This is a genomic window from Ruegeria sp. BJ5 (assembly GCF_056537865.1).
The window spans coordinates 336,891-391,235 of the sequence record NZ_JBQFSH010000002.1; the positions used below are offsets into that span (position 1 = coordinate 336,891).

Genomic DNA, 54,345 nt, shown 5'->3' on the forward strand with positions numbered 1-54,345 from the left:
AAGCCTGGCCAGCAACTCCTGGTTTCGGCAATACTCCGGTGGCCGTCCGTCGCTGTTTTGAAGCGCCAACGTGCGGTCGCAGTGATCGGGGTTTGTACAGCCTGTACAGCGCAGCACCGCGTCGGTGATTTCGTCGATGGAAACCGAACCGCCGATTGCGGCCTCCTGTAGGTCAACGCCCAGTGTTAGGGCCATACGATCCACCAAAGCGGCGTGGCGGCGCAGTTCTTCGCGTCTGGACATCCGAGTTCCTTTCGCTGTCTCGCTGAAGAGAACCCTAGCGCCATAACCCCACGGTGCCCTTGATTCAGGTCAAGAGACGACCCCCAGGTGGTCAAGGTAGGCCCGTGTGGCGTCCTGGACCCGCCTGAAACGATCTCCGCCCAGCTTTTTGCCGCCATACCATCGGGTCACAATGACCACGTGATCCTGCACACCGGCGCGTTCCAACATGCGCAATATGACCATCCCCGCACCGGTTTCGCCATCATCTGCCTTGAGAGCGCCGGTCGGCAAAATCGCGGCCCACGTGTTATGGGTCGCCTTGGCATATGCCTTGTCCGATTTAAGGTCGCGCAATACCGCATCGACCTCATCCCGCGACCTGACGGGAGCACCGCTCACCGCGTATTTCGAGCCTCGGTCCGTCAGAACGACCCCCATCCGCTGGATCTGGGTCATTGGGTCAGGCCGAGCTGGGCGGCTGTTTCCAGAACAACTTCGATGCGCTTGGCATTGGGCGGATGAGACGCCAGAAAGCGGTCACCCGGATCGGGAATCCGGCTGAAATAGGCCATGCCGACCAGCGGATTGTACCCGGCCGAGTGGGTGATCAAAGTTCCCATCCTGTCCGCTTCCAGCTCGAATTCTTTCGTATAGCTCTGAACTCCGACCTCGGCACCCAGCTTCTGGGCACGTTCAATTCCGGCCGCGTCCTCGCCTTGCGCCTCAGCCAGTTCTCCAAAAATTCGAGCCCCTTCCTTGGCGTTTTTTACCTGCCGGGCGATGTGGCCCAGGATGTGATGCGCCGCCTCGTGCCCCATGACGAACGCCATCTCGTCAGCGTTCTGCGTCGACTTGACCATTTCCTGCGTGAAAATGATGAACGGGCGCCCATCCTTGTCCAACGTCTGGAACGCATTTGGCTCCGCAAAAGGATCCGTGTCGATCAGAATGCCGAAATCGCAGTTCTGCCCCCGTGTCTCGCGCTGACAGACTTTTCGCGCGGCAGCCCTGACTGACCTGCTGACCTGCTGAAACGTCAGTGCCGAGTCGCGCAGTTCGGGCGAGGACGGTGACCAATCATCAACCGCAATGAACCCGCCCGCAGTGCACGCGGACACAACCAAGACCAGCAAAAACCTGAGGCGGTGCATTCCGGATCCTTTCTGTTCGTGCCGGCAGGAAAGCTTAGCGCGATGTGGCCCCCCTGACCACAGCCCGAAACCCAATCAGCGGGTTGCATTGCGATCGCAGGCTGGGCAGTCTGGGAACATGTTTTCGATTGAGCATGAATTCGACTCGACAGTCATTACCCTGGTGGACGAAGGCCCGGAGCCTTTGCAGGAAGACGTGGTAATCAACAGTTTCGCCGAGTGCGTTACGATAGAGCAGTTGGACCCCCGAACGGACCAGATGCAGAAAATCACCCTTTCGCCCGAACAGGTGCGCGATCTTGCGGCCGCCCTGGATCTGCCCGAAGGGGTGTATCAAATCAGGGAGACACCGGCCTAGGGATCGTAGACAAAGACCTTGTCGCGCCCTGTATGGCCTTTTTTCAGCGTCAAAGCCGACGGTGAGGCACCCATGGCCCGAGCCAGCAGCTTGACCACGGCTTGGTTCGCCTTTCCATCCTCGGGCACGGCGGTGACAGCGATGTGCACTGTCGCCCCGTCGAAAGAAATCCGGTCCTGCGCAGCTTTGGGAGTCACCCGCACGGGAATCGATTGCCCGGGTCGCGCCAGATGCGCAAGGTCCGGCAGGTTTCGCAGTTTCGGTTTTGCCATCACATTCTCTTCCGTATTTGGAAGGTGCAGGGTGGCACAATATCCAACAGTTTTGCATCTTGCCCTTGAAACCGGCGCGTGTCTGCCCGAGATACGACAGGACCATGTAAAGGAAGTTAACATATGACGCTGAAAAACCCGGCTGCGTTCGAGTTCCTGCAGTCGCGCAGGTCGCGGCCCGCCAAGACGTTGATGGCCCCGGCGCCGACCCGCGACGAGTTGATCCCGTTGCTGACCGCAGCCGCTCGCAGCCCCGACCATGGCAAGTTGGAACCTTGGCGGTTCATCGTCATCGAAAAAGGCGCAATGCCGCGATTGGCCGATCTGACCGAGGAGCGAGGCGTTGCGCTGGGAAAAAGCCCCGAAGATATCGCCAAGGCCCGCAATCAGTTCGTTATGGGGCATCTCGCTGTTGCCGTCATCGAAGTGCAGAAGCCATCGCCGAAAATTCCTGAAATCGAACAAACCTACTCGGCCGGGGCGGTCTGCCTTGCACTGCTCAACGCAGCCCTTGCAGCGGGTTGGGGTGCCAATTGGCTTTCAGGTTGGCAGTCGCACGACCGCGAATTCTGCGAACGCGGTTTGGGCCTGGCCGACAATGAACGCATTGCCGGACTGATTCACATCGCAACCGAAGGGGCCACGCCGCCCGAACGGCCTCGCCCGGACGTAGCCGCGATCACTGAGTGGGTGACGGAATGATTATCCTCAATGCGTTCTTCGCTGCCTTGGGGCAGCTCGGAGATGCCCGTTTCCGATCGGTGCTACTGCGCGGTGTCGGCCTGACGATTGTGCTGCTTGTTGTTGCCTGTGTGCTGGCGATTTGGGGCATCAACGCCCTTGCTGGTCAGGAGATCTCGCTGCCATTTGTCGGCGACGTCCCGTGGCTGAACGACGTTCTGAACTATTCAGGGATCTTTCTGGTTCTGATCCTGCCGGTGTTTCTGATGGTGCCGGTGGCCTCAGCCATCACATCGATGTTTCTGGATGAGGTCGCACAGGCCGTTGAAGACCGGCATTATCCGAACCTACCCCCTGTTCCGTCCGTCCCGATCTGGGATGCGCTGTTGGACTCGGTGGGATTCTTGGGCGTTTTGATTGTGGCCAACGTATTGGCTTTGGTCCTTTACGCGCTGTTCACACCCCTCGCTCCGTTCATTTTTTGGGGGATGAACGGGTTTTTGCTGGGTCGAGAATATTTCACGCTGGCGGCCATGCGCCGGATCGGGCGCGACGGTGCGCGGGCGTTGCGAGCACGCCATGCCGGGACGATCTGGGTCGCCGGAACCTTGATGGCCATCCCCCTGTCGGTCCCGCTGGTGAATCTTTTCATTCCGATCATCGGAGCCGCAACATTCACGCATATCTTTCATGGACTATCGCGACAGGCTGAGCGCTGATTACTCGCGCGGTTCCATCTGGTTCAACCAGTCAAAATCACGAACTGAGATTACGCCAGAAACAATGATCCCTGCGATCACCGCCCACAAAACGATGGAAATACCGGTGGTGATCCAGATCTTTTTCTTCATGTGGTGAACTTCCGGAGCACCCGCATGGGTCCCCGGCACTATGTCGCCCAGATCGCCTTGCGTTTTGATGCGGACCGGCAGCACGACCAACAAGGTCATGAACCAGATTACGGCGAACAATACCAGCGCAGCAGTGATTGTCATTTCGGCGCCTCCTCAGCCCGGCTCAGACTTGCTCCAGCTCCACAAGGCATCCGTTGAAGTCCTTAGGGTGCAAAAACAGCACGGGCTTGCCGTGCGCGCCGATTTTGGGTTCTCCGGTTCCGAGAACGCGGGCACCGGTCGCCTTCAGGTGATCCCGTGCGGCGATGATGTCTTCGACCTCATAACAGACATGGTGGATGCCACCCGCCGGGTTCTTTTCCAGGAAGCCGTTGATCGGGCTGTCGTCGCCCAGCGGGTACAGTAGCTCGATCTTGGTATTGGGCAGTTCGATGAAGACCACCGTAACGCCATGGTCCGGTTCATCCTGAGGTTCACCAACCTTGGCGCCCAGCGCGTTGCGGTATTGGGCGGATGCGGCCTCGAGGTCGGGCACGGCGATGGCGACATGGTTTAGGCGGCCAATCATGGCGGTCTCCTCTGTTCTGCGTTGCAGCGTTTATGGGGGCTGCCCTGTCAAAGGGCAAGTGCGCCAAAACGCGCGTTAACCCTGTGTTAGCCAGGAGTTCCTAGCGTGAGGCATCTGCTGAAAGGAGTTCTGCCATGGACGATTCGGTGCCGTTCGCCCCATCCACCGTCGCCCCCAGCGCCACCCGGCCTTTGCTGGGTCAGACCATTCTGGTTGTCGAGGACAGTCGTTATGCCTGTGATGCAATGCGACTGATGTGCCTGCACAGCGGCGCCCGCATCCGCCGGGCCGATTGCCTGAGGTCGGCGCGCAGGCACCTTCAGATCTATCGCCCGTCGGTGATCGTGGTTGATATGGGTCTCCCGGACGGCTCTGGCGCAGACCTGATCGCGGAACTGAACGCGGTTTCCCCACGTATCAGCGTCATCCTTGGTATGTCCGGCGACGACTGCGCCGAAACGCTTGCCTTGCAAGCCGGAGCCGATGGTTTTCTGGCGAAACCGTTGAATTCGCTGATCAGCTTCCAAAGGGCCATCCTGGAGAACCTCCCCGAAGACCGCCGTCCGGGTTCGCTCCAATCCGTCAAAGACGAACAGATCTGCCCCGATCCGCTGGCTTATCAGGATGACATGGCGCATATCGCAGATGTTCTGACCGGGCCAGCGGATTCACGCACTCTGGACTATGCCGCCCAATTCCTGCGCGGTGTTGCCCGAGATGCCGAGGATACGGTTTTGGAGCAGGCGGCCCATGACCTCGCATCCTCGCGCGCCAAGGGCGCTCCGGTAACAGCCTTGGCTGCGCGCGTTGCCGGCCTTGTCCAAAGCCGTCTTGAAAGACGAAAGGCGATCTGAATGACCTTGGCCTACTTCGTGACAACGGCCATGCTCTGCGCTTGGTGGTATTGGCACACCCGCAGATCCGCACGGACCATTCGCGCCAACCGCGAGAAACAGCCGAACTGGGTGGACTGAATTCAAGTTCAAGGGGTTTTAGCCACTTGGAAAACGCGGGCACCGATAAGCACTGAAGTACTTGGCGGAAAGTTCGCTTCGCGCCACCGCAGTAGTTTTGACCGCACCCAAAGGTTTTTTACACTCTGGGTACGGTCCTTGGCTCATTCCTGAGGGATGACCCGCAGGCCCAGTTCCATCAGCTGATCCGAAGTCGGGTCCGAAGGCGCTTGCATCATCAGATCTTCGGCACGCTGGTTCATCGGGAACATCATGACCTCGCGGATGTTGGCCTCGTCCGCAAGCAGCATGACGATCCGGTCGATACCGGCGGCGCAGCCCCCGTGCGGCGGAGCTCCATAGTGGAACGCGTTGAACAGCGCGCCAAAGCGGCTTTTGACCTCGTCCTCGCCGTAGCCGGCCAGTTCGAACGCCTTGAGCATGATTTCGGGCTTGTGGTTCCGGATCGCACCCGACACCAGCTCGTAACCGTTGCAGGCCAGGTCGTACTGATAGCCCTTGACCTCAAGCGGGTCGCCCTGCAGCGCCTCCATGCCACCCTGCGGCATCGAGAACGGGTTGTGTTCGAAATCGATCTCGCCGGTTTCCTCGTCCTTCTCGTAGATCGGGAAATCCACGATCCAGGCAAAGGCGAACCGGTCCTTGTCGGTCAGGCCCAGCTCTTCGCCGATAACGTCGCGCGCCTTGCCGGCGACTTTTTCAAAGGCTTTGGGCTTACCACCCAGGAAGAACGCCGCGTCACCGACCCCAAGGCCCAGCTGCTGGCGAATTGCCTCGGTGCGTTCAGGGCCGATGTTCTTGGCCAGCGGGCCGGCCGCTTCCATCCCCTCACCCTGATCGCGCCAGAAGATATAGCCCATACCGGGCAGACCTTCTTTCTGTGCAAAGGCGTTCATGCGGTCGCAGAACTTGCGGCTGCCGCCACCCGGCGCGGGGATCGCGCGGATCTCGGTACCTTCCTGTTCCAGCAGCTTGGCGAAAATCGCGAAACCGGACCCGCGGAAGTGTTCAGACACCACTTGCATCTTGATCGGGTTGCGCAGATCGGGCTTGTCGGTGCCATACCACAGCGCCGCGTCCTTGTAGGAAATCTGCGGCCATTCCTGATCAACCTTCCGGCCACCGCCGAATTCTTCAAAGATCCCCGTCAGAACTGGCTGGATGGTATCGAACACGTCCTGCTGGGTGACAAAGGACATCTCGAGGTCGAGTTGGTAGAAATCCGTGGGCGACCGGTCGGCGCGCGGGTCTTCGTCGCGGAAGCAGGGCGCGATTTGGAAATACTTGTCGAAGCCCGACACCATGATCAGCTGCTTGAACTGCTGCGGCGCCTGCGGCAACGCATAGAACTTGCCCGGATGCAGACGCGAGGGCACCAGGAAGTCGCGCGCGCCCTCGGGGCTGGAGGCGGTGATGATCGGCGTCTGATATTCGCGGAAGCCCTGATCCCACATGCGGCGGCGCATGCTGGCCACCACGTCCGAGCGCAGCGCCATATTGCGCTGCATCGCCTCGCGGCGCAGGTCCAGGTAGCGATAGCGCAGGCGGGTTTCTTCGGGGTATTCCTGATCGCCGAACACCATCAGCGGCAGTTCCTCGGCCGCGCCCAGCACTTCCAGTTCGCGGACATAGACCTCGATCTCGCCGGTGGGAAGCTTGGGGTTCACCAACTCGGGATCGCGCGCCTTGACCGTGCCGTCGATGCGGATGCACCATTCCGAGCGCACTTTCTCCAACGCGCTGAACGCGGCGCTGTCGCCGTCGCACAGGACCTGGGTCACGCCGTAGTGGTCACGCAGGTCGATGAACAGCACGCCGCCGTGATCTCGCACCCGGTGAACCCAGCCCGACAGGCGGACGGTTTCACCGACATTGGCGGCGGTCAGATCGGCGCAGGTGTGGCTGCGATAGGCGTGCATGGATGATATCCCTTCGGGCGCTGAATTCGTCGCGCCGATACACCGCGATCGGGTCGGGAAGTCAAGTGTCGGGGCGCGATGCGGGCCGGAATGCAGACAAATTCGAAAAAAATCGCTATGTTTCGGACATGTGAACTCAAATAGTTTTCCCGGCACGCGGGAGCCAGGCCCCTTGAGCAAGGAGGTTTTCGGCCGATGTGGCAAACTGTTTTGGATCGCGTATTGCGGGGTTTCATCACCCGCGGAACTCTGCGGATCACCTATCCTGACGGGACGGCGCGCACCTATGGCGACGCCACGCAGCCAGAGGCGCATATCACTCTGCATGACCCTGCATTGATGGCGCGCCTGGTGCGCAATCCCGAGATGGCTTTTGGTGAGGGCTACATGAACGGCACCCTGACCGTCGATGAGGGGGGCCTGGAAAGTGCCATGCGGATCGCGATTCGATGCGCGGCCAGCGGGTCATTGCCCATGCTGCAGCAGATCCAAGACTGGGCCGGGTATCTGCTGCGGCCGATCCTGCAGCGCAACTCGGTCCGCTCGGCGCGGCGCAACGTGGCGCATCACTATGACCTGTCCGACGACTTCTACCGGCTGATGCTGGACCCTGACATGCAGTACAGCTGCGCCTATTTCCAGCAGCCCTGGATGACTTTGGAACAAGCGCAAGCCGCCAAAAAGGCGCATATTGCGCGCAAGCTTTGCCTGGAGCCCGGAATGCGCGTACTGGATATCGGCTGCGGCTGGGGCGGTCTGGCCCTGACGCTGGCGCGTGACCACGGCGTGCAGGTGACCGGGCTGACCCTGTCACAGAACCAGCACCGCACCGCGACCGCGCGGGTGCAGCAGGCCGGGCTGGCCGACCGCGTCGACATTCGGCTGATGGACTACCGGCAGATGCAGGATCAGTTCGACCGGATTGTCTCAGTCGGGATGCTGGAGCATGTGGGCGCGCCACAGCTGCGCACCTATTTCGACCGGGTCGCCGCTCTGCTGAAGCCCGACGGTGTGGCGTTGATCCATTCCATCGGCCGCAACGGGCCGCCCACCGGCCAGTCGCCCTGGCTGAACAAGTACATCTTCCCGGGTGGCTATGTCCCGTCGCTCGAGGAAATCGTCAAACCCGTGGCGCGCACCGGTCTGTGGTTTCTGGATGTCGAAAGCCTGCGGTTGCATTATGCCCTGACCCTGCGCGCTTGGCGCGACCGGTTCGAGAGCAATCTGGATCAGGTGCGCGCGATGTATGACGACCGGTTCATCCGCATGTGGCGGTTCTATCTGACCGCCTGCATTTTGGTGTTCGAAGAGCGTGACCAGACCGTTTTCCAACTGCAGCTGAGTCATCGCCGCGACGCGGCGCCATTGACGCGGGACTATCTCTACCAGCCCGGTCAAGACATGCGCGACGCCGCCGAGTAGAGCCCCTAGAACGGGCGCTGCACGTTGCCGGAATAGAAGAACACGCCAAGCCCGGCGGCAAAGATGATGTTGCCCGCAATCGCGTGCAGCAGCACCGCATAGAAGAACGACCCACGCTTGCGGTAGGCCCATGAAAACAGCAGCCCGCCCGCGAATGTCATCACGGTGACGATCCAGCTCCAATACATCAGGTGCGCAAAGGCAAACAGCCCGGCGTTCAGCAACGGCAAGGCCGCGCCGTTAGGCAGGACCGCGTGATAGCGGCGATAGAACAGCGTGCGGAACAGCAGTTCTTGCGGCAGTGCCGACAGCAACGGATAGCCCAGCCAGATCACGGCCAGAAATTCGGGCCGGTGCAGCAGCAGAAAAAAGGCCGCATCCGGGCGCGTGGCCATCACCAGGGCCGAACAGATCGCGGCCATTGCCAGAATGAACCCGATCACCTCGGCCCAGCGCCAGTTGCGCCAACCATAGCGCAGCTCTGCCCAGGAAAAGCCCGGGGTGCGGTGCAGCAGGGCGATCCCGACAGCGGTGAAGAAGAACAGCGCCGGAAACATCCAGTCGGGTGGAAACAGAACGGCGATCAGCAAGGGGACCGCGACATAGAACGCCACGAACTCAGCCTTCAGGCGCAGGTTCGACACCTGCAATCCACGCGCAGAACTGCGGTCGCTCATGACAGCATCACCTCAGCCGGTATCAAACCGCGCAGGGAATTGCCCATCCAGACCCGGCGCGCGGCGGCCAGGTCATGCAGGGTCAAGACCGCTTCGACCGCGCGTCCGGTTTCGATCAACTCCTCGCGCAGGATGCCCGGCAGCAGGCCCGCCGCAACCGGAGGTGTCAGCAGGCGCCCATCTTCCGTTTTGACGAACAGGTTGGTGATGGTGCCCTCGCACAGTTCATCCCGTTCGTTCAGGAACAACAGCTCGTCCACGCCGTCGGGCAATTCCGCCCGTGCCTGATCATAGATCGCGCGGCGGGTGGTCTTGTGGCGCAGCCAGATGTCCGAGGACGTCAGCCTTGTCGTCGCCAGACCCACCGTCCAGTCCGGCGGGTTGTCCGCCAGAGGCCACGTGGTGATCTTGGGTGCACCGGTCAAGTCCAGCGTCAGCCGGCACCTTAGCGGGTCCGCGCCGATCACACCGTCCACCACTTCGCCGACGCGCCACACGTCGAACCGAACACCCAGCCAGTCCGCAGTCCGCGCCATGCGCCGCAGGTGGCGCTCCAGCCGCAAAAAGCCCTGCCCGGGCCGAAACGCAAAGGTTTCGATCAGGCGGAAATCAGGCTCAGTTGGTGCGCGAACCGGGCTTTCCATAGCGCTTCCTCGTATTCCGACGCGGCGGTGCTGTCCCAGACGACGCCTCCGCCGACGTTCAACGTGGCCCGATTGCCCTCGACCATCAAGGTCCGGATCGCGACGTTGAACTCCGACCGCCCGTCCGGGGCGGCCCAGCCGATGGTGCCGCAGTAGATGTCGCGCGGCCAAGGCTCCAGATCCGACAGGATCTCCATCGCACGGATCTTGGGGGCGCCGGTAATCGATCCACAGGGAAACAGCGCCGACAGGATGTCGGACAGTCCGGCCCCCACCTGCAGCCGCGCCTGCACCAGCGACACCATCTGATGCACGGTGGCGTAGGTCTCGACCTTGAACAGCTCGGGCACCTGAACGGTTCCCGGCAGCGCCACGCGACTGATGTCATTGCGCAGCAGGTCCACGATCATCAGGTTCTCGGCCCGGTTCTTTTCGTCCGAGGACAGGAAATCGCGCCGCCGCGCGTCCTCGGCCAGATCGGCGCTGCGCGGCTGGGTACCCTTCATCGGCCGGGTCTCGATCATCCCGTCGGCATCGGTGCGGAAGAACAGCTCGGGCGAGCGGCTGAGCAGATCGGGCAGCCCGTCCTGCTGGACCAGCGCGCCATGACCGACCGGCTGTCCGGCGGTCAGCGCGGCGTAGAGCGCGGCGCTGTCGCCCTCGGTTTCCAGGTCGATGGGAAAGGTCAGGTTGGCCTGATAGATGTCCCCGGCCCCGATCGCATCATGCACGATGCGGAAGGCTTCGGCATAACGCGCCTCGCTCCAACGCGGCTGAAACGCAGTCAGCCCTGCCGCACCGGGCGGCAGGTCCTGCGCGCTGGGGCCATCGAACACCCCAAAACACAGCAGCGGCAATCGACGGTTCGCGGGCAGCCTTGCGGTCAGTTTGGGCTCAAGCGCATAGCCCAGCTCGTAACTGGCATATCCGGCCAGCCAGCCGCCCTGCGCGCGTGCGTCATCCAGCGCCGCCAATGCTTGGGGCACCTGCTCCAACCGGTCGGCGCGGATCACCTGGGCGGCCCGGTCGAAACCGGTGCCCGGACCGGCGGGTCCCTGATCGAAACGAATCCGCAATTGCTTCCTCATCTGCCGTGCAGCGGCATATAGAGAATACGGTGCCAAGGGAAAGGGGGGAAAGCGGCAATTTCGCTTCCGTTTCCGATCCCCCTTGCACCTTTTGCCCGGGTCCCTATAACGCACGACAATTTGGGCGCATGGGCGGCGCCCGCGACTCGTGCAAAATCGAAGGGACCAGGCCATGCCGAAGAGAACCGACATCCAGTCGATCATGATCATCGGGGCGGGGCCCATTGTCATCGGGCAAGCCTGCGAATTCGACTATTCCGGCGCTCAGGCCTGCAAGGCCCTGCGCGAGGAAGGGTACCGGGTCATCCTGGTGAACTCGAACCCTGCCACGATCATGACCGACCCGGAACTGGCCGACGCCACCTATATCGAGCCGATCACGCCCGAGGTCGTCGCCAAGATCATCGAAAAGGAACGTCCCGACGCGCTGCTTCCCACGATGGGAGGTCAGACCGGCCTGAACACCTCCTTGGCGCTGGAGGAGATGGGCGTGCTGGAAAAATTCGGCGTCGAGATGATCGGCGCCAAGCGCGAGGCCATCGAAATGGCCGAGGACCGCAAGCTGTTCCGTGAGGCGATGGACCGCCTGGGCCTTGAAAACCCCAAGGCCACCATCGTCACCGCCCCCAAAAAGGCCGACGGCTCTGCCGATCTGGATGCCGGCGTGCAAATGGCCCTGGACGAGTTGGAAAACATCGGCTTGCCCGCGATCATCCGCCCGGCCTTTACCTTGGGCGGCACCGGCGGCGGTGTGGCTTACAACCGTGAGGATTACATCCACTTTTGCCGCTCGGGCATGGATGCCTCGCCGGTGAACCAGATCCTCGTCGACGAAAGCCTTCTGGGCTGGAAAGAATATGAAATGGAGGTGGTGCGCGACACTGCCGACAACGCGATCATCGTCTGCTCGATCGAGAACGTCGATCCGATGGGCGTGCATACCGGCGACTCGATCACCGTGGCCCCTGCCCTGACGCTGACCGACAAGGAATACCAGATCATGCGCAACGGCTCGATCGCCGTTCTGCGCGAGATTGGGGTCGAAACCGGTGGATCGAACGTGCAGTGGGCGATCAACCCTGATGATGGCCGTATGGTCGTGATCGAGATGAACCCGCGCGTGTCGCGGTCATCCGCACTGGCGTCCAAGGCAACCGGTTTCCCGATTGCCAAGATCGCAGCGAAGCTGGCCGTGGGATATACGCTGGACGAGCTGGACAACGACATCACCAAGGTCACGCCCGCGAGCTTTGAGCCCACCATTGACTATGTCGTCACCAAGATCCCGAAATTCGCCTTCGAGAAATTCCCCGGATCCGAGCCTTATCTGACCACCGCGATGAAATCGGTTGGCGAGGCGATGTCGATCGGCCGCACGATCCACGAATCGATGCAAAAGGCGCTGGCTTCGATGGAGTCGGGCCTGACCGGGTTTGACGAAGTTGAAATTCCGGGCCTGAGCATCGGCCCATGGGATGCGGTCGAAAGCAGCGACGACAAGGCACATGTCATTAAGGCCATCAGCCAGCAGACACCCGACCGTTTGCGCACCATCGCGCAGGCGATGCGCCACGGTCTGACCGACGACGAAATTTTTGCCGTCACCAAGTTCGACCCGTGGTTCCTGGCCCGTATCCGCGAGATCATCGACGCGGAACGCACCGTCCGCAAGGACGGCCTGCCGATGACCGAGGACGGCCTGCGCCGGCTCAAGATGCTGGGCTTTACCGACGCGCGTCTGGGCAATCTGGCCGGCCGCGACGAGGCCAACGTGCGCCGCGCCCGCCACAATCTGGGCGTCACCGCCGTTTTCAAGCGGATCGACACCTGCGCCGCCGAGTTCGAGGCGCAGACGCCCTACATGTACTCGACCTACGAGGCCCCAACGATGGGCGAGGTAGAATGCGAGGCGCGCCCAAGCGACCGCAAGAAGGTCGTCATTCTGGGCGGCGGCCCCAACCGGATCGGCCAGGGGATCGAGTTCGACTATTGCTGCTGCCACGCCTGTTTCGCGCTGACCGACGCGGGCTATGAAACCATCATGGTCAACTGCAACCCCGAGACGGTGTCGACCGACTACGACACCTCGGACCGGCTGTATTTCGAGCCGCTGACCTTTGAACACGTCATGGAAATCCTGCGGACCGAGCAGCAGAACGGCACACTGCACGGTGTGATCGTTCAGTTCGGTGGTCAGACCCCGCTGAAGCTGGCCAATGCGCTCGAGGCCGAAGGTATTCCGATCCTGGGCACCACGCCCGACGCGATCGACCTGGCCGAAGACCGCGAACGGTTCCAGGCACTGGTCAACGATCTGGGCCTGAAACAACCCAAGAACGGCATCGCTTCGACCGACGCGCAAGCGCTTGAGATTGCAGAAGAGATCGGGTTCCCGCTGGTGATCCGCCCGTCCTACGTTCTGGGCGGCCGCGCGATGGAGATCGTGCGCGACATGGATCAGCTGAAGCGCTACATCAACGAGGCCGTGGTGGTCTCGGGCGACAGTCCGGTGCTGCTGGACAGCTATCTGGCCGGCGCGGTCGAGCTGGACGTGGACGCGCTGTGCGACGGCAAGGATGTCCATGTGGCCGGCATCATGCAGCATATCGAAGAGGCCGGCGTGCACTCGGGCGATTCGGCCTGTTCGCTGCCGCCCTATTCACTGTCGAAAGAGATCATCTCCGAAATCAAGGACCAGACCTACAAGCTGGCCAAGGCGCTGAACGTCGTGGGCCTGATGAACGTGCAGTTCGCGATCAAGGATGACGAGATCTACCTGATCGAGGTCAACCCGCGCGCCAGCCGCACCGTGCCCTTCGTGGCCAAGGCGACCGACAGCGCAATCGCCTCGATCGCCGCACGGGTGATGGCGGGCGAGCCGCTTTCGAACTTCCCGCAACGCCCGCCCTACAAGGAGGGTCAGGATACCAAGATCGCTGACCAGATGACCCTGGCCGACCCGGACATGCCGTGGTTCTCGGTGAAAGAAGCGGTGCTGCCCTTCGCCCGCTTCCCCGGTGTCGATACCATCCTTGGCCCCGAGATGCGCTCGACCGGTGAGGTCATGGGCTGGGACCGCGACTTCCCCCGCGCCTTCCTCAAGGCGCAGATGGGCGCGGGCATGGTGCTGCCGTCCAAGGGACGGGCTTTCATCTCGATCAAGGATGCCGACAAGGGTCCGGCGATGATCGAGGCTGCGCAGGTTCTGGTCGAGCAGGGATTCTCGCTGGTGGCCACCCGCGGAACACAGACATGGCTGGAGTCCAAGGGCGTGCCCTGTGACGTGGTCAACAAGGTCTACGAGGGCCGCCCGGATGTGGTGGACATGTTGAAGGACGGTCAGGTCCAGTTGGTCATGAACACCACCGAAGGCGCGCAGGCAGTTGAGGACAGCAAGGCCATCCGCTCGATCGCGCTGTATGACAAGATCCCCTACTACACCACGGCTGCGGCCAGCCACGCCGCCGCGCTGGCGATCAAGGCGCAGGCTGAAGGGGATGTGGAGGTCAAATCGCTACAGGGTTGACGCCCACAGCGGACAAGCAAAAAGCCCCGGCCGTTCGCCGGGGCTTTTTTGTGGGATCATGCAGTCTGCGCCGCCAACCTGCGCTGTTCTTCCCGAGAGAAGAACAGCATGTAGAACACCGGCGCGGCGACCATGGTCAGGATCGTCGCGAAAGCCAGACCACCCATGATCGTCACTGCCATCGACACGAAGAACGCGTCGGTCAGCAGCGGCGCCATCCCCAGGATCGTGGTGATCGCCGCCAGCATGACCGGGCGCAGACGCGAGACCGAGGCTTCGATGATCGCTTCGCGCAGAGGCTTGCCCGTGGCGCGGACAAGGTCGATCTCTTCGACCAGAACAATACCGTTCTTGATCAGCATCCCTGACAGGCTGAGCAGCCCGAGAAGCGCGGTGAAGGTAAAGGGCAGGCCCGTGCCCAGCAGCCCGATCACCACGCCGTTCACCGACATCGGCACCAGCAGCCAGATGATGACCGGTTGCCGGATCGCGTTGAACAGCAGCACCGAGATCAGAACCATGATCAACAGGCTCAGCGGCAGCTGTTTGCCCAGGCTGGCTTGCGCTTTGCCGGAATCCTCGAACTCACCGCCCCATTCCAGCTTGTAGCCCAGCGGCAGCTCCATGTCCTCGATCGCGCCGCGAACCTCGGAATGAACCTGTGCCGCGGTCAGGCCGGCTGGGATGTCTGCGCCCACCGTGACGGTCAGAACGCGATCGCGCCTATGCACCAGTGTATTGAGCGCTTTGTACTGGAACCCGTCCACCATCTGCTCGATCGGCACGAATTTCTGTGACTGGTCCGAGTACACCACTTGATCCACGATCGAGTATTCTCCGTCCGCCGGGCGTCGCAGGATAATCGGGATCAGGCGGTCCCTCTCGCGGAACACGCCGCCGGTGATTCCGTCCGTCGAGAATTGCAGGGTGGCGGCAATGTCTTCGCGGGTAACACCGGCCGTCTGCGCACGTTCGGTCGCATAGATCGGCTGGACCGCCAATTCCATTTCACGCCAGTCGTGATGCACGTCCAGCGCATTTGGCGATGCCGCCGACATGCGCCGCACCGCCTCGTCGGCCAGTTGCCGCAGCACGACCGGATCGCTGCCCGAGAACCGCGCCTCGATCGGGGTACCGCCACCGGGGCCGAAGACCAGACGCTTGGTCCGGAATTCGCCTTCGGGGAATTGAGTTTCACCAAAGGCCTCCAGATCGGCGCGCAGGACAGGAATGTCCTCGAGCGTTTCGGTCCGGATGATCATGTGCCCATAGCTTGGGTTGGGCTTCTCGGCCGAATAGGTCAACATGAACCGCGTCGCGCCCTGCCCCACGAACGTGGTGACCGAGACGACATCATTCCGCTGGGCCAGCCAGTCTTCAAAGACTTGCATATCGGCACTCGTCCGCGCGACCGGAGTCCCCTGCGGCAGCTTGTAATGGACGAAGAACAGCGGCGTGTTGGAGTCCGGGAAAAACTGCTGTTTCACCATCGCGAAGCCGGCATAGCAGACCACGGTGACCCCGACCAAACCGGCCACCACCAGCCAACGGAACCGCAATGCCCAGCGCAGGATCGCCCCGTAGGTTCGGAACAGGATGCCGCTATAGGCGTCGACATCCACGTCCTTGCCCTGTTTGAAGAAATAATGCCCCAACAACGGTGTCGCCGTGATGGCCAGCACCCAACTCAGCAGCAAAGAGATCGCGATCACCGCAAATAGCGAGAACAGGAATTCGCCCGTCGCATCCGGGCTGAGCCCAATCCCAGCAAAGGCCATGATTCCGATGACCGTGGCCCCCAGAAGGGGGATCTGGGTCTTGGACGCGGCCTCGTCGGCAGCATCGCGCGAATTTTTTCCCTTGAGCATGGAGATCTGCATCCCCTCGGCCACCACGATGGCATTATCGACCAGCATCCCCATCGCAATGATCAGCGCGCCCAGCGAAATGCGCTCCATCTCGATGGAAAACAGCGCCATGAACAGCAGGGTCCCGACAACGGTCAACAAAAGGGTCGAGCCCACAACGACCGCCGCGCGCCAACCCATGAATATTCCAAGCACCGCCACCACGATGGCAACCGACATGGCCAGGTTCACTAGAAAATCGTTCGAAGCCTGCTCGACCACGACGTGCTGCTGGTAGATCGGCAATACATCGACGCCTGCGGGAATCTCCACATCCAGCTCGGCCAGCTTGGCGTCTACGCGCTTTCCGACTTCCACGATGTTTTCCGTCGACAGGCCGGCAATACCCAGGGTGAAAGCTTCGACGCCGTTGAACCGGATTATGATGTCAGGATCGGTCTGGCGGGCCCGGTAGACATCAGCCATGTCAAAGAGGTTGATCACTTGCCCCTGAGAGCCAACCGACAGCCCTGCGATCTCGGACACGCTGTCCGATCCGTCGGCCGTCAGGATCGTGGTGCGATCGTCGTCTGACCGGAGCGTCCCCGACGACTGGACCGAATTGGCGTTAGCGATCGCTTCGTTGATCGACTGCAACGGCACATTCTGGTTGACCGAAATGGCCAGGTCCGGCTCGATAAAAATGGCTTCGTCGGGCAATCCCTGCACTTCAACGTCTGCAACGCCCTCAACGGTCAGCAACTCGCGCCGCAAGAAGGTCGACAACTCGTGCTTTTCGGCGTCGCTGAACCCTTCCGCAGTGACTGCATAGAAAAGACCGAACACGTCACCGAACCCGTCATTCACATAGGGTTGGCTGACACCGGACGGCAATCCACGGGCCGCATCCCGGACCTTGGCGCGCAGTCGGGTCCAGATATCCGGCAATTCGCTGCCATCGTAGGTGGACTTGATCTCGACTTCGATCAGCGATTGACCGGGGCGGTTGACCGAAGTGATGACATCGACCTCGCCCATCTGCTGGATGGCGGATTCCAAAGGTTCCGAGACCTCCTCGGCCACCTGTTCAGCCGTCGCACCGGGATAAGTGGTCAACACTACGGCGTTCTTGATGGTAAAGGCCGGATCTTCGAGCCGCCCGAGCGACGAAAACCCCCAGATACCACCCAGCAGTGCAATCAGGATCACCAGCCACGTATAGATCGGCCTGTCGATCGAGGCGCGTGCGATATTCATCCTCGCCCCCTTCAGTTCGCAAAGCCGGCAAAGCGGCGCACGGTCTGCCCATCGGTCAGAACGGACCCTCCGGCCACTACGATTTCGTCGCCGTCCGACAAACCGGTCAAAACCCGGACGTCACCGGTCTGGGTAGGCTCGATGGTCACGGGAACACGCCGCACGGAACCGACATCTGCACCGACCGGCGAAAAGACCATAACGCCCAGATTGCCCTCGGCGTCGGCGACAATCGCGGTCGGGGGAACGATGATGCCAGTGCGTTTGTCATCGACCTGAACATTGACGGTTACCGACGAGCCGGGCAGCACCCGCAAGTCTTCCGGCGGCGTGAGGCCGAACTGAATCCGGAACGTCTGGCCGACGCTCGAAGTTTCGGCGTCGAATTCGCGGATTTCCAACGGGAAGACCTCGTCGCTTGCGGGGAATTTTGCCGTGATCGAAATGCCATCTTCCTGGCTGGTTCGCTGAAACAGGATTTCGGGCACATCGACCTCAATCCTCAATTCGGACAGATCGTGGATCCGGACGATCGGCGTTCCGGCGGCCACGGTGGTGAAGTTCTCGACCTCACGCCGCGATACCAGCGCGTCGAACGGCGCGGTCAGTGTCGTGTGCTCGAGGTTGTACTCGGCGTCACGCACCGCAATCGCGGCCAGTTGGGCGGCGGTTTCAGCGTCATCGACAGCGACCTGACTTGCAGTCGTCCCCCGCAGGCGCGACAGGCGGGCTACGGTGCGGTCAGCCTGATCCTTCTGAAGACGCGCACGTTCCAGTGCCAGTTCGAACGGCTCTTGGTCCAGCTTTGCAATCAGGCTGCCCTTGGGCACCTGGAACCCTTCGTTGACGGGCAGTTCCACGATCTGCCCGGCGACCTGAAACGCCAGATCGACAGTCTGTCGCGCGGCCACGCGCCCGAAGAACTGGCGTGAAAATCCGGGAGCGGTCTCATGCACCACCATAAGTTTCACAGGCTTGGTGTCGTCTTGCGCCGCAAGCGGTGCGGCCAGTACGGCAAGGGCAAGGCCCAGCGAAGTCAGCAGCTTCATTTCGTCAATCCCTCGGGTATTCCCGTTTTCAGAATGTTGTCCCGGATCTTGCGGGCAAGCCGGGCAAATTGAGCGGTTTCCTCGTCATCCAACCCAGAGGCACGGTGAAACAGCTCTCCGGCGGTGGTGACCAGCATGTTGCGGGCCTCGGCACCTTTGTCGGTCAACACCAGCAACCACGCACGGCGATCATCGGGGTCCTGTTGGCGGGTCAGATAACCGGCCGCCTCAAGCGCATCGGCGGTGGCCGTAATGGTCGACGGCACGGTCAGCATGTCGGCCGCCAACACTCCCATCCGCTTGGGCTGATCCAACTTGATCAACATGTGGCATTCCTGATGGCTGAGATCGGTATCGATGCAGCCGAAACTCTCTTCCAGTTTCCAGTACAGCGCATAGACGCCCATCATCGCCTGGATCTCAGGGGTCAGTCGGGCCAGCCGTTCACTGATGTCTTTGGTCATGGATGCTCTCCGCGCGAGTCGAGCGGTGATATACTTCGGATTCTGAACTATTCAAGATGTGAAGTTGAATTTGCGCAAACCTATGCCGTTCCCTTGGGTCAACATCTCTTGATCTGGGGGCGCTGTGACTGCATTTTGGGCGAATCCGAAACATTCAGGACCCGACATGTACACGCCCGCAATCACCGGTACCGGGGTTTTCACGCCCGAAAACGTCATCACCAATGCCGAGCTGGTCAAAGCCTTCAACGCCTATGCCGACAAGATGAATGCTGCCAACGCCGATGCCATCGCCGCGGGCGAGGTGGAGCCGATGCAGCATTCCTCGGAAGAGTTCATCGTCAAGGCATCCGGCATCGAGAACCGGTACGTCATGGACAAGACCGGCGTGCTGGACCCGGACGTGATGCACCCCCTGCTGCGCCCGCGCAGCGATGACGAGCCGGGCATAATGACCGAAATGGCACTGGACGCCTGCAAAAAAGCGCTGGCCCAGGCCGGGCGGACGGCGGCGGATGTCGATCTGGTGATCTGTGCCGCGTCGAACCATGAACGTGCCTATCCCGCCATTGCGGTCGAAATCCAGAACGCGTTGGGCATCACTGGTTTTGGGTTCGATATGAACGTGGCCTGTTCTTCGGCGACGTTCGGCATTCAGGCTGCGGCCGACATGATCCGGTCGGGGTCCGTACGGGCGGCGCTGGTGGTCAACCCCGAGATCTGCTCGGGGCACCTGGAGTGGCGCGACCGAGATTGTCACTTCATCTTCGGCGACGTGGCCACCGCCACGCTGATCGAACGGACCGAAGATGCCAAAGGCCCGCATTTCGAGATCCTGTCGACCCGCTGCGCGACCGAGTTTTCCAACAACATCCGCAACAACAACGGCTTTCTGCGGAGCACCCGGCCCGACGGGTTGACCGACCGGCGCGACATGCAGTTCATGCAGAACGGCCGCAAGGTGTTCAAGGAAGTGCTGCCGATGGTCAGCAAACACATCAGCGACCACATGGATTCCGAAGGGATCGAAAGCGGCGATCTCAAGCGGCTGTGGCTGCACCAGGCCAACAAAACGATGAATGATTTCATCGGCAAGAAGGTCTTGGGCCGAGAGCCGGAGCCGGGCGAACAGCCCAACATCCTGCAGGACTATGCCAATACATCGTCAGCCGGGTCGATCATCGCCTTTTCCAAATATTCAGACGATCTTCAGGATGGCGATGTCGGCCTGATCTGCTCGTTCGGCGCAGGGTATTCGGTTGGGTCCGTCATCGTCAAACGCCACGCCTGACACGCCGGCGCCGCCAGTCCACGTCCGGCGTAACAAGCGATAACCTCGAACATTTCGCCCGCGCAGGCGGACTGTTTTTGTATTCCTGAATACTTCTTCAGAATTGATACAGCACAGCTTAACCCGCGGCCTCCATCTGGAAGGCCATGCAATTCCGCATGTCAGGTGACGCTAGGTTTAGAAAGGTGCGCCATGTTCAAGAGTTCTAAGTCAGGAATGGCGGCCTGGGTTGTCGCCCCGTTATTGGGGGTTGCTGCAGCCAGCGCGGCCATGGCCGAGCCCCAGGTCTGCAACGCCAACACAGCACGGGTCGCGGCCAACAATGGTGATTATGCGGCCCTTTGCGGCTGTTCGCAGGTTACGCCCAGTTTCCTCTCGCATCTGCAACAACGGGCAGATTTCGGGTCGGTTCTTGCCAATACCTCGCAGCAGTGTCCGGGGCTGGCCAATCTGCTGAGCGATTTGCCGACCGGATCGATTTCCAACGCCAACAGCTTTGACGGCCGCGAAAACGACCCCAGCGGGTTTCAACCCGCATCGAGCACCGGCCCAGCCGCCGGCGGCGGATCCGGGTCGGGCGGCGGAAACAGTGGCCCCGGCAATGGCGGGGGGAACGATGACCCCGGTGATGGCGGATCCGACGATCCGGGCAACGGCGGCGGCAAGCCTGGCGATGGCGGCAGCAAGCCCGGCAAGGGTGGAGACAAACCCGGCAAGGGCGGTGGCAAGCCCGGCAAGGGTGGAGACAAACCCGGCAAGGGCGGTGGCAAGCCCGGCCATGGTGACGGCAAGCCCGGCAAGGTTGGCGGTCACGGCGGTGGTAAAGGCAAAAACGGCGACGGGAAAGGCGGCGGCAAGGGCAACAATGGCGGCGGCAAAGGCAACAACGGGGGCGGAAATGGGCCCGAAGGCTCAAGCCCTGGACGCGGGAACAACGCCAACAACGACGAAAACTGACAAAGGCTATGAGCTTCTTCAGCTCAGCTTGAAGAAGGCGATGCGCACATCGCCTTTTTCACCGCCCCATGACGGCTTGCCGGGAAATTAGGTCAGCTGACGCTTTCCTCTTCGAGGTGCAATTTCATCTCGATCAGAACCTGTTGCAGCAACGAGGTTTCTTTCAGCAGACGCTTGGCTTCGTTGACGGTAATGATGCCATCCTCGATCGCGGCCTGGTATTCGGTCATCAGCATCGCGAAACGCTGGCTCAGTGCGATCACGTCCGAATTGACGCCGCCGGTACGCGTACCGGTCGAATTGCGCTCATCATAGGACAAGGTGATGTTCTTCAGGTCCGCCAGGGCCGAAGTCACATGCGGGTAGCTGGCCGCGTTTTCCAGACGTGCAACCGCATCCACCGGCATGAACCGGTCACTGTGCTCGGGATTGTCGGAGTAATACCGACCTAATGTGGCCTTGGATTTCCCTGTGATCTCGCATGCTGCTTCGATCCCCACGTCCTTGACCAAAGCTTCGGTGTGCTTTTTCAGATAGGCCCCGATATCCGCCATTTTTGTACCTTTGTTCGCTGCGCCCTCTTGCCCGGCTGTCCGCACCGGGGAAAGGGAGGGGAAATTTCCCATACTCGAGTCATAATTGAAATGTCATATGTTGGCTATCCCTCAGATATGCGGGGGTTTTGTGAGTGAGTGGCGGCAGTTAATGCCGGTAAAGAGTGTTTGTGGGGCAGTATTTCAGGCCCTGCGCTGTTTCGGCCATTTCGTGGCCGGCGGTGTCGCTGTTGTGGAAGCGGGGTTATCCATCCCCAAGAGCATATGCTCGGCCTCTGCGACTGCAATGGCGGCGTCGATTCCTTTCAGGACATTGACGACTTGCTCGCGCAGCGTGAGCCGATTAGACCCAGCCCATGGCCAAGCTGTACTTTAACTACTCAACCATGAACGCAGGCAAGTCCACGGTGCTGCTTCAGGCGTCGCACAACTATCGCGAGCGCGGCATGGACACCTATCTGATGACCGCAGCCATTGACGGGCGCGCGGGCCAGGGACGTATAGCATCGCGGATCGGAATCTCGGAACAGGCCGATACGTTCAATCCCCGCGACGATGTGTTTGCGATGATTCAAGACCGTCTTGATCAGGGGAAAGTGGCCTGTGTTTTTGTGGACGAGGCGCAGTTTCTGACCGAAGAACAGGTCTGGCAATTGGCCCGCGCGGTGGATGACCTCAAAGTACCGGTTCTGGCCTACGGGTTGCGAGTGGATTTTCAAGGCAAGCTGTTCCCCGGTTCAGCGGCTCTGCTGGCCCTAGCCGATGAAATGCGCGAGGTCCGCACCATCTGCAGATGCGGGCGGAAAGCCACGATGGTGATCCGTCAGGACGAAAACGGCAAAACCATCACTCAAGGTGCGCAGGTGCAGATCGGCGGAAACGAGACCTATGTTTCACTCTGCCGGAGACACTGGCGCGAGGCCGTGGGCAGTTAGACCAGATTTGGCAACGGTCGGCCGGCGACAAAAGCCGCCACATTGTCCAAAGCCATGTGCCCCATATCCGTGCGCACTTCCTCGGTCGCGGTGCCCAGATGCGGCAACAGGGTGAGATTCTCCATCTCGCGCAGGGCCTGCGGCACGGCCGGTTCAAACTCATAGACATCCAGCCCGGCACCGGCGATCTGGCCGGTTTTCAACGCATGGATCAGTGCGGCTTCGTCCACGACTTCTCCGCGAGCGATGTTGACCAGAATAGCCGACGGCCGCATCGCTGAAAGAACCGAAGCGTCTATGAGGTGGAAGGTGTCAACACCACCGGGGACGGCGACGACCAGAAAATCGACCACAGCAGCCAGGGTCGCCAAGTCGGGAACGAACTCGGCAGGGAAATCCAGATCCTTGGGCGTTCGGGATTGATAGCTGACCTGCATCCCGAACCCGAAATGACAGCGCCGGGCAATGGCTTGCCCGATCCGTCCCATTCCGATGATTCCGACCCGTTTCCCGGTGACGTGCTGTCCCAGCATCTGGGTCGGGTGCCAGCCCCGCCAATTGCCGGACCGGACCAGCCGTTCACCCTCGCCCGCGCGGCGGGCCGTTGCCAGCAGCAGGGTCATGGCAATGTCCGCTGTTGCATCCGTGACCGCCCCCGGTGTGTTGGTCACGCGAACACCAGCAGCCTGCGCTGCCGCCACATCAATGTGATTGAAACCCACCCCGAAATTGGCCAGCAATTTGCACCGCGGAACCGTGACCATTTCAAAGACATTGGCCGAAAAGACATCGCCCAAAGTCGGAACGACCACGTCGTAGTCCCGCAATGCGCGCGCCAACTCATCAATGCTGAGCGGTGCGTTGCTATCTCGGATATCGACGTCGAACTCATCCCGCGCGCGGGCCGTGACCGCGGGGGTCATCGGTCGGGTGATCAACAGCTTCATCAGTGCATCCGCCCGCCCACGGGAACTTTGCCATCAGGACCGATCAAAACAATCTCGCCCGATTCGTCGGGCAGACCCAGAACAAGAACCTCAGACATGAACCGTCCGATCTGACGCGGCGGGAAATTGACCACGGCCAGCACTTGTTTGCCCACAAGGGATTCGGGCGTGTAATGCACGGTAACCTGTGCCGAGGTCTTGCGCTCGCCGATCTCGTCGCCGAAGTCGATCCACATCTTGATCGCGGGCTTGCGCGCCTCGGGATAGGGTTCGGCCCGGGTGACTTCACCTACGCGGATGTCGACTTTGAGGAAGTCGTCGAAGGATATTTCACTCACCGGACAACTCCTTGGATCGATCGGTTGCCGCCTTTACGGCTCGGTGCAACAGGTTTGGAAACCCTTCCTGTTCATGCATCAGGACTTCCAGCGCTGCCTGCGTCGTTCCGTTGGGTGACGTGACATTGATGCGCAATTGCGACGGATCTTCCTCGGACGCTATCGCCAGGGCCCCTGCCCCGGCAACCGTCGCCTTGGCCAAGCGCATGGCCAGATCATGCGGAAGGCCTTGCGCCTCGCCGGCGGCAGCCAGCGTTTCAATCAAATGAAAGACATAGGCCGGGCCCGAGCCGCTGAGACCGGTGACCGCGTCCATCTGCGCCTCATCCTGCAGGCGCACGGTATCACCGATGGCCGAAAGCAGATCTTCGGCCAGTGTCATGTCAGAACCCGACGTGCTGGCGTTTCCGATCAGCGCGGTAATGCCTTGCCGGATCGCCGCGGGCGTGTTCGGCATGGCCCGAATGATCGGTGTGCCAGCCCCCAGAACGCGCTCGAACGTGGCGATGGAAGTTCCGGCGGCGACCGAGATGAACAGGGTTCCACCTCCCCCAAACGCCTGAATTGCCGGCAATGCCTCGCCCATCATCTGAGGTTTGACGGCAACCAGAACGACGGCAGGTCTTTCAGGAAGTGGGGTGTTGATATTGACCCCTTGCGCCCTGAGCCAATCGGAAGGGTTGGGGTCGATCACCCATACGGATGCGGATGGCAGGCCATGTTCGAGCCAACCGGCCAACATGGCCGACCCCATCTTGCCGCATCCCAGAAGCACCAGCCCCTGATCCGCGACGCGTGACATGTCCATGATTGCCCCTCCCCTGCTTTTGCGGTTTGGGGCAAAGCTTTACGCGCGGCCGTAAGCCTCTGCAATGGCGACTTGCATCGCATCCTCGGGCGTACGGTTGCCCCAGGTTACCAACTGGATCGCAGGATAGTAACGCTCGGCGCTCAGGACAGCGGCGGTGATCATCGTGTCAATCTGTTCGGGGCTGGCCGATTGCCCGCCGCTGAGCACCAGACCGTAGCGGTAGACCATCAGCTTCTGATTGCCCCAGTAGGTGAAGGCGCCGGCCCAGCACTGGTCATTCATGCGGTTCAGCAATTCATAGAGATCGGAAACCCGGTCCTCGGGCGGCTCCATCTCGAACGAGCAGACCATCCGCAGGGTCTCGTCATAGTTGGACCAGGCCAACGTGATCGAGTAGGTGCGCCACTGTCCTTCGACCGCCATGGCGATCTGGTCGTCACCGATCCGGTCGAAATCCCAATCGTGGTGTTCAGCCAGATGTTCGACAATATCAATCGGATGAATGTCTTCTTCGAAATACTGCTCGGAAAGTGCCATGGTGCCACCTCACTTAATACCTAGCATTTCGGGGCTGGCAGCGCCCCAGCGCTAGTTGCCTGCTCTACAAGCCGGGCTTCCCCCATAGGCCTGTACTAAATATGGTGCGCTGTGGCTGGGACTCTGGCAACCCCCATTCTTGGGGATAACAGCAATAAGTTGTGGACAGCTGGCAACGGCCACCAAAATATTGGCGCACCCTGCAGCTTTGCCTTGATTTATTTTCGCAATGCGGCGAGACTCCCCACACTGCGACACCCAGCGCGGGTTGAGCGGTGTAGGGTCTTGCCAAAAATTCCGAAATGCCGATCTGCGGCTGGGCTTATTTGTCCAGCTTGGCTTCAAGCGCGGCGATCCGCGCTTCCAGTGACGCGTTTTCTTCGCGCGCTTTCTGGGCCATCGCGCGGACGGCATCGAACTCTTCTCGCGTGACAAAGTCGCGATCCGCCAGCCAGCGGTCGACCAAGGACTTCATCGCCGTTTCAGCCTCTTCTCGCGCACCCTGCGCCACGCCCATTGCGTTGGTCATCAACTGGGACATATCGTCCAGAAACTTGTTGCGGGTTTGCATGTGTCTACTCCGGAATCGCGAATGCCTTCTATATGGGGGATAGAGAGCCCAGTCTCAAGGTTGACTTGGTCAGCCAACCCCGGGCAATGAGACGCACATGCAAGCTGTTTTGAATTTCCCCGATCTGTCGCCCGAGCTGTTCTCGATTTCCGCCTTCGGGATCGAGTTCGCGCTGCGGTGGTATGCGCTGGCCTATATCGCGGGCATCCTGATCGCGTGGCGCATGGCGGTGATGGCGGTGCGCCGTCCCGCTTTGTGGCCGGATCAATCCCCTCCTCTGAGACCGGACCAGTTGGAGGACCTGATCACCTGGATCATCCTGGGGGTCATCATCGGCGGGCGGTTGGGCTTTGTCCTGTTCTATCAGCCCGAATACTACCTGTTCCACCCGCTTGAGATCCTGAAGGTCTGGCAGGGTGGCATGTCCTTTCACGGCGGCCTTCTGGGTGTGGTGACCGCAGCGCTGGTCTTCGCGCGACGCCATTCGGCCCCCTTGCTTTCACTGGCCGACTTGATCGCCCATACTGTTCCCCCCGGCCTTTTGCTTGGCCGTTTGGCCAATTTCGTCAATGCCGAGCTGTGGGGCCGACCCAGCGAACTGCCCTGGGCGGTGATCTTTCCCGGCGCAGCAGCTCAGGACTGCGCCAATGTCGCTGCTGGGCTTTGCGCCCGCCACCCGTCGCAGTTGTACGAGGCTGCGCTGGAAGGCGTGCTGTTGGGCCTGCTATTGTTGTGGCTGGTCTATCGGCGCGGCGCATTTCATTGGCCCGGTCGCATCATGGGCGTATTTCTGGCGGGCTATGGCGCTTCGCGCTTCATCGTCGAGTTCTTTCGTCAACCCGATGCGCAATTCGTTTCGGCCGGAAACCCGCTTGGACTTGCGTGGCAAGTGGGCGGGTACGGCCTGACGATGGGCCAGATCCTATCTGTACCGATGATCGCCGTCGGCTTGTGGTTCGCCCTACGGGCACGGCGGGCGGCATGAGCCTGCTTGGCCACCTGACCGACCGCATCCGGCAAGACGGGCCGATGAGCGTGGCGGACTACATGGCCGAATGTCTTCTGCATCCAACGCACGGCTACTACACCACTCGCGACCCATTGGGCACACATGGAGACTTTGTCACCGCTCCGGAAATCAGCCAGATGTTCGGCGAAGTGATTGGTCTTTGTCTCGCGCAGGGCTGGATTGATCAAGGCAGACCCGGCCGGTTTGCGCTCGCCGAGCTAGGCCCAGGGCGCGGAACACTCATGGCCGATATTCTGCGGGCTACCCGGGGCGTGCCCGGGTTTCACGACGCCGCGCAGGTGGTATTGCTCGAAGCCTCGCCCGTTCTGCGCGGACTTCAGGCCGAGGCCCTGGATGCGCACGCACCGAACTGGATCGTTTCGGTGGGCGATCTCCCAGAGCTTCCGCTATTTCTTGTGGCCAATGAATTTTTCGACGCTTTGCCCATCCGCCAGTTTCTGCGCGACGGCGACGGCTGGTGCGAACGTCTTGTGGGCCTGCAGGGCGATCAGCTGGCATTCGGCCTTGGCCCGAGGGCGACGCAAGCGGCCTTGGCGACGCGCCTCGAGGATACACGGGACGGTGATCTGGTCGAACTGTGCGCGGCGGCGGTTCCCATCGTGACCGAAACGGCCCGCATCATCCGTAGCCACGGTGGTATGGCTCTCGTCATCGACTATGGCGACTGGCGTTCGCTGGGCGACACGTTGCAGGCCGTCAAGGGGCACGAATACGTCGACCCGCTCGCCACACCGGGTCAGGCCGACCTGACTGCACATGTGGATTTCGAAACGCTGGCATTGGCGGCGGGCGCGACGGGCTGCGCCCATACGCGGCTGACGCCTCAGGGTGTGTTTCTTGAGCGTCTGGGCATCACCCAACGCGCACAATCTCTGGCCGGCGCGTTGACCGGATCAAAACTGGAAACGCTGGTTCGGGCACATCGGCGGTTGACGCACCCAGAGGAAATGGGAAACCTGTTCAAGGTGCTGGGCCTCTACCCGAAAACTGCGATGCCACCATCGGGACTTGGGACATGACTCTGGAAATTCTGACCTCGGATTTGCTGTCACCGATTCGACACGGGTTCTTCAGTCGCAAGGGCGGCGCCTCGTCCGGTATCTTCAGCGGGCTGAATTGTGGCACGGGCTCGTCCGACCTGAGCGAGGCGGTCGCGCTGAACCGAAGCAGAGTGGCCGAGGCCATGGGCGTCAAACTGGATGCATTGGTCGGCGTGCATCAGGTACATTCCCCACACGTGATCACCGTCGACAAGCCGATTGCAGGCGAGAAGCCAAGGGCCGATGCAATCGTTACCGCAACGCCGGGCCTCGCGCTGACGATCCTGACGGCAGACTGCCAGCCGGTACTGTTTGCGGATCCTCAAGCTAAAGTGATCGGGGCGGCACATGCGGGATGGCGCGGTGCTCTGGACGGTGTCCTTGAAGCGACGCTGGACGCCATGGAGGCGCTGGGTGCGCACCGCAAAAACATCATCGCAGTCATCGGCCCGACGATCTCGCAGCGCGCCTACGAGGTTGGCCCGGAGTTTCTGGAAGACTTCCTTTTGGAAAGCCAGGACAACGCGCGTTTCTTTGCAAATGGGCAAGGCGACCGGATGCATTTCGACCTGCCGGCCTTTGGCCTTCACAAGCTGCGTCAGGCCGGCGTCGGGCAGGCAGAATGGACGCGGCATTGCACCTATTCGGATCCCGACAAGTTCTATTCCTACCGGCGCGCGACCCACGCCGGCGAGGCGGATTACGGCCGCCTGATTTCCGCCATACGATTGTAAAGATCGACCGAATTAAGGCGAAAGCGCCACTTTTCCGCCACATTTATTGTGTCTATCTGTCATCAGAATCGTTGTTAATTTTTTGCCAGTGCTCAGATGGTTATCCGTTCTCCGAACGTCTGATTTCTGGCATCCGAACTCAGGGGGTGCCGCAAGACTTCATCATTGTCCTCAATTGATCCCGGAACAGCCACATCGCTGCCGCAAAGACGCGTCACATTGGCTTTACAAAGGGAAAAGGGCTTAGGCCCGAACTTCGAGCAGGACATGAATATGAAGTTGAAATCTCGCTTTCTTCGCGCCGTTGTCGCGGCCACCAGGGACCAACAACCGGAAATGCCCTGGAAGCGGGTTTCCAGTCACTCTGCAAGGGTCGTGCGCCGGTTGGCCGCGCGACGCTGATACGAAATCCCTCTGGGGCCAGCTGCCGGCCTCAACAGGGCAAGACGCGCACCGGAAGCTGCTCTGGGCCGGTGCGTGAACCGAGGCTGGTATTCGCAGCCGACGTTTTTCAGGGCGTTTGTGTGCGGACAATTACGTTCGCAGTGTACGAGTTTGTCTGGGGGGTCATTGTGTTGACCAAACGAATGCGAAATCCATTCGCCATGCGCGGCCATGTCGGTACCCGCATGGAGGTGGCGCACTTTTTTCAAGACAAAGAATCAAGCTGTCAGGCGGGCCTCCACGGGGATGTTTCCCGCCTGTTCGGCGTATTGGAAGGAACGGAATAATATGACTATTCCAAATTCACTGGCACGTGCCGCGCAGAATGCCCTCGACACTTCGGCATTGCTGCGCGAAGCACCGCGTCCAGGCACCAAACAGAAGGCGCAACTGCGTCGATACGAGGTGAGTGCGCTGCTGAAAAACGGGGAAGTTTCGCAGACACGCCACATCGCACCGGCGCTGCCCGTTTTCGAAGACGCGTTCTGCGCCTTTACACGTGGGTCTCTGGTCGAGACGGAACACGGCCCGGTCGCCATCGAGGACTTGATGCCGGGCGACACGGTCCTGACCCAGACCGACGCATCCGAAAAGGTGTTGTGGAAAGGCTCGGTCACTTTGGTACCTGGCCGCGAAGACTCGCGCGGGCGGACACGCCCTTTGACCCGCATCATGGCAGACACGTTCGGCATGCAAAAACCATTGTCCGGCGTCATTGCCGGCCCCGCAGCCCGCTTGCTGGCGACGCCGGCGCATCTAAGGCATCTCGGAGGTGGCCAGCCGATGTTGACACCCGTTGCCGAATTTCAGGACGGCATGTCCGTGATCGAAACGCAGCCGCCCACTCCGGTCGAGCTGTTCCATATCTGCCTGGAGCGCCACGCGGTCATCAATGTCGATGGGCTGCAGTTCGAAACCTATCATCCCGGCGTGAACGCGGTCCGGATGATGAGCCACTCGCTGCGCTCGATCTACCTGAACCTGTTCGCGCATATCCATTCGTTGCACGATTTCGGTCCGCTGCTCATGGCGCGCGCCGGGGAGGGCGAGATCGACGCCATCACGGCGTGACAGCTTTAACCATCACCACTGCATTTTGGGGGGCAACATGCAGATTTTACTGAGTTGGGCCATTTCTCTGGCCATCGTGGCGGTGCTGCCGCCATGCGCATCGCAAACCAGACGCGCCGGCTTTACGCCGTCCGGTTCATCCGTTCTTCCAATACGTCGAACGGCACGCCGGGTTCGTCTTTTGCACCGCGGATGACAAGCGAAGTCTTGACGCTGGCCACGTTCGGCGTGGTCAGCAACTCACCCGTAAGGAACTGTTGAAAACTGCTGAGGTCGGGGGCGACGCATTTCAGGATGAAGTCGACCTCGCCGTTCAGCATGTGGCATTCCCGGACCAGCGGCCAGTCTCGGCAGCGGTCTTCGAACGCCCGCAGCTCCGCCTCGGCTTGGCTTTCAAGGCCAACCATCGCAAAGACCTGAACTTCGAACCCCAGTTCCCGGGCGTTGACCTCAGCGTGGTATCCTCGGATAAAGCCGGCCTCCTCCAGCGTGCGTACGCGCCGCAGGCAGGGTGGGGCCGAGATTCCGACACGTTTGGCGAGCTCGACATTGGTCATTCGCCCGTCTGCCTGCAGTTCTGCAAGGATCTTTCGGTCGATCTCGTCCAGCCGTGTCGTGACCATGCGGTGCTCCTGAAATTTTCGGTTCTTATATCAGCGCAGGTGCCATGCGCAATATTCTTTCGCAACAGCGCAATAATCTTTGTCTGTCGATCAGGCAAGCCGGCACCTTAGTACAACATGACGGACGCGTGAGACGAAGGGGCTTTAAGCTGACCGATGCTGTCGCTATATCGAAGCCCGGCGCCCACGACGGCGCTCAGGCAATAATCGAGTGGGGGTTCCATGGCCGAGACACGACACACCAAGGTTCTGATCATCGGATCGGGGCCTGCCGGATACACTGCGGGCGTCTATGCCAGCCGCGCGATGCTGAACCCGATTCTGGTGCAGGGCATCGAACCGGGCGGCCAGCTGACCACCACCACCGAGGTCGAAAACTGGCCAGGCGACACCGAAGTTCAAGGCCCCGACCTGATGGTGCGCATGCAGGATCACGCCAAGGCCATGGGCTGCGAGGTGATCGGTGACATCATCAACGACCTGGATCTGTCGAAACGTCCCTTCACCGCCAAGGGCGACAGCGGCACCGTCTACACTGCGGACGCGGTCATCCTCGCGACCGGCGCACGCGCCAAATGGCTGGGGCTGCCGTCGGAAGAGAAATTCAAGGGCTTCGGCGTGTCGGCCTGCGCCACCTGTGACGGGTTCTTCTATCGCGGACAGGAGATCGTGGTGATCGGCGGCGGCAACACCGCCGTGGAAGAAGCGCTGTTCCTGACCAATTTCGCCAGCAAGGTCACGCTGATCCACCGCCGGGACGAACTGCGGGCCGAGAAGATCCTTCAGGACCGCCTGTTCAAGAACGACAAGATCGAGCCGTTGTGGTTCCACCAGCTGGAGGAAGTGATTGGCACCGATATCCCGCTGGGCGTCGAAGGCGTGCGGGTGAAGAACGTCAAGACGGGCGAAATCACCGAGATCCCCTGCAAGGGCGTGTTCGTCGCCATCGGCCACGCACCTGCCAACGAACTGGTCAAGGACGTGCTGGAAACCCACATGGGCGGCTATGTCAAAACCAAACCCGGCACCACGCAGACCTCGATCCCCGGCGTGTTCGCGGCCGGTGACCTGACCGACCATGTGTACCGGCAGGCGGTGACCTCGGCCGGAATGGGCTGCATGGCGGCGCTGGATGCCGAACGGTTCCTTGCCGAACAGGAATGACCGCGACGCGCAGCGCCTTCGGCGCTGCGTACCGCCCTCCTCTGGCACCTTGACCCGCACTGCGCGGCAACGCAGACTTGCCCCGAGCGCGGCAGATTTCAGGTGATCTTTTGAACACCCCCCTTTGGCAGGGCAGTTGGGCGACCCGTCTCAGGATCATCAGTGGTCTTGTGCTGTTTGCCTTTGCTTTCTTCCACTTCATCAATATTGGGTTGGGGCTGTTTCACACCGACTACCTGCATGACATGCAGGACTCTCGGAAAACGGTCACGCGCCATTCGATTGGCAGCGCTGTCCTGTATCTTGCCCTGATCGCACATGCAGGTCTGGCATTGGTGTCGATCGCCCAGCGCCGAACCCTGCGAATGCCTTTTCATACGGCCCTGCAGATCGTTCTTGGCCTTCTCATTCCGCTGCAACTGATCTCGCACGTCGTACAGACACGCTATGCGCATCAGGTTTTCGACGTGAATGATGAGATGGGCTACATCATCATTCTGATGTGGCCAAATTCGGCCATCTGGATGCAAAGCCTGCTGATGCTGATCGTCTGGATACACGGGTGCATCGGACTTCATATCTGGCTGCGACTGACCTCGTGGTGGCGTCAAACCGTACCCTATCTGATCGGAGTTGCCGTCTTCATCCCAAGCTTTGCCCTGGCCGGTTTGCTGACAGAAGGGCGGCGCATCTGGATGGATTTTGCGGATCCGGATCTACGCGAACAGTATATCGAGCATTACAACTGGCCCGGCCCCGAAGAGTTCCAGGTTTTGTTCAGCGTCAAGGACAAAGCCTTGATGGCCTTCTGGATCGCGCTTGCCGCAGCTCTTGCGTTCCATTTCGGGGGCAAGCTTTGGCGCAGACGACACTCGGTGCGCGTCAGATATGTCGATGGGCCGGAAGTGACCTCAGAGAAAGGCATGACACTGCTTGAGATGTCACAAGCCAACGGTATTCCGCATACCGCACTGTGCGGCGGCCGGGGGCGCTGCACCACCTGCCGTGTCATCGTCGAAGATGGCGCCGAGTCACTGCCACCGCCCAGCGAGGTCGAAGCCCGCAGCCTGAAAGCCGTGGGGGCCCCACAGCGCACGCGCCTTGCCTGCCAGGTCCGCCCCTCCAGCCCCTTGACGGTTTTCCGTGTTTTCCGGCCGGATGGTGGACGCCAGCGGGCGCATGCCAGCCAGGGGCAAGAGCGTAAACTGGCCGTGCTGTTTCTGGACATGCGCGGGTTTACCGCGCGCACAACGGGGCAACTGCCCTATGACATCGTGTTCCTGCTGAACCGGTTCTTTGACGCCATTGTTCCAGCCATTACCGCAGACGGCGGGGTCGTCGACAAATACATGGGCGATGGCCTTTTGGCCGTGTTCGAAACACCCGACACGTCCAGCTCGGCCCGTTCTGCCCTGAAAGCTGCGATCGACATCAGTCATGCGCTTGCGCAATTCAACCAGCAGCTGTCCCAGGAAAACAGCCCCGCGATCCGCATCGGCATGGGCCTGCACCTGGGCGACCTTGTGTTGGGAGAGATCGGTGCTGCCGGCCACGCCGCGCGGACCATCATCGGAGACGCCGTGAACGTCGCCAGTCGGCTGGAAGGAGAAACCAAGGCGCTCGGGGCCGAGCTGTTGGTCTCGGAAGCCGTGCTGCGCGCGGCCGGGTTTGAGACCGATGGGCTTGACCTGCGTCTGTTCCAACTGCGGGGCGTAACCCAGCCCGTCACTGCCCTGCCCGTCGAGCGCGCTCTGGATCTGGACCAACTTCTGTCCTCTCCAGAACAGATCGCCGCCGGGTGACGATATTGTCCCCATCCGGTGGGATTTTCGTCGCTTTTTCGGTTCCGGCCCGGAAAAACCTTCCATTCCGGGGAAAAACCGCGCATATCCTCCTTTGTTTCATGAATGTATATGGACTTCGACTGACGACCGGGGCACATGGCCCGGCAATGCACCTGAATCACTGACTGACCACACTGCCTCAAGAGTATTGCGATGACGATGTTGAGTAACCTGGCTCCGATCCCAGAACTGTATGTTTCCTATGAATCCGCCCAAAAGCTGAAAGTCGAAGCCGCCGACCTGACCAGCTGGGACCTGACCCCGCGCCAGATCTGTGATCTGGAATTGCTGATGAATGGCGGGTTCAACCCGCTCAAGGGCTTTCTGAGTCAGGAAGACTATGACAGCGTCGTCGAAAACATGCGCCTGGCCGACGGAAGCCTTTGGCCGATGCCGATCACACTGGATGTGAACGAAGATTTCGCCGATCAAATCGAACTGGGTCAGGACATTGCGCTGCGCGACCAGGAAGGCGTGATCCTGGCGACCATGACCGTTACCGACCGCTGGACCCCGGACAAATCGCGTGAGGCCGAGAAGGTGTTCGGCGCCGATGATGATGCGCATCCGGCCGTGAACTACCTGCACAACGTGGCAGGCAAGGTTTATCTGGGCGGCCCCGTGACCGGCATCCAGCCGCCGGTGCATTATGATTTCAAGGCGCGCCGCGACACCCCGAACGAGCTGCGCGCTTATTTTCGCAAGGTGGGTTGGCGCCGCATCGTGGCTTTCCAGACCCGCAACCCGCTGCACCGCGCACACCAGGAGCTGACCTTCCGTGCCGCGCGTGAGGCGCAGGCCAACCTGCTGATCCACCCGGTTGTGGGCATGACCAAGCCCGGCGATGTCGATCACTTCACCCGCGTGCGCTGCTATGAGGCGGTGCTGGACAAATACCCGGCCTCGACCACCACCATGAGCCTGCTGAACCTGGCGATGCGCATGGCTGGTCCGCGCGAAGCGGTCTGGCACGGCCTGATCCGCAAAAACCACGGCTGCACCCACTTCATCGTCGGCCGCGACCATGCCGGCCCCGGCAAGAACAGCCTGGGCGAGGATTTCTATGGCCCCTATGACGCCCAGGACCTGTTCCGCAAATTCCAGGACGAGATCGGCATCGAGATGGTCGATTTCAAACACATGGTCTATGTGCAGGAACGCGCCCAGTACGAACCCGCGGACGAGATCGAGGACCGCGACAACGTCACGATCCTGAACATCTCGGGCACCGAACTGCGCCGCCGCCTGCGCGAGGGGCTGGAGATCCCCGAGTGGTTCTCGTTCCCTGAGGTGGTCGAGCAGCTGCGCCGCCGCTATCCGCCGCGCAGCCAGCAGGGCTTTACCGTCTTCTTCACCGGTTTCTCGGGCTCGGGCAAATCGACCATCGCAAACGCTCTGATGGTCAAGCTGATGGAGATGGGCGGCCGTCCCGTCACGTTGCTGGACGGTGACATCGTCCGCAAGAACCTGAGCTCGGAACTGGGCTTCTCGAAGGAACACCGCGACCTGAACATCCGCCGCATCGGCTATGTGGCCTCCGAGATCACCAAGAACGGCGGCATCGCCATCTGTGCCCCGATCGCGCCCTACGCCACCACCCGCCGCGCCGTGCGCGAGGAGATCGAGCAATTCGGCGCGTTCTGCGAAGTTCACGTGGCCACCAGCATCGAGGAATGCGAACGCCGCGACCGCAAAGGCCTGTACAAGCTCGCGCGTGAAGGCAAGATCAAAGAGTTCACTGGTATTTCGGACCCTTACGATGTGCCGGAAAACCCGGAACTGCGCGTCGAGACCGAGAATGTGGACGTGGACAACTGCGCCCATCAGGTTCTGCTGAAGCTGGAAAGCATGGGATTGATCGCCGGATCCTGAGCCACAGCCAACTGCTATCAACACTGACCCCCGGAGACATCTCCGGGGGTCTTTCATTTCCAGAACACTGCTTTGAACACCCCCCTTCCATCCGCGCAGATTTGCGGTAGTTCGACGTTTCATCCAGAAAATGCTACTATTTGACATATTTTGCGCAGACATAATTTATCAGCATCCTTTGGGAGGGTGAACATATGGCAACTCAAAAAAGCACCGAAGATGGCGGAGCCATGTTTGCGGGAGACAACCGCGCAGCGGTAATTGCCGACTACAAGATCGCCCAGTTTTCCCGGTTGCAACTTCCGGCGTTGATGGCTTCGCCGGCTGTGGCTGGGTGCCTGACACCATTTATCCCCATAGACTGGCTGCTGGACCTTCTGAAATCGATCCGCACCTACGCGGATTGGGTGAAGGAATGCGACAAGATCAAAGCCAAGATTCAAAAGGCGCTGGATACACTGCAGCCGCCGCCCCAGGATCACCCTTTGGGGCTTGTCGTGCCACCGGTTCCGCCGACGCCCGGCACGACCCGTCTTCGCCAGATCCTTGAGGTCATCGATGCGGCCAAGACCGCTGCCGGCAACATGGAGCCAGACTCGGCGCGCGACAGTCTCAAAGAGGCCAAGGACATGATGCACCACGACTCGGTCAAAGCCGAGTTCCGCCGGCTGAACGACGTGGATGGCTGGTATGACATTCTGGAGGAATTGCAGGACGCGATCGATTATCTGGAACGTGTCTCGCGGCGCTGACCCACTCCGGCAGAGCCAAAGTGCGCGTGTTGCACAGTCAGCCTGCTGAAAGCTGATCCCGCAGGGCCTCGGCAGCCCTCAGTTCGAACTCTCCAAAGATGGCGGCTTGCGGCTGCATCGCCCGCAGATACGGCAGGCGTTTTTCATAGTCTTCCACCGACAGCATCTGCACGGCCTGCTGGATGTCCGCCTCGGTTTCGCACAGGATCATCCCCTTGGTATCGAGGAAGTCGCCGATATTGGGGCACCCCCAATAGATCGGGACTGTCGAACACAGAACGGCGTCGATCAGCTTCTCCGAGAAGTAGTTCCTCTCGCGCACGTTTTCGATGACGACCGAATAACGATAAGGTGCCAACCCGTCTGACTTGTGCTCGAACGGTTGATAGCCGCGGCCCATGATGTCGATGTCAGCGCCTGTGTCGCGGGCCCAATCGATCAGCCTGTGCCTCAGCTGGTGCCCCTCCAGATCGCGCTTCGCCGACGCGATCAGCGAGCATGACCGCGTCTTTACGACGCTCAGATCCTGCCACTCGGGGACTTGGGTCACGCCATAGGGCAGGAAAACCGCGTTGGGCAGGCTGTTCAGCAATACGTCGTGAAAGGTGAACACCCGGAAAAACCGCCGCCAGGTCCAGCGCAGCATCCGGTCGTGCTTGCCATGTATGGCCGATGGCTCGCCCATCATCAGCGATATCCGAGCCCGCGTGCCGCGTCGCATGCGCAGGTGTACGGTGGAATTGGGATACATGATCAGGTGGTCGGTGGGCGCGAGGTCACCTACGGTCTTTCCTGACAGGCGCTCGGGGCAGCCCAGCGGCCAATTCAGATCTGCCAGCGGAACCGAAGCGAGCTTTGGCCCCAAGCGGTGCCCATAGGGCAGAATCGCGATCGCAGGTTCGGTCATTGCAGGCTGTCCGGCAGGTCGGTCTGGCCGCGCATCAGGACAAACCCGCGGCCGGCAACCTTGATGCCCGTCATCGCATCCGTTGGCCCGACCCGCGTTACAGTCGCCTGACCAGGGCGGCCCATGTCGTGGCCTTGTTCGGCGACAAAGCTCTCGTTCGGCATCAGCCCGTATTTCCACAGGTAAGCCGCCATTGCACCGGTAGCGGAGCCGGTGAACGGATCTTCGGGTGGGCTGGGCGGTGCCAGCAACAAACGCGAGAACGTATCCCCTTGAGCCGTAGCCCCCTGCAGGGTCACAAGGAAAGGTTCGGCCATGTCAGAGCCGGCATATCCGGCAGTTTCCGCCACCCGTTGCAGTGCATCCACATTCAGTTGTGCCGCGCGCAAGGCTGCATGATCCCGCAGAACTGTAATGCAAAATGGAAGCCCGGTCGAAACCATCTGCGGCGGCGAAATGATCGCGCTTGCAGGTAGGCCGATCGCAGCGGCAACAAGGTCTTCTGGCACCCGCGTGCCGAATTCGGGCGCGATCTGGGTCATCTCAATCTGGTCGCCATGCAGCTGGATTGACACGATTCCTGCTCCGGTTTCCAGCGTCAGTGCGTCACCAGATATCATTCCACGATGGCGCATGGCAGCTACGGTCGCAATGGTCGGGTGTCCGGCAAAGGGAATTTCACGGCTGGCAAGGAAATACCGCACTCGAATATCCGCTACATCGGATGGTCCGGTAAATGTGCATTCGACCAAAGACGTCTCGCGGACAAACGCCGTGCAGACCGATTCCGGCAAATGCGCGCCACCATGCACGACTGCACAGCCATTTCCGCCGAATGCCGTGTCGCTGAAGGCATCCACCCAATCGAAATCGAACCAGCTCATGCGCCCTCTCGTGCTTGCAGTCAGAAAGTGCCGGGAATGCAAACCCGCGGGTGGCATGTTTGACGCCTCACACGCCGCTTGTCACGCTGAATCGGTCTGTGCCCGTGTCAGTGCACGGCCACCGGAGACAGGTCATGCTGCCGCGCCAGTACAAAGGCCAGCTTTCGATCGGCGACAAGCGCCAGTTGCTGCCCATCTGAATCGTGAACGGCATAAAGATGATCCAGATCACCCACCTGCGTGCGCACCTCGTGCGGCAGGTTGGCCACGTTCACGGCCTTCACATAGACGATCCGATTGCCTTCGGTGTTGATTTCATACGGTGTATTCATGGCTTACCCCTTCCTTATGTTGATCGTCTGCACAACGGTTTCGGGCACGGCGCGGGTCAGGTCGATATGAAGAAGACCATTTTCCATGATGGCCTCGCCGACCTCGACACCGTCGGCCAGCACGAACATGCGCTGGAACTGACGGGCCGCGATGCCGCGGTGCAGGAACACGCGCCCCTCGCTGTCGTCGCGCTGACGGCCCCGGATCACCAGTTGCCGATCTTCGATGGTGATCGACAGGTCATCCTCGGCAAACCCGGCCACGGCCAAGGTAATGCGGTAGGAATGATCCGACGTCTGTTCGATGTTGTAGGGCGGATACCCTTCGTTTCCGGCCTTTGCAGACCGTTCCAGAAGGCGTTCCAGCTGCTCGAACCCCAGAAGATGCGGGTATGAGCCAAGAGTAAGTTTTGACACGTTTTCTCGTCCTTCTTTGTCAAAGCGACGTGATGCGCGGCCCCGTAACGGCAGCTGCGCACAAGACAATATGGGATGAAACGTGTGTCTCCACAAGGTCTAGGCGGATTCACTTGAACGCACTATCTTGTGTAACACGCACCACCAGCCACACATGAGTCGCCCATGAATGCGCCCACCGACATTTCGATGAAAACCGACGAGGTTCTGCGCGTCGAGCTGGAGGTGTTTCGCCAGCAGCACCGCGACCTGGACGAGGCAATCAAGGCGCTCGAAGCGACCGGCACCGCTGATCAGTTGACGGTGAAGCGGCTGAAGAAACAAAAGCTGCGCCTGAAGGATATCATCCGGCTGATCGAGGATCGCCTGACCCCTGACATCATCGCCTGACCGGGCGCGCTCAACCGCATTGCCACGCAAGCGGATTTCACTATAGTGCGCGCTTCCTAACGCAGGCGGGGAACAGGGCGGATGAGCGAGATCAAGGTCGGAATCATCATGGGCAGCCAGTCGGACTGGCCCACCATGAAGGGCGCTGCAGAGATACTGGACGAACTGGGCGTGGCCTACGAGACCAAGATCGTCTCGGCCCACCGCACGCCGGATCGTTTGTGGGAGTACGGCAAGACCGCCGTGCAGCGCGGGCTTCAGGTAATCATCGCCGGCGCTGGCGGTGCCGCACATCTGCCGGGGATGATGGCGTCCAAGACGCGGGTGCCGGTGATCGGCGTTCCAGTTCAGACGCGGGCGCTGTCCGGTGTCGACTCGCTCTATTCCATCGTGCAGATGCCCAAGGGTTTCCCGGTTGCGACCATGGCCATCGGATCGGCCGGCGGCGCCAATGCCGGCCTGATGGCCGCTGCTATTCTGGCCCTGCAAGACTCAGCCCTGGCCGACCGGCTGGACGTTTGGCGCGCGGCGCTGTCGGACTCGATCCCCGAGGAGCCCCGCGATGAGTAACCCCTTGCAGCCCGGCGCAGTGATCGGAATTCTGGGCGGCGGCCAGCTGGGGCGGATGCTGTCGATGGCCGCGGCGCGGCTGGGCTTCGTGACCCATATCTTGGAGCCGGGCGCCAACCCGCCGGCGGGCCAGGTGGCGCATCGCGTGACCACCGCACCTTATGAGGATGCCGAGGCGCTGGCCGCTTTTGCGCAATCGGTCGATGTCATCACCTACGAGTTTGAAAACATCCCGACCGAAGCGCTGGACGTTCTGGAATCGCACCGCCCCATCCGACCCGGCCGCGAGGCGCTGCGGGTCAGTCAGGACCGGCTGACCGAAAAGACATTCCTGCAAGGCCTGGGCCTGAACACCGCACCCTTTGCCGATGTGACCGACCTGGACAGTCTGCAGGCCGCCATCGAACGGATCGGCACGCCGGCGATCCTCAAGACCCGCCGCTTCGGCTATGACGGAAAGGGGCAGGCGCGGCTGAAGTCGCCCGAGGACGCCCGGACCGCGCTGGCCGACATGCAGGGTGCACCCGCGATCCTGGAAGGCTTCGTCAATTTCAGCCACGAGGTGTCGATCATTGCCGCCCGCGGGCTGGACGGCCAGGTGGCCTGCTTCGACCCCGGCGAGAACGTGCATCGCGACGGCATCCTGCACACGACCACGGTGCCCGCGCGCCTGTCCCCTGCGCTGCGGACCGACGCGGTCCTGCTGGCCGCGAATATCCTGAACGCGCTGGACTATGTCGGCGTCATGGGGGTCGAACTGTTCGTGACGCCGCAGGGCCTGATCGTGAACGAGATCGCGCCGCGCGTTCACAACTCGGGCCACTGGACGCAGAACGGCTGTGCAGTCGATCAGTTCGAGCAGCATATCCGCGCCGTGGCCGGCTGGCCTCTGGGCGACGGGCAGCGTCACGCGGATGTGGTGATGGAGAACCTGATCGGCGACGACATGGACCGCGTACCCGAGCTTGCGCAACAGCGCGACGTGGCCCTGCACCTGTACGGCAAGGCCGAGGTCAAGCCGGGCCGCAAAATGGGCCATTTCAACCGGATCAAACGCTAGCGTGCCGCGGCGACAAACCGCCCGGCGATATCCCCCGACAGGAAACTGACCCGGCCGCCGGCGATGGTTGCCGCCACGCGCTGCGTTTCGGCGTCCAGAATGACCAGATCGGCGCGTTTGCCGGAGTGCAGCGACCCGCGGTCCCCGAGGCCAAGCACCCGCGCGGGCCTCGACGACACCAGCGCCCAAGCACCCGCCAGATCCAGCAACCCCGATTTCATCAGCATCAGCGCCGCCCTGCGCGGGCTGGGATAATGGTAATCCGACGCCAGCGCATCGCACAGCCCCATGGCGATCAGATCCAGCGCACTGACATTGCCCTTGTGCGATCCGCCCCGCACCACGTTGGGCGAGCCCAGAATGACGTGATCGCCCGCAGCCTTGGCTGCCTCGGCCGCCTCGAGCGTTTCGGGAAATTCGGCGATATGCACGCCGCGCGCGCGCCAGTGGAAACGGGTCTCTGCCGTCGCGTCGTCGTGGCTGCCCAGACGCACGCCTTGTTGGGCCAGCGCCCCGCACAGCGCATCAAGCGCAGCGGGTACCTCGGAAGTGCGGGCGTGCATGTCCTGCAGCATCTTCAGATGCGCCTCGGGGCTGCGACCGGCCTTGAGCGCCTGCCCGGTCAAACGCGGCGGGGTGCGCCCCTGTGCCAGACGGTCATGGGGCAGGTGATCATTGAACACGACATAGGGCACCTGCCAGTCGGCGATGCGCCCCGGCAGGTCGGCATAATCGTCCAGCAGGTGGGTTTCGAACCGCAGCTGCGGGATCAGGTCGGAGACCACGCTGCCCTTCACCGCCGCGATCGCGCGGAACACGTCGGCGGCGAACTTGGGGCCGCGTACGCCGCCCTCCCAGCTGTAGAATTGCGCTAGCACGGCGGTGGTGATGCCATTGGCCGCCAGCTCGGCCTCGGCAGCGCGGATGCCCTCGTCCATCTGCTTCATGGCCCCCCGGCGCGGGGCGATGTGACGCTCGAACCCGTCCCCGTGCAAGTCGATGATGCCCGGCAGGATCAGATAGCCGCTCAGATCAATCACTGGCGCACCGCCGCCTTCTTGGATCAAGCCATCCGCGATCGACAGATCGTCACCGACAAGTCCGCGATCAGGGTGCAGAACCTGCGCCCCGGAAAAGGTCAGTTCCAATGCGGTCATCGCGTGGGTTCCGAGGCGGGTTCGGCGCAGTCCTCTCCGATGCAGATCTCATCGATGATGTCCATCACACCGTCCAGCCAGGTTATGTTGGGATCGAATTCGCCGAACTCGATGAAGTGCAAAGCCTGCGCCATGACCTGCGGGTTGTTCATCATGAACGTATGAGTCACCGGCAGCACGATGTGGTCGGCCATGCCCTGGACTTTGGTTTCTTCGACAGCGACTTTGCCGTCATCCGGCCCATCGACCAGGGACGAAAACACCGGATTCAGCGAGTTCTCACCTGCAATCACCCCCAGTTCGAAGTCGACCGGCGGCAGGCGACGCGGAATGCCTTCGGGACCCGTACCCAGCTGCAGGCCGGCGGGGCCGTTCAACAGACCAAACACTTCCCAATCACCCAGTTCATCGACCAATTGGCTGCCTTGGTTGGGCGGGCCAAGCATGACGACGCGGCCCAGATTCTGCGGATGGTGATCCTGCAGCCAATAGCGCAACAGGATACCCCCCATCGAATGCGCAACAACGTTGACGGTGTCATCTCCGCACGCCGCAAACGCCTCGGGTATTGTCCGGTCGGCCAGTTCCGGAATCGGAAGATCCGTCGAGCGATAACCCGGCCGCACGACGGTGTACCCGTGCACCTTGAACAACTGCTCCATGACCGAAAACGATGCTTCGGTCCGGGCAAGCCCATGCAGCAGGACAACGCATTTTGCCTGCGCGGCGATCGGCATCAGGCAAAGCAATATGAAAAACAGGATCCGCATGGCTGCCAGATAATGGCTAATCTTCAGAGAGGAAAGACCTAGCGCCGCCTCACGCGCACAACTGCCAATGCAATACCGCCCAAAACCAACCCTGCTCCGGCCATCAGCCGCAGGCTCAGTTGCTCGCCGAGCAGCGCCACACCGGCAATGATCGCAATCACCGGGACGCTCAGCTGAACTACGGCTGCAACCGCAGGCGCCAGCTGGGGCAGCAGACGATACCACAGGGCGTACCCCAACCCCGAGGTCACCCCGCCGGATACGGCCGCCAGCCCCAAACCCGCCCAGGTCAAATGCCACGCCGGAGCGCCCACGACCAAAATGCCAGCGGTTACCGGCAGGGCGACCACAAAGTTTGAGGCAGTTCCAGCAAGCGCATCGGGCTCGGACCGACCGGCAATTGAATACGCAGCCCACCCGACCCCGGCGGCGACCATCAAGGCTGCTCCGGTCGGGTCCACACGCACCTCAGCGCCAGGCCACAGCACCCACGCCAATCCGGCCATTGCAATTGCTGCCCCCGCCACCTGTCGAAAAGTCGGGATCGCCCCGGCAAGGGAGCCGGCCAGAAACATCGTGATCTGGACCACCGCAAACAGGATCAAGGCGCCCAATCCCGCATCAAGTGACAGATAGGCCACCGAGAACCCGACCATGTACAACGACAAGGACCCTGCTCCGATTACTCGGCGCCTGTCGAACACCCGCAGGGTGCCACCCCGCGACACGACCAATGCGCACAGGACCAGCGCACCACAGAGTACACGAACAACGGCAAAACTCGCAGGGTCGCTGGCTCCGCTCTCCACGGCCAACCGGTTCAGGATGGAATTGGCCGCAAAGGCACACATTGTCAGGGCGGTCAGAAGAAACAGCGGCATGCCCCACCAATATCGTGTCCGCGTGCAATGGACACCCGGTTTCCTGCACTTCCGCGTGACCGGCTGCGGCGATCCCCAGAATTGCAAGCAGCGCCGGTCGAAACCCTGCGGAACACCAGAATAAACAATGCGGGGCCGCCCGAAGGCGACCCCGCTGAATTTTTTTTTGGTATGACTTTCCCTTGCGGGTTGTCTGAATTCGCTGACGCGAACCCGGACAGTCTTACATCATGCCGCCCATGCCGCCCATGTCGGGCATGCCAGCACCGGCGCCTGCACCTTCTTTGGCGGGCTTGTCGGCGACCATGGCTTCGGTGGTGATCAGCAGACCTGCAACCGAGGCAGCGTCTTCCAGAGCGGTACGCACCACTTTGGCCGGGTCGATCACGCCGAACTTGAACATGTCGCCATATTCTTCGGTCTGAGCGTTGAAGCCGAAGGCGGTGTCCGAGGACTCGCGCACCTTGCCGGCAACGACGGCACCGTCGACACCTGCGTTTTCAGCAATCTGACGCAGCGGTGCTTCGATGGCCTTGCGAACGATGTTGATACCGGCGTCCTGATCGGCGTTGACACCTTTCAGATCGGCCAAAGCCTTGCCGGCCTGAACCAGGGCAACACCGCCACCCACGACGACACCTTCCTGAACGGCGGCGCGCGTTGCGTTCAGAGCGTCGTCCACACGGTCCTTGCGCTCTTTCACTTCAACTTCGGTCATGCCACCGACGCGGATAACGGCAACACCGCCTGCCAGTTTGGCAACGCGCTCTTGCAGCTTCTCACGGTCGTAGTCGCTGGTGGTTTCTTCGATCTGGGTGCGGATCTGGGCAACACGTGCTTCGATCTCGGCCTTCTCGCCAGCACCGTCGACGATGGTGGTTTCGTCCTTGGTGATCGACACTTTCTTGGCGGTGCCAAGCATGTCCATGGTGACGTTTTCCAGCTTCATGCCCAGGTCTTCGCTGATGACCTGACCGCCGGTCAGGATTGCGATGTCCTGCAGCATTGCCTTGCGGCGATCGCCGAAGCCCGGAGCTTTGACGGCAGCGATCTTCAGACCACCGCGCAGCTTGTTGACAACCAGAGTTGCCAGCGCTTCGCCTTCCACGTCCTCGGCGATGATCAGCAGCGGCTTCTGCGACTGGATCACCTGCTCGAGCAGCGGAACCATCGGCTGCAGCGAAGAGAGTTTCTTCTCGTGCAGCAGGATCATGCAGTCCTCCAGCTCGGCAACCATCTTGTCAGCGTTGGTGACGAAGTAGGGCGACAGGTAGCCACGGTCGAACTGCATACCTTCGACGACGTCGGTCTCGGTTTCCAGACCTTTGTTCTCTTCGACGGTGATGACGCCTTCGTTGCCGACTTTCTGCATCGCGTCTGCGATCTGGCGGCCGATTTCAGCTTCGCCGTTGGCCGAGATGGTACCAACCTGCGCAACTTCGTCGCTGTCTTTGACTTCGCGGGCAGCGTTCTTGATTTCCTCGACGACTTTGGCAGTTGCCACGTCGATGCCGCGCTTCAGGTCCATCGGGTTCAGGCCGGCTGCGACCTGCTTGAGGCCTTCCTTGACAATGGCCTGGGCCAGAACGGTTGCGGTGGTGGTGCCGTCACCGGCTTCGTCATTGGTGCGGCTGGCGACTTCTTTCACCATCTGCGCGCCCATGTTCTCGAACTTGTCTTCCAGTTCGATTTCCTTGGCGACCGAAACACCGTCTTTGGTGATGCGCGGCGCGCCGAAGGATTTGTCTAGAACCACGTTGCGGCCTTTGGGGCCGAGGGTCACCTTCACAGCATCCGCCAGGATGTTCACACCCTTCAGCATGCGGTTGCGGGCATCGGTGTCGAACTTGACGTCCTTTGCAGACATGTCTTTTTCTCCTCGAGAAATGTGTTTGAAATGAAGATCAGAGCAAGCGCGTGCGCGTTACTCGATGATCCCCATGATGTCGCTTTCTTTCATCATCAGCAGCTCTTCGCCGTCGACGTGGACCTCGGTGCCGGACCATTTGCCGAACAGGATTTTGTCGCCGGGCTTCACAGCCATCGCGATCAGTTCGCCGCTGTCTTTCCGCGCGCCTTCGCCGGTTGCAACAACTTCGCCTTCGCTGGGCTTTTCTTTTGCGCTGTCGGGAATGATCAGGCCGCCTGCGGTTTTCTCTTCGCTTTCGGTACGGCGAACCAGCACGCGGTCATGAAGCGGTTTCAATGCCATCTTTGCAGCTCCTTGGGCTCAAAGGTTGTTTTCCTCCCCCCGCGGTCTTGCGGGGTGTTAGCACTCAACTTGGTCGAGTGCTAACGACGCATAGCTAGGGGGTGATTTCCGGCGAGTCAACAATCGGTGATGAATTTTTTTCGCGCGCAGCCTGAGGCCGGCCTAGTCAGGTCGGGTCTTCCCAGCTGTAAGCCCAGTGCTTCAGCCCTTCGGACCCGGAAGGCGACAGTTCATAGACGCCCGTTGCCACCTTTTCGAACCAGCCATAATGGTTTTCGCGCATGAGGCGCGTCGCCGCCGCAACGCCCGTGGCACTGGCGACCTCAGCGCCTTTGGTCGCCCCGTGTTCGGCCAGGTGCGCGGCACATTTCAGGGCATCCTGCCGATAGGCAGTGACGATACCGTGCCGAGTTGCCCCACCTGAGTTCGGATCCCCTTCCAGCCGCTCGAACTCGCGCAACAGTCGCGCAGCTTTGGCCTTGTTCTTTCGCGGCGTATAGGGGCCGGGGTCACAATGGACTTCAACCCGTCCATCCGCACGAACGGTGATCAACCCCAGCCCCAACCGACGACACAGGGACCGGTTGTCCCGCAGCGCCCGGCGCGCTGACCGGCCGGTGGGCTTGCAGACGGCCACATAGACCTGATCCGATACCTTCAACCGGGTCACGGCCTGATGGAACAAGGCCAGCGAAAACCTCAGCTTCAATTCAACAATCACTGGATTGCAACCGGGCTTGACGGCCACGATGTCGGCGGCGCCCACCTCTCCTTTCACGGTGTATCCTTGCCGCTGCAACAGCGCCTTGATCGGAGGATAGAGATCCTGTTCGCGGTTCATGACGCTATGCTATGGTTTTTTCAGAGAAACGCCATACGGATACACGGCTTGCGCGCGGTAGGCAGGCGTGGCTATCTGTTCCCAAGTTCTTTCAGCCACAATCGGAATGGTCTCGATGCGCGTGTTTCTTTTTGCCCTGCTTGCCGCTCTGCATCCAATTGTGGCCCATGCCGCCTGTGACGGGCGCGATTTGCGACAAGACATGACGCCTGAGGCCCGGGCCGAGTTGAACGCGGCCACCAGTCAGATGGCATATCCCGAAGGCAATCACTGGATTGCACAGAAGGACAACACTGTTTTGCATCTGATCGGCACATTGCACGTCAACGATCCGCGAATGGGCCCGGTGGTCGAGCGGTTGGCACCGACGTTGAGCGAGGCGGACGCGTTTTATTTCGAGATCACCCAATCCGACATGTCCGCTTTCGAACAAGACCTGGCCAAGGATTTCAGCCCGGTCCTGATCAACTCTGGACCAACTCTGATCGATCTGATGAGCGAAGAGGACTGGGCCGTGATTTCCAAGGCGCTTTCGGCACGCGGCATTCCCGGTTGGATGGCCGCGAAACTGCGCCCTTGGTTCCTGTCCATGATGCTGGGTATGCCACCCTGCATGCTTCAGGTGCCAGACGCAGACCGGGGAATGGATGCGCGCCTGACTGAACTGGCCGAAGCTGCGGGCAAGCCGCAATATTCGCTGGAACAGATCGAAGATCTGATCGCGATCTTCGACAGCCACACGCTTGAAGAGCAGGTGCAGTCTCTGGTGCGCTTGGTCGATGCGCTTGACGCCGGTGATGACCACATGGTGACCATGGCCAGCGCATATTTCGAGGAGAAACACGCAGAAATCTTGCAATTCGCAAAGATATATGGGCGCGATGCTTCGGGCCTGGCGCCTGATGTGTTTGCACAGGAATGGGCCGCATTCGAGGACCAGCTTCTGGTTCAACGCAACGACAACTGGATGGAAACGATCCTGATCATCGAAAACCAGACGGCGGTGATCGCGGTTGGTGCCGGTCATCTGGGTGGAGACCATGGACTTTTGCAACAGCTGGAACGCGCCGGATATCAACTGAGCCGCGCACAGTTCTGAGCGGTCAGCGCTTCTGTCAGACCAACCGTCGCAGCCGTGTATCTGCCGGGTGACAACGCCAATGGACCACCCTATAAGGCGCGCAAACTCCTTATGTGCAGGAAACAGACATGACCATCCAAGTATTTGGCCACAAATCTCCCGACACCGACTCAACCGGATCGCCGATCCTGTGGGCCTGGTATCTGAACGAAGTCAAAGGCGAAAAGGCCGAGGCCGTCCTGCTGGGCGAGCCCAACACCGAAGCCGCCTTCATGCTGCAGCGCTGGGACCTGCCCAAGCCGCGCATCATCGAGGATGTCGAGACCGATGCGCCAGTCATCATCGTCGACACCAACAACCCGGCCGAGCTTCCTGCCAATGTCAACAATGCCGATATCCGCGCCATCATCGACCATCACAAGCTGGTCGGTGGGCTGGAAACCAAAGGCCCGATCGACATTACCGTTCGCCCGCTGGCCTGCACGGCAACCATCATGATCAACCTGATGGGCGACGACGCCGCCAAGATGCCCGAGACCGTCAAGGGCGCGGCCCTGACCTGCATCCTGTCGGACACGCTGGAGTTCCGCTCGCCCACCACTACCGCGCATGACCGCGAAGTAGCCGAGAAGCTGGCCGCCGAGCTTGGTCTGGATGTTTCGGCCTATGCTGCCGAAATGTTCGCCGCGAAATCTGACGTATCGTCTTTCTCGGACGCCGAACTGATCCGCATGGACAGCAAGGAATATGAGGTCGACGGTACCAAGTTCCGAGTATCCGTTCTGGAAACCACCGCACCGGGCGTCGTGCTGGACCGCAAGGACAGCCTGGCCCAGTCGATGGTCGAGGTAGCCAAGGAAGACGGCGTGGACCAGGTACTGCTGTTCGTCGTCGACATCCTGAACGAAGAGGCCACCCTGTTGGTGCCGAACGACCTGGTCAAATCGGTTGCCGAGAAAAGCTTTGGCGCTTCGGTGTCCGGCGACACGGTTGTTCTGCCGGGCATCATGAGCCGTAAGAAGCAGATCATTCCGAACCTCAAGGTCTGATCCCGTTCACAGTTCAGCGAAAGGCGCCCTCAGCGGGCGCCTTTTTTGTTTGCGCGTCGAAAGGTTTGCCGGATGGCAAATCGTTGCTAGGCTGGACGCAGGGACAGGGTGGATCGGGACACGGTGGTCACACGGAAGTACAGTACGACACGCAGCATTCTGCTGTTCGAAGGCGGCGACAGGCTTGCCTATTGGCGGCGCTTTGCCATGCTACTGACCCTTTCCGTGATCATCGCAACCATGGGCCTGCTGCGGAACTCTGGCGCCGTGGTCATCGCCGCGATGTTGGTCGCGCCGCTGATGACACCAATTCTGGGCATTGCGGCTGCGATGGTCATGGGTTGGTTGAAACGCGCTTTCGTTCTGACCCTAACGGTCTGCATTGCGGCGGTTCTGTGTGTTCTGATGGCCTGGATCCTGGTTTATCTGGCCGATGTGCCGCGCGGCATCCTGATCCCCGATCAGGTCTTGGCCCGCACCGACCCGGGCACCGAAGACCTGATCGTGGCGCTGGCGGCCGGCGTGGCCGGCGCATACGTCCAGATCAACAAGGCCGAACTGAGCCTGTTGCCCGGCGCCGCCATCGGCGTGTCTCTGGTTCCGCCATTGTCCGCGTCCGGGATCCTGCTGTATTTCGGCGAACCCGCCGACGCCTACGAGGCGGGTCTTTTGTTCGCGACCAACCTTGGTGCGATCGTTCTGTCGGCCTGCGCGGTCTACATCGTCTATGCCGCAAGGTCGGTTGCATTCGGCAAGGGCCGGCGCAAGCTCAACTTTACTGCCGGTGTGGTCATAACCATGGCGTTCCTGGCCCTCGTCGTGGTCCAGTTGGGCAAATCGACTTACAACCGATACCTAGAAACTCGTACCGAGGCCGAGGTTGCGCAAGCGATCCGCGACTGGGCGGACCCGGTATCGGTCGAGATCATCCGCATCGACGTGAATGCCAAGCGCAAACGGGCCGAGGTTTGGGTGATCGTCGATCTGCCGCCCGAGGCGCAATTCAAGGTCTCGTCCGTTGCCGGGCTGTTGCCCGAGAGCCTGCGGGAAACGTCGTTGGTCGACGTCTTGCAGGATGAACTTGGCCCCGGCTACCTCGCCGTCATTCGGTACCAGACCCGCATCGGCGCGCAGGTCATTCTTGGAACCGAAACCGTGCAGCAGGCCCCGGATGTCGAAAAGTTGAGCGACGAGGAATGACGGCCTGCACCCGGCTGCCTCTGGTCAAGCGGGGCCAGCTTTGCCATAGGTGGCGCAACGCCGTTTCAACAGCCCGAGGCCCGCATGACCCAGATCATCTCCGCGCTTGACCAGATTTCCGACCGTTACAAGGCGTTGTTCGTGGATCTGTGGGGCTGCGTCCACAACGGCATCACCGCCTACCCTGAGGCTGTTGCCGCGCTGAAGGCTTATCGCGACCGGGGCGGCAAGGTGGTGTTGGTTACCAACTCTCCGAAGCCGCGTGCCGGGGTTGCCGAGCAGTTGAAACAGTTCAACGTCCCCGCGGACTGCTACGACACCATCGCGACCAGTGGTGACTCGGCCCGATCCGCCATGTTCCGCGGAGCCGTGGGTGAGAAAGTCTATTTCATGGGTGAATGGGAGCGCGACGCCGGCTTCTTCGAGCCGCTGAAAATCCTGGACCACCCGATCCACATCGAACGTGTGCCGCTGGACCAGGCCGAGGGGATCGTCTGCTGTGGCCCGTTCGACCCGATGGCCGATCCGGCCGTGAATCGGCCGGACTTCCTGTATGCCAAGCAGAAAGGCCTGAAGCTGCTGTGCGCCAATCCCGATATCGTCGTCGATCGGGGCGAAGTTCGGGAATGGTGCGCCGGTGCGCTGGCCAAGCTTTATACCGAAATGGGCGGCGAGAGCCTGTATTTCGGCAAACCACACCCGCCCATTTATGATCTGGCCCGGCGTCGCCTGCATGCGCTGGGAACGGACGTGCCGGATGACGAGATTCTGGCCATCGGCGACGGTCCGCATACCGACATCGCCGGCGGCATGGGAGAGGGAATTGATTCCCTGTTCATCAGCGGCGGTCTGGCCGCATCGGAAACAAAAACGTCGCACCAGCCGGATCCGGATGCTTTAAGCGATTATATTTCCAAGGAAAACATCAACCCAACCTATACGATCGGCCGTCTGCGCTAGGTAGAAAACGCTTGATTTTCTGCAGTTGCGAAGTAATAAAGTTGCCAACCTTGGGTCGTTGGTAATTTTTTGTTGCCGGACCGATGCATAGTGAGGGTAACATGTTGGACAATCTTCCGCGCGGAACGATCTGTATCGAAGACATCGAAATGGGCATGACCCGCTACCTGCGCAAAGTGGTGACGGACGAAGACATCGAGATGTTTGCCCAGGTCTCGACCGACCGGAACCCGGTGCATCTGGATGACGACTATGCCCGCGATACGATCTTCGAAGGGCGCATCGCCCACGGGATGCTGACCGCCGGTCTGATCTCGGCCGTGATTGGTGAACAGCTTCCGGGCCATGGGACCGTCTACATGGGTCAGTCGCTTAAATTCCTTGCGCCGGTCCGCCCCGGCGACACGGTTTATGCCGAAGTCAAGGTGATCGACATCGACTTCGCCAAGCGCCGGGTCAAGCTGGATTGCCATTGCGCGGTAGACGGCAAGAAGGTTCTGATTGGCGAGGCGATGGTTTTGGCTCCATCACGGAAATTCGACTGACGGCAGGTTTTGGCGCCCCACTGGACGCTGGTCCGGAACTGCCGCTTGAACCCGGCGGACAGTCCCGCTAGGCAAGCCCCATGCAGATCATCCGGGATTTCCAGTTTGTAGACCCAGAAGACCGCGGCGCTAGCGTTGCGATCGGGAATTTCGACGGCGTTCATATTGGCCACCAGTCGGTGATCGATCTGGCCCGGCAGGCATGCCCCGAGGCACCCCTGGGCGTTCTGACGTTCGAGCCGCACCCGCGCGAGTATTTCGCCCCGGATGCCCCGCCCTTTCGTCTGATGCGCGGCAATGCGCGTGCGCACCGGCTAGAGAAGCTGGGCGTGCAGAAGCTGTACGAACTGCCGTTCAACGCCGCGCTTTCCGGACTGACGCCCGAGGAATTCGCCCGCACCGTGATCTGCAAAGGCTTGGGTCTGGCCCATGTGGTGATCGGGGCCGATTTCTGTTTCGGTAAAGGCCGCAGCGGCACCGCGCAGGACATGGTGCAGTTTGGCCAGCAGATGGGGTTCGGTGTCACCATCGCCCCATTGATGCAGCAATCCGATCACGTGGTCTCGTCCACCGCGATCCGGCAAGCCCTGAGCGACGGCCGCCCGCGGGACGCGGCGGCCATGCTGGGCCACTGGCACCGGATCGAAGGCGAGGTGATCGGCGGCGAACAGCGCGGCCGCGAATTGGGCTTTCCCACGGCAAACATGTCGATCGAAGGAATCCATCCCCCGAAATTCGGCGTCTACGCGGTTCTGATCGACGTGCTGGATGGCCCGCATGCCGGCAGCTATCACGGTGCGGCCTCGGTCGGGGTGCGGCCGATGTTCCACGGCGAGGTGCCTAATATCGAAACCTTCCTGTTCGACTTCTCCGGCGATCTCTATGGTGCGACCCTCTCGGTTGGCCTGGTCGAATTTCTGCGCCCCGAGATGACCTTTGACGGCCTCGATGCTCTGATCGCCCAGATGACCGAAGATTGCGACCGCGCGCGCAAGATCCTGGCCGCGACATGAGCACGGATCCGATCGACCGCGCCGGGCTGGCCCCGCGTTTCTGGGAGCGCAAGCCCTTGCAAAAGATGAACCCGCGCGAATGGGAAGCCCTGTGCGACGGCTGCGGCAAATGCTGCCTGAACAAGCTGGAAGACGAGGACAGCGGCGAGGTTGCCCTGACCCGTGTCGCCTGCCGGCTTTTGGATGACGCAACTTGCCGCTGCACCCAGTATGACATCCGCCACCAATTCGTGCCGGAATGTATCGTCATGCGCCCGGACAACATTCACGAACACACCTACTGGCTGCCGCAGACCTGCGCCTACCGCCTGTTGTGGGAGGGCAAGCCCCTGTACGATTGGCACCCGTTGCTGTCAGGGTCGCCCGACAGCGTCCACGCCGCCGGCGTTTCGGTTCAGGGGCTTACCGTTTCCGAATTCGAGACGCCCGAGGAAGAGTGGGAAGACTACATTATCGAGGAGCCAACCTGATGCATTTCGCCTCTGACAATTCCGGGCCCGTCCACCCCGAGGTCCTGACCGCGCTGGCCGAGGCCAATCAGGGCTATCAGATGGCCTATGGCGCCGATGACCTGATGAACGAGGTGCGCGACCGAATCCGGGGCATATTCGAGGCGCCCGGGGCGGCGGTCTATCTGGTGGCGACCGGAACGGCGGCAAACTCGCTGGCTCTGGCGACCCTGTCGCAGCCGTGGGAGACCGTATTCTGCTCGTCCGTCGCGCATATTCATGAGGACGAGTGCAACGCGCCCGAATTCTACACCGGCGCCAAGCTGACGCTGGTTCCGGGTGGCGACAAGATGCAGCCGCATGCACTGCGCCGCACCATCGCCGCCGAAGAGACACGCGGCGTGCATGGGCCACAACGCGGTCCGGTGTCGATCACACAGGTGACCGAGCGGGGCTCGGTCTACTCGCTGGCCGAGTTGCAGGCCCTGTGCGGGGTCGCCAAGGAGTTCGGCCTGCCCGTCCACATGGATGGCGCGCGGTTCACCAATGCGCTGGTCGCGCTGAATTGTTCCCCGGCCGAGATGACATGGAAGGCGGGCGTGGATGCGGTCAGCTTTGGCGGCACCAAGAACGGGCTGATGGGTGTCGAAGCGGTAGTCTTCTTCGACGAAAGCAAGGCCTGGGAGTTCGAGCTGCGCCGCAAGCGCGGGGCGCATTTGTTTTCCAAGCACCGGTATCTGTCGGCCCAGATGGCGGCCTACCTGCGCGATGATCTGTGGCTGCGCTCGGCCCGAAAGGCCAACGCCAACTGTGCGCAGCTGGCCGAGGGGCTGCGGGCGGCGGGTGCGCAGTTCCTGCATGAACCCCAGGCCAACATCATCTTTGCCAGCTTTCCCCGCAGCCTGCACAAGCGGCTGCACGCGGCCGGTGCGGTCTATCACCTGTGGGGCGACCCCTTGGACGGCCCGGACGAGGACGAGATGCTGGCCTGCCGGTTCGTCTGCGACTGGTCGACTCCGACCGAAGAAATCGACCGGTTCCTGGCGCTGCTCTAGGCGCGCCAGAATGCGTCGATCTGCGCTGCCGTCTCGCCGGGGTGCGAGATGGGCAGCATATGCCCTGCCACCTCGACAACG

59 protein-coding genes (2 of these 59 running past the window's edge) are annotated in these 54,345 nt (G+C 61.2%); 28 read left to right on the forward strand and 31 right to left on the reverse strand.

Translation table 11 applies throughout. The features are described 5' to 3' along the window. The 3 genes from ACR0NY_RS09145 to ACR0NY_RS09155 all read right to left on the reverse strand — a co-directional run. Window positions 1-243, reverse strand: the 5' portion of a protein-coding gene (locus ACR0NY_RS09145; protein ID WP_170368007.1) for a DUF6455 family protein. Its footprint begins 9 nt before the window's first position; only the first 243 of its 252 coding nucleotides appear in the window; the start codon lies at window positions 241-243; its stop codon lies off the left edge, out of view. A gap of 69 nt (window positions 244-312) precedes the next feature. Beyond that, the gene (locus ACR0NY_RS09150; protein WP_170365505.1) at window positions 313-681 is read right to left on the reverse strand and encodes a YigZ family protein; all 369 of its coding nucleotides are present in this window, start codon (window positions 679-681) and stop codon (window positions 313-315) included. Then, window positions 678-1,376, reverse strand: coding sequence for a M48 family metalloprotease (locus tag ACR0NY_RS09155; protein ID WP_170368005.1), 699 nt, complete (start codon window positions 1,374-1,376; stop codon window positions 678-680). Before ACR0NY_RS09155 ends, ACR0NY_RS09150 begins: the two co-directional genes overlap by 4 nt. A 118-nt stretch (window positions 1,377-1,494) precedes the next feature. Between ACR0NY_RS09155 and ACR0NY_RS09160 the strand changes: the two genes are divergently transcribed. Next, window positions 1,495-1,734, forward strand: a complete 240-nt coding sequence (locus ACR0NY_RS09160) for a hypothetical protein (RefSeq protein WP_093964694.1) — start codon at window positions 1,495-1,497, stop codon at window positions 1,732-1,734. On the opposite strand, the gene ACR0NY_RS09165 is transcribed toward ACR0NY_RS09160, so the two are convergent. Then, window positions 1,731-2,006, reverse strand: coding sequence for a DUF167 domain-containing protein (locus ACR0NY_RS09165; RefSeq protein WP_170368003.1), 276 nt, complete (start codon window positions 2,004-2,006; stop codon window positions 1,731-1,733). The genes ACR0NY_RS09160 and ACR0NY_RS09165 overlap by 4 nt on opposite strands. Window positions 2,007-2,129: 123 nt before the next feature. On the opposite strand from ACR0NY_RS09165, the gene ACR0NY_RS09170 reads away from it, so the two are divergent. Both ACR0NY_RS09170 and ACR0NY_RS09175 read left to right on the forward strand, forming a co-directional pair. Continuing rightward, window positions 2,130-2,708, forward strand: coding sequence for a nitroreductase family protein (locus ACR0NY_RS09170; protein WP_170368001.1), 579 nt, complete (start codon window positions 2,130-2,132; stop codon window positions 2,706-2,708). Continuing rightward, window positions 2,705-3,406, forward strand: a complete 702-nt coding sequence (locus ACR0NY_RS09175; RefSeq protein WP_170367999.1) for an EI24 domain-containing protein — start codon at window positions 2,705-2,707, stop codon at window positions 3,404-3,406. The genes ACR0NY_RS09170 and ACR0NY_RS09175 overlap by 4 nt, the downstream gene beginning before the upstream one ends. Here the strand turns inward: ACR0NY_RS09175 and ACR0NY_RS09180 are convergent, their stop codons facing one another. Together ACR0NY_RS09180 and mce are read right to left on the reverse strand one after the other, a co-directional pair. Next, window positions 3,407-3,682 (reverse strand): DUF1467 family protein, encoded by a 276-nt coding sequence (locus ACR0NY_RS09180; protein ID WP_093964691.1) that lies wholly within the window; start codon window positions 3,680-3,682, stop codon window positions 3,407-3,409. It lies immediately after the preceding gene. A 22-nt stretch (window positions 3,683-3,704) separates the two neighbouring features. After that, a complete protein-coding gene (gene mce, locus ACR0NY_RS09185) occupies window positions 3,705-4,109 on the reverse strand; it encodes a methylmalonyl-CoA epimerase (RefSeq protein WP_093964690.1) in 405 nt (134 codons plus the stop codon). A 134-nt stretch (window positions 4,110-4,243) separates the two neighbouring features. Between mce and ACR0NY_RS09190 the strand changes: the two genes are divergently transcribed. Then, window positions 4,244-4,963, forward strand: coding sequence for a response regulator (locus ACR0NY_RS09190; protein WP_170357162.1), 720 nt, complete (start codon window positions 4,244-4,246; stop codon window positions 4,961-4,963). Between the two features lie 263 nt (window positions 4,964-5,226). On the opposite strand, the gene aspS is transcribed toward ACR0NY_RS09190, so the two are convergent. Then, entirely contained in the window at window positions 5,227-7,002 is a 1,776-nt protein-coding gene (gene aspS, locus ACR0NY_RS09195; protein WP_170364775.1) for an aspartate--tRNA ligase, read from the reverse strand. 195 nt (window positions 7,003-7,197) lie between these two features. Between aspS and ACR0NY_RS09200 the strand changes: the two genes are divergently transcribed. Continuing rightward, the gene (locus tag ACR0NY_RS09200) at window positions 7,198-8,424 is read left to right on the forward strand and encodes an SAM-dependent methyltransferase (protein ID WP_170367997.1); all 1,227 of its coding nucleotides are present in this window, start codon (window positions 7,198-7,200) and stop codon (window positions 8,422-8,424) included. 5 nt (window positions 8,425-8,429) lie between these two features. On the opposite strand, the gene ACR0NY_RS09205 is transcribed toward ACR0NY_RS09200, so the two are convergent. Genes ACR0NY_RS09205 through ACR0NY_RS09215 form a run of 3 tightly spaced genes read right to left on the reverse strand, consistent with a single transcriptional unit; the run spans window position 8,430 to window position 10,821 of the window. Beyond that, window positions 8,430-9,101: a CPBP family intramembrane glutamic endopeptidase gene (locus tag ACR0NY_RS09205; RefSeq protein ID WP_170367995.1), complete on the reverse strand. Its 672-nt coding sequence runs from the start codon at window positions 9,099-9,101 to the stop codon at window positions 8,430-8,432. Next, window positions 9,098-9,745, reverse strand: a complete 648-nt coding sequence (locus ACR0NY_RS09210; RefSeq protein ID WP_170367993.1) for an aminotransferase class IV family protein — start codon at window positions 9,743-9,745, stop codon at window positions 9,098-9,100. Before ACR0NY_RS09210 ends, ACR0NY_RS09205 begins: the two co-directional genes overlap by 4 nt. After that, on the reverse strand, window positions 9,700-10,821 hold the full coding sequence (locus ACR0NY_RS09215; protein WP_254432846.1) for an aminodeoxychorismate synthase component I: 1,122 nt from the start codon (window positions 10,819-10,821) through the stop codon (window positions 9,700-9,702). The genes ACR0NY_RS09210 and ACR0NY_RS09215 overlap by 46 nt, the downstream gene beginning before the upstream one ends. A gap of 184 nt (window positions 10,822-11,005) precedes the next feature. On the opposite strand from ACR0NY_RS09215, the gene carB reads away from it, so the two are divergent. Continuing rightward, a complete protein-coding gene (gene carB / locus ACR0NY_RS09220; protein ID WP_170367989.1) occupies window positions 11,006-14,359 on the forward strand; it encodes a carbamoyl-phosphate synthase large subunit in 3,354 nt (1,117 codons plus the stop codon). 56 nt (window positions 14,360-14,415) lie between these two features. On the opposite strand, the gene ACR0NY_RS09225 is transcribed toward carB, so the two are convergent. From ACR0NY_RS09225 to ACR0NY_RS09235, 3 genes are read right to left on the reverse strand one after another with little or no spacing between them, the layout of a single operon-like run. Continuing rightward, window positions 14,416-17,463: an efflux RND transporter permease subunit gene (locus ACR0NY_RS09225; RefSeq protein WP_170367987.1), complete on the reverse strand. Its 3,048-nt coding sequence runs from the start codon at window positions 17,461-17,463 to the stop codon at window positions 14,416-14,418. A gap of 11 nt (window positions 17,464-17,474) precedes the next feature. Then, window positions 17,475-18,512, reverse strand: a complete 1,038-nt coding sequence (locus tag ACR0NY_RS09230; protein WP_170367985.1) for an efflux RND transporter periplasmic adaptor subunit — start codon at window positions 18,510-18,512, stop codon at window positions 17,475-17,477. Further along, on the reverse strand, window positions 18,509-18,976 hold the full coding sequence (locus ACR0NY_RS09235) for a MarR family winged helix-turn-helix transcriptional regulator (protein ID WP_093964681.1): 468 nt from the start codon (window positions 18,974-18,976) through the stop codon (window positions 18,509-18,511). Before ACR0NY_RS09235 ends, ACR0NY_RS09230 begins: the two co-directional genes overlap by 4 nt. Before the next feature lie 166 nt (window positions 18,977-19,142). Here ACR0NY_RS09235 and ACR0NY_RS09240 point away from each other — a divergent pair, with 166 nt between their 5' ends. Both ACR0NY_RS09240 and ACR0NY_RS09245 read left to right on the forward strand, forming a co-directional pair. Continuing rightward, complete coding sequence (locus tag ACR0NY_RS09240; RefSeq protein ID WP_170367983.1) at window positions 19,143-20,267, forward strand: beta-ketoacyl-ACP synthase III; 1,125 nt, start codon at window positions 19,143-19,145, stop codon at window positions 20,265-20,267. A gap of 192 nt (window positions 20,268-20,459) precedes the next feature. Then, entirely contained in the window at window positions 20,460-21,224 is a 765-nt protein-coding gene (locus ACR0NY_RS09245) for a hypothetical protein (RefSeq protein ID WP_170367981.1), read from the forward strand. A 92-nt stretch (window positions 21,225-21,316) separates the two neighbouring features. On the opposite strand, the gene ACR0NY_RS09250 is transcribed toward ACR0NY_RS09245, so the two are convergent. Next, window positions 21,317-21,778: a hypothetical protein gene (locus ACR0NY_RS09250; protein ID WP_093965032.1), complete on the reverse strand. Its 462-nt coding sequence runs from the start codon at window positions 21,776-21,778 to the stop codon at window positions 21,317-21,319. A gap of 356 nt (window positions 21,779-22,134) precedes the next feature. On the opposite strand from ACR0NY_RS09250, the gene ACR0NY_RS09255 reads away from it, so the two are divergent. Beyond that, on the forward strand, window positions 22,135-22,713 hold the full coding sequence (locus ACR0NY_RS09255) for a thymidine kinase (RefSeq protein WP_093964678.1): 579 nt from the start codon (window positions 22,135-22,137) through the stop codon (window positions 22,711-22,713). Here ACR0NY_RS09255 and ACR0NY_RS09260 read toward each other — a convergent pair. The 5 genes from ACR0NY_RS09260 to ACR0NY_RS09280 form a co-directional block, all read right to left on the reverse strand. Further along, window positions 22,710-23,660 carry a 2-hydroxyacid dehydrogenase gene (locus tag ACR0NY_RS09260; RefSeq protein WP_170340015.1) on the reverse strand — a complete coding sequence of 317 codons (951 nt, stop codon included), beginning with the start codon at window positions 23,658-23,660 and terminating at the stop codon, window positions 22,710-22,712. The two genes, ACR0NY_RS09255 and ACR0NY_RS09260, sit on opposite strands and share 4 nt — an antisense overlap. After that, window positions 23,660-23,998: a tRNA-binding protein gene (locus ACR0NY_RS09265; protein ID WP_170340013.1), complete on the reverse strand. Its 339-nt coding sequence runs from the start codon at window positions 23,996-23,998 to the stop codon at window positions 23,660-23,662. The genes ACR0NY_RS09260 and ACR0NY_RS09265 overlap by 1 nt, the downstream gene beginning before the upstream one ends. After that, window positions 23,991-24,806 (reverse strand): pyrroline-5-carboxylate reductase, encoded by an 816-nt coding sequence (gene proC / locus ACR0NY_RS09270; RefSeq protein ID WP_170340011.1) that lies wholly within the window; start codon window positions 24,804-24,806, stop codon window positions 23,991-23,993. Before proC ends, ACR0NY_RS09265 begins: the two co-directional genes overlap by 8 nt. 39 nt (window positions 24,807-24,845) lie before the next feature. Next, window positions 24,846-25,346 (reverse strand): type III secretion system chaperone family protein, encoded by a 501-nt coding sequence (locus tag ACR0NY_RS09275; protein ID WP_093964674.1) that lies wholly within the window; start codon window positions 25,344-25,346, stop codon window positions 24,846-24,848. A gap of 322 nt (window positions 25,347-25,668) precedes the next feature. Beyond that, entirely contained in the window at window positions 25,669-25,917 is a 249-nt protein-coding gene (locus ACR0NY_RS09280; RefSeq protein WP_170340009.1) for an accessory factor UbiK family protein, read from the reverse strand. A 97-nt stretch (window positions 25,918-26,014) separates the two neighbouring features. On the opposite strand from ACR0NY_RS09280, the gene lgt reads away from it, so the two are divergent. The 4 genes from lgt (at window position 26,015) to ACR0NY_RS09300 (ending at window position 30,236) form a co-directional block, all read left to right on the forward strand. Beyond that, the gene (lgt, locus tag ACR0NY_RS09285; protein ID WP_170367979.1) at window positions 26,015-26,902 is read left to right on the forward strand and encodes a prolipoprotein diacylglyceryl transferase; all 888 of its coding nucleotides are present in this window, start codon (window positions 26,015-26,017) and stop codon (window positions 26,900-26,902) included. Then, window positions 26,899-27,966: a class I SAM-dependent methyltransferase gene (locus ACR0NY_RS09290; protein WP_170367977.1), complete on the forward strand. Its 1,068-nt coding sequence runs from the start codon at window positions 26,899-26,901 to the stop codon at window positions 27,964-27,966. Before lgt ends, ACR0NY_RS09290 begins: the two co-directional genes overlap by 4 nt. Beyond that, entirely contained in the window at window positions 27,963-28,721 is a 759-nt protein-coding gene (gene pgeF / locus ACR0NY_RS09295) for a peptidoglycan editing factor PgeF (protein ID WP_170357144.1), read from the forward strand. Before ACR0NY_RS09290 ends, pgeF begins: the two co-directional genes overlap by 4 nt. Before the next feature lie 732 nt (window positions 28,722-29,453). Continuing rightward, window positions 29,454-30,236 (forward strand): Hint domain-containing protein, encoded by a 783-nt coding sequence (locus tag ACR0NY_RS09300; protein WP_170367975.1) that lies wholly within the window; start codon window positions 29,454-29,456, stop codon window positions 30,234-30,236. A 122-nt stretch (window positions 30,237-30,358) separates the two neighbouring features. Here ACR0NY_RS09300 and ACR0NY_RS09305 read toward each other — a convergent pair whose 3' ends face one another. Next, window positions 30,359-30,859 carry an Lrp/AsnC family transcriptional regulator gene (locus ACR0NY_RS09305; protein WP_093964666.1) on the reverse strand — a complete coding sequence of 167 codons (501 nt, stop codon included), beginning with the start codon at window positions 30,857-30,859 and terminating at the stop codon, window positions 30,359-30,361. Between the two features lie 222 nt (window positions 30,860-31,081). Between ACR0NY_RS09305 and trxB the strand changes: the two genes are divergently transcribed. The 4 genes from trxB to ACR0NY_RS09325 all read left to right on the forward strand — a co-directional run bounded on the left by trxB (window position 31,082) and on the right by ACR0NY_RS09325 (window position 36,491). Continuing rightward, window positions 31,082-32,023, forward strand: coding sequence for a thioredoxin-disulfide reductase (trxB, locus tag ACR0NY_RS09310; protein WP_170367973.1), 942 nt, complete (start codon window positions 31,082-31,084; stop codon window positions 32,021-32,023). Window positions 32,024-32,133: 110 nt separating this feature from the next. Beyond that, entirely contained in the window at window positions 32,134-33,825 is a 1,692-nt protein-coding gene (locus ACR0NY_RS09315) for an adenylate/guanylate cyclase domain-containing protein (RefSeq protein WP_170339997.1), read from the forward strand. Between the two features lie 195 nt (window positions 33,826-34,020). Further along, window positions 34,021-35,739, forward strand: a complete 1,719-nt coding sequence (locus ACR0NY_RS09320) for a bifunctional sulfate adenylyltransferase/adenylylsulfate kinase (protein WP_170367971.1) — start codon at window positions 34,021-34,023, stop codon at window positions 35,737-35,739. A gap of 194 nt (window positions 35,740-35,933) precedes the next feature. Continuing rightward, the gene (locus ACR0NY_RS09325; RefSeq protein WP_170339994.1) at window positions 35,934-36,491 is read left to right on the forward strand and encodes a hypothetical protein; all 558 of its coding nucleotides are present in this window, start codon (window positions 35,934-35,936) and stop codon (window positions 36,489-36,491) included. 37 nt (window positions 36,492-36,528) lie between these two features. Here the strand turns inward: ACR0NY_RS09325 and ACR0NY_RS09330 are convergent, their stop codons facing one another. The 4 genes from ACR0NY_RS09330 to ACR0NY_RS09345 form a co-directional block, all read right to left on the reverse strand. Beyond that, entirely contained in the window at window positions 36,529-37,398 is an 870-nt protein-coding gene (locus tag ACR0NY_RS09330; RefSeq protein WP_170339992.1) for a glycosyltransferase family 10, read from the reverse strand. Next, the gene (locus tag ACR0NY_RS09335; protein ID WP_170367969.1) at window positions 37,395-38,282 is read right to left on the reverse strand and encodes a PhzF family phenazine biosynthesis protein; all 888 of its coding nucleotides are present in this window, start codon (window positions 38,280-38,282) and stop codon (window positions 37,395-37,397) included. Before ACR0NY_RS09335 ends, ACR0NY_RS09330 begins: the two co-directional genes overlap by 4 nt. Window positions 38,283-38,389: 107 nt before the next feature. After that, window positions 38,390-38,614, reverse strand: coding sequence for a DUF1150 family protein (locus ACR0NY_RS09340; RefSeq protein ID WP_093964659.1), 225 nt, complete (start codon window positions 38,612-38,614; stop codon window positions 38,390-38,392). Window positions 38,615-38,617: 3 nt separating this feature from the next. Next, a complete protein-coding gene (locus ACR0NY_RS09345; RefSeq protein WP_093964658.1) occupies window positions 38,618-39,031 on the reverse strand; it encodes an Hsp20 family protein in 414 nt (137 codons plus the stop codon). 165 nt (window positions 39,032-39,196) lie between these two features. Between ACR0NY_RS09345 and ACR0NY_RS09350 the strand changes: the two genes are divergently transcribed. The 3 genes from ACR0NY_RS09350 to ACR0NY_RS09360 all read left to right on the forward strand — a co-directional run bounded on the left by ACR0NY_RS09350 (window position 39,197) and on the right by ACR0NY_RS09360 (window position 41,051). Next, a complete protein-coding gene (locus tag ACR0NY_RS09350) occupies window positions 39,197-39,421 on the forward strand; it encodes a YdcH family protein (protein WP_005981552.1) in 225 nt (74 codons plus the stop codon). An 81-nt stretch (window positions 39,422-39,502) separates the two neighbouring features. Then, window positions 39,503-39,991 carry a 5-(carboxyamino)imidazole ribonucleotide mutase gene (gene purE, locus ACR0NY_RS09355; protein WP_170367967.1) on the forward strand — a complete coding sequence of 163 codons (489 nt, stop codon included), beginning with the start codon at window positions 39,503-39,505 and terminating at the stop codon, window positions 39,989-39,991. Continuing rightward, window positions 39,984-41,051, forward strand: a complete 1,068-nt coding sequence (locus tag ACR0NY_RS09360) for a 5-(carboxyamino)imidazole ribonucleotide synthase (RefSeq protein WP_170367965.1) — start codon at window positions 39,984-39,986, stop codon at window positions 41,049-41,051. Before purE ends, ACR0NY_RS09360 begins: the two co-directional genes overlap by 8 nt. On the opposite strand, the gene ACR0NY_RS09365 is transcribed toward ACR0NY_RS09360, so the two are convergent. From ACR0NY_RS09365 to ACR0NY_RS09390, 6 genes are all read right to left on the reverse strand, one after another. Then, entirely contained in the window at window positions 41,048-42,208 is a 1,161-nt protein-coding gene (locus tag ACR0NY_RS09365) for an alpha-D-ribose 1-methylphosphonate 5-triphosphate diphosphatase (protein WP_170367963.1), read from the reverse strand. The two genes, ACR0NY_RS09360 and ACR0NY_RS09365, sit on opposite strands and share 4 nt — an antisense overlap. After that, window positions 42,205-42,978: an alpha/beta fold hydrolase gene (locus ACR0NY_RS09370; RefSeq protein ID WP_170367961.1), complete on the reverse strand. Its 774-nt coding sequence runs from the start codon at window positions 42,976-42,978 to the stop codon at window positions 42,205-42,207. Before ACR0NY_RS09370 ends, ACR0NY_RS09365 begins: the two co-directional genes overlap by 4 nt. Before the next feature lie 38 nt (window positions 42,979-43,016). Continuing rightward, complete coding sequence (locus ACR0NY_RS09375) at window positions 43,017-43,859, reverse strand: DMT family transporter (RefSeq protein ID WP_170367959.1); 843 nt, start codon at window positions 43,857-43,859, stop codon at window positions 43,017-43,019. Between the two features lie 223 nt (window positions 43,860-44,082). Continuing rightward, the gene (gene groL / locus ACR0NY_RS09380; RefSeq protein ID WP_170367957.1) at window positions 44,083-45,726 is read right to left on the reverse strand and encodes a chaperonin GroEL; all 1,644 of its coding nucleotides are present in this window, start codon (window positions 45,724-45,726) and stop codon (window positions 44,083-44,085) included. 57 nt (window positions 45,727-45,783) lie between these two features. Continuing rightward, window positions 45,784-46,071 (reverse strand): co-chaperone GroES, encoded by a 288-nt coding sequence (groES, locus tag ACR0NY_RS09385; RefSeq protein ID WP_093964650.1) that lies wholly within the window; start codon window positions 46,069-46,071, stop codon window positions 45,784-45,786. A 166-nt stretch (window positions 46,072-46,237) separates the two neighbouring features. Continuing rightward, the gene (locus ACR0NY_RS09390; RefSeq protein ID WP_170367955.1) at window positions 46,238-46,912 is read right to left on the reverse strand and encodes a DUF2161 domain-containing phosphodiesterase; all 675 of its coding nucleotides are present in this window, start codon (window positions 46,910-46,912) and stop codon (window positions 46,238-46,240) included. Between the two features lie 115 nt (window positions 46,913-47,027). Here ACR0NY_RS09390 and ACR0NY_RS09395 point away from each other — a divergent pair, with 115 nt between their 5' ends. From ACR0NY_RS09395 to ACR0NY_RS09430, 8 genes are all read left to right on the forward strand, one after another. Continuing rightward, window positions 47,028-48,011 (forward strand): TraB/GumN family protein, encoded by a 984-nt coding sequence (locus tag ACR0NY_RS09395; protein WP_170367953.1) that lies wholly within the window; start codon window positions 47,028-47,030, stop codon window positions 48,009-48,011. 110 nt (window positions 48,012-48,121) lie between these two features. After that, the gene (locus ACR0NY_RS09400; RefSeq protein WP_170339973.1) at window positions 48,122-49,042 is read left to right on the forward strand and encodes a manganese-dependent inorganic pyrophosphatase; all 921 of its coding nucleotides are present in this window, start codon (window positions 48,122-48,124) and stop codon (window positions 49,040-49,042) included. A gap of 108 nt (window positions 49,043-49,150) precedes the next feature. Further along, window positions 49,151-50,242 (forward strand): DUF389 domain-containing protein, encoded by a 1,092-nt coding sequence (locus ACR0NY_RS09405; RefSeq protein WP_170538049.1) that lies wholly within the window; start codon window positions 49,151-49,153, stop codon window positions 50,240-50,242. Window positions 50,243-50,326: 84 nt separating this feature from the next. Further along, window positions 50,327-51,202 (forward strand): TIGR01459 family HAD-type hydrolase, encoded by an 876-nt coding sequence (locus tag ACR0NY_RS09410; RefSeq protein WP_170367950.1) that lies wholly within the window; start codon window positions 50,327-50,329, stop codon window positions 51,200-51,202. A 101-nt stretch (window positions 51,203-51,303) separates the two neighbouring features. Next, the gene (locus ACR0NY_RS09415) at window positions 51,304-51,747 is read left to right on the forward strand and encodes a MaoC family dehydratase (protein WP_170339967.1); all 444 of its coding nucleotides are present in this window, start codon (window positions 51,304-51,306) and stop codon (window positions 51,745-51,747) included. 80 nt (window positions 51,748-51,827) lie between these two features. Then, a complete protein-coding gene (locus ACR0NY_RS09420; protein ID WP_170367948.1) occupies window positions 51,828-52,760 on the forward strand; it encodes a bifunctional riboflavin kinase/FAD synthetase in 933 nt (310 codons plus the stop codon). Next, entirely contained in the window at window positions 52,757-53,230 is a 474-nt protein-coding gene (locus ACR0NY_RS09425) for a YcgN family cysteine cluster protein (RefSeq protein ID WP_170339963.1), read from the forward strand. Before ACR0NY_RS09420 ends, ACR0NY_RS09425 begins: the two co-directional genes overlap by 4 nt. Beyond that, window positions 53,230-54,264 carry a threonine aldolase family protein gene (locus ACR0NY_RS09430; protein WP_170339961.1) on the forward strand — a complete coding sequence of 345 codons (1,035 nt, stop codon included), beginning with the start codon at window positions 53,230-53,232 and terminating at the stop codon, window positions 54,262-54,264. Before ACR0NY_RS09425 ends, ACR0NY_RS09430 begins: the two co-directional genes overlap by 1 nt. On the opposite strand, the gene ACR0NY_RS09435 is transcribed toward ACR0NY_RS09430, so the two are convergent. Beyond that, window positions 54,261-54,345: the final stretch of an alpha/beta fold hydrolase gene (locus ACR0NY_RS09435; protein WP_170367946.1), read on the reverse strand. Its footprint extends 728 nt past the window's final position; the window shows 85 of its 813 coding nt (coding positions 729-813); its start codon lies beyond the right edge, outside the window — the gene reads right to left on this strand; it ends in the stop codon at window positions 54,261-54,263. The genes ACR0NY_RS09430 and ACR0NY_RS09435 overlap by 4 nt on opposite strands.

What these genes read in the sequence shown, in the direction of transcription:
- ACR0NY_RS09150 (WP_170365505.1), bottom strand. Translation starts at nt 681, where the DNA reads ATGACCCAGATCCAGCGGATGGGGGTCGTTCTGACGGACCGAGGCTCG.
- ACR0NY_RS09155 (WP_170368005.1), bottom strand. Translation starts at nt 1,376, where the DNA reads ATGCACCGCCTCAGGTTTTTGCTGGTCTTGGTTGTGTCCGCGTGCACT.
- ACR0NY_RS09160 (WP_093964694.1), top strand. Translation starts at nt 1,495, where the DNA reads ATGTTTTCGATTGAGCATGAATTCGACTCGACAGTCATTACCCTGGTG.
- ACR0NY_RS09165 (WP_170368003.1), bottom strand. Translation starts at nt 2,006, where the DNA reads ATGGCAAAACCGAAACTGCGAAACCTGCCGGACCTTGCGCATCTGGCG.
- ACR0NY_RS09170 (WP_170368001.1), top strand. Translation starts at nt 2,130, where the DNA reads ATGACGCTGAAAAACCCGGCTGCGTTCGAGTTCCTGCAGTCGCGCAGG.
- ACR0NY_RS09175 (WP_170367999.1), top strand. Translation starts at nt 2,705, where the DNA reads ATGATTATCCTCAATGCGTTCTTCGCTGCCTTGGGGCAGCTCGGAGAT.
- ACR0NY_RS09180 (WP_093964691.1), bottom strand. Translation starts at nt 3,682, where the DNA reads ATGACAATCACTGCTGCGCTGGTATTGTTCGCCGTAATCTGGTTCATG.
- mce (WP_093964690.1), bottom strand. Translation starts at nt 4,109, where the DNA reads ATGATTGGCCGCCTAAACCATGTCGCCATCGCCGTGCCCGACCTCGAG.
- ACR0NY_RS09190 (WP_170357162.1), top strand. Translation starts at nt 4,244, where the DNA reads ATGGACGATTCGGTGCCGTTCGCCCCATCCACCGTCGCCCCCAGCGCC.
- aspS (WP_170364775.1), bottom strand. Translation starts at nt 7,002, where the DNA reads ATGCACGCCTATCGCAGCCACACCTGCGCCGATCTGACCGCCGCCAAT.
- ACR0NY_RS09200 (WP_170367997.1), top strand. Translation starts at nt 7,198, where the DNA reads ATGTGGCAAACTGTTTTGGATCGCGTATTGCGGGGTTTCATCACCCGC.
- ACR0NY_RS09205 (WP_170367995.1), bottom strand. Translation starts at nt 9,101, where the DNA reads ATGAGCGACCGCAGTTCTGCGCGTGGATTGCAGGTGTCGAACCTGCGC.
- ACR0NY_RS09210 (WP_170367993.1), bottom strand. Translation starts at nt 9,745, where the DNA reads ATGGAAAGCCCGGTTCGCGCACCAACTGAGCCTGATTTCCGCCTGATC.
- carB (WP_170367989.1), top strand. Translation starts at nt 11,006, where the DNA reads ATGCCGAAGAGAACCGACATCCAGTCGATCATGATCATCGGGGCGGGG.
- ACR0NY_RS09225 (WP_170367987.1), bottom strand. Translation starts at nt 17,463, where the DNA reads ATGAATATCGCACGCGCCTCGATCGACAGGCCGATCTATACGTGGCTG.
- ACR0NY_RS09230 (WP_170367985.1), bottom strand. Translation starts at nt 18,512, where the DNA reads ATGAAGCTGCTGACTTCGCTGGGCCTTGCCCTTGCCGTACTGGCCGCA.
- ACR0NY_RS09235 (WP_093964681.1), bottom strand. Translation starts at nt 18,976, where the DNA reads ATGACCAAAGACATCAGTGAACGGCTGGCCCGACTGACCCCTGAGATC.
- ACR0NY_RS09240 (WP_170367983.1), top strand. Translation starts at nt 19,143, where the DNA reads ATGTACACGCCCGCAATCACCGGTACCGGGGTTTTCACGCCCGAAAAC.
- ACR0NY_RS09245 (WP_170367981.1), top strand. Translation starts at nt 20,460, where the DNA reads ATGTTCAAGAGTTCTAAGTCAGGAATGGCGGCCTGGGTTGTCGCCCCG.
- ACR0NY_RS09250 (WP_093965032.1), bottom strand. Translation starts at nt 21,778, where the DNA reads ATGGCGGATATCGGGGCCTATCTGAAAAAGCACACCGAAGCTTTGGTC.
- ACR0NY_RS09255 (WP_093964678.1), top strand. Translation starts at nt 22,135, where the DNA reads ATGGCCAAGCTGTACTTTAACTACTCAACCATGAACGCAGGCAAGTCC.
- ACR0NY_RS09260 (WP_170340015.1), bottom strand. Translation starts at nt 23,660, where the DNA reads ATGAAGCTGTTGATCACCCGACCGATGACCCCCGCGGTCACGGCCCGC.
- proC (WP_170340011.1), bottom strand. Translation starts at nt 24,806, where the DNA reads ATGGACATGTCACGCGTCGCGGATCAGGGGCTGGTGCTTCTGGGATGC.
- ACR0NY_RS09275 (WP_093964674.1), bottom strand. Translation starts at nt 25,346, where the DNA reads ATGGCACTTTCCGAGCAGTATTTCGAAGAAGACATTCATCCGATTGAT.
- ACR0NY_RS09280 (WP_170340009.1), bottom strand. Translation starts at nt 25,917, where the DNA reads ATGCAAACCCGCAACAAGTTTCTGGACGATATGTCCCAGTTGATGACC.
- lgt (WP_170367979.1), top strand. Translation starts at nt 26,015, where the DNA reads ATGCAAGCTGTTTTGAATTTCCCCGATCTGTCGCCCGAGCTGTTCTCG.
- ACR0NY_RS09290 (WP_170367977.1), top strand. Translation starts at nt 26,899, where the DNA reads ATGAGCCTGCTTGGCCACCTGACCGACCGCATCCGGCAAGACGGGCCG.
- pgeF (WP_170357144.1), top strand. Translation starts at nt 27,963, where the DNA reads ATGACTCTGGAAATTCTGACCTCGGATTTGCTGTCACCGATTCGACAC.
- ACR0NY_RS09300 (WP_170367975.1), top strand. Translation starts at nt 29,454, where the DNA reads ATGACTATTCCAAATTCACTGGCACGTGCCGCGCAGAATGCCCTCGAC.
- ACR0NY_RS09305 (WP_093964666.1), bottom strand. Translation starts at nt 30,859, where the DNA reads ATGGTCACGACACGGCTGGACGAGATCGACCGAAAGATCCTTGCAGAA.
- trxB (WP_170367973.1), top strand. Translation starts at nt 31,082, where the DNA reads ATGGCCGAGACACGACACACCAAGGTTCTGATCATCGGATCGGGGCCT.
- ACR0NY_RS09320 (WP_170367971.1), top strand. Translation starts at nt 34,021, where the DNA reads ATGACGATGTTGAGTAACCTGGCTCCGATCCCAGAACTGTATGTTTCC.
- ACR0NY_RS09325 (WP_170339994.1), top strand. Translation starts at nt 35,934, where the DNA reads ATGGCAACTCAAAAAAGCACCGAAGATGGCGGAGCCATGTTTGCGGGA.
- ACR0NY_RS09330 (WP_170339992.1), bottom strand. Translation starts at nt 37,398, where the DNA reads ATGACCGAACCTGCGATCGCGATTCTGCCCTATGGGCACCGCTTGGGG.
- ACR0NY_RS09335 (WP_170367969.1), bottom strand. Translation starts at nt 38,282, where the DNA reads ATGAGCTGGTTCGATTTCGATTGGGTGGATGCCTTCAGCGACACGGCA.
- ACR0NY_RS09340 (WP_093964659.1), bottom strand. Translation starts at nt 38,614, where the DNA reads ATGAATACACCGTATGAAATCAACACCGAAGGCAATCGGATCGTCTAT.
- ACR0NY_RS09350 (WP_005981552.1), top strand. Translation starts at nt 39,197, where the DNA reads ATGAATGCGCCCACCGACATTTCGATGAAAACCGACGAGGTTCTGCGC.
- purE (WP_170367967.1), top strand. Translation starts at nt 39,503, where the DNA reads ATGAGCGAGATCAAGGTCGGAATCATCATGGGCAGCCAGTCGGACTGG.
- ACR0NY_RS09360 (WP_170367965.1), top strand. Translation starts at nt 39,984, where the DNA reads ATGAGTAACCCCTTGCAGCCCGGCGCAGTGATCGGAATTCTGGGCGGC.
- ACR0NY_RS09365 (WP_170367963.1), bottom strand. Translation starts at nt 42,208, where the DNA reads ATGACCGCATTGGAACTGACCTTTTCCGGGGCGCAGGTTCTGCACCCT.
- ACR0NY_RS09370 (WP_170367961.1), bottom strand. Translation starts at nt 42,978, where the DNA reads ATGCGGATCCTGTTTTTCATATTGCTTTGCCTGATGCCGATCGCCGCG.
- ACR0NY_RS09375 (WP_170367959.1), bottom strand. Translation starts at nt 43,859, where the DNA reads ATGCCGCTGTTTCTTCTGACCGCCCTGACAATGTGTGCCTTTGCGGCC.
- groL (WP_170367957.1), bottom strand. Translation starts at nt 45,726, where the DNA reads ATGTCTGCAAAGGACGTCAAGTTCGACACCGATGCCCGCAACCGCATG.
- groES (WP_093964650.1), bottom strand. Translation starts at nt 46,071, where the DNA reads ATGGCATTGAAACCGCTTCATGACCGCGTGCTGGTTCGCCGTACCGAA.
- ACR0NY_RS09390 (WP_170367955.1), bottom strand. Translation starts at nt 46,912, where the DNA reads ATGAACCGCGAACAGGATCTCTATCCTCCGATCAAGGCGCTGTTGCAG.
- ACR0NY_RS09395 (WP_170367953.1), top strand. Translation starts at nt 47,028, where the DNA reads ATGCGCGTGTTTCTTTTTGCCCTGCTTGCCGCTCTGCATCCAATTGTG.
- ACR0NY_RS09400 (WP_170339973.1), top strand. Translation starts at nt 48,122, where the DNA reads ATGACCATCCAAGTATTTGGCCACAAATCTCCCGACACCGACTCAACC.
- ACR0NY_RS09410 (WP_170367950.1), top strand. Translation starts at nt 50,327, where the DNA reads ATGACCCAGATCATCTCCGCGCTTGACCAGATTTCCGACCGTTACAAG.
- ACR0NY_RS09415 (WP_170339967.1), top strand. Translation starts at nt 51,304, where the DNA reads ATGTTGGACAATCTTCCGCGCGGAACGATCTGTATCGAAGACATCGAA.
- ACR0NY_RS09420 (WP_170367948.1), top strand. Translation starts at nt 51,828, where the DNA reads ATGCAGATCATCCGGGATTTCCAGTTTGTAGACCCAGAAGACCGCGGC.
- ACR0NY_RS09425 (WP_170339963.1), top strand. Translation starts at nt 52,757, where the DNA reads ATGAGCACGGATCCGATCGACCGCGCCGGGCTGGCCCCGCGTTTCTGG.
- ACR0NY_RS09430 (WP_170339961.1), top strand. Translation starts at nt 53,230, where the DNA reads ATGCATTTCGCCTCTGACAATTCCGGGCCCGTCCACCCCGAGGTCCTG.